Below are 57,671 nucleotides of genomic sequence, written 5' to 3' on the forward strand. Positions count from 1 at the left end.
TCGACGAGTTCCAGCAGAGCGTTCTTTTGGCCATCTGTGCGTCCTTTTTCCCCGCCTTTGAGCACGGTCCAGCGGGTATGCTCCGGCAGTTTGGTCTGCTTAGCCTCCAGCTTTCTGACATCATCGACAGCCTTGGTGAAGAGTTGGACCACATGGAACCAGTCTACTGTGACCTTGGCGGCCTTGAATTCTTTCTCAATGGCCGAAAGGAAAGCTGGCGACATGTCGCAGACAACCTCGATGACGTTATCGGGATGACCGCCGTGCGCCTCAATGAACGAACAGAACTTCGCCAGGCCTTCTTTGCCTTTGCCGGGGGTCGCGAAGATCACAGGTTTTTCGGTCCGGTCCAGGTCGATGAAAACGGTGATATAGTTGTGTCCGCGTTTGGAGGCCGTCTCATCCAGGCCGACAGCCTTAAGGCTCTTCAGATCCAGTGCGGCAATGGCTTTGGACACATAATGGCGGACGATGCGCCACAAGCGTTTATCCGTGACTTCAACGTGGCGAGCAACGGCGTTGACCGGCATCTCACGGACAAGGGACATGACCACTTGCTCGAAAAGCAGGGTGAAACGACTGCCTTCTCTGGCCCAAGGGACTTCCACCCGGCGGATGCCATGTTCAAGGCAATCAATCCGCGGCACTCGAGCCGTGAGGTAGCAATGATGCTGAAAGAAGTTCAAGTGTCTCCAGGTGTACTCCTTGAAGTCGTGGGCCTTGCATGCGGAACCGCATTTGGGACACGGATACAGGACACCCCGCTCGGCTCCGATCTCTAACATGAGCTTGGTCGGGGTGTCCTCTGTGTCGAGATGTTGGCTCATAACTTTCCAAGGCGGCGTAAGGCCCAGGCCCAAGGCAAAAATTTCTTCAGCAAACATGGCAAGCCCTCCTGCGGAGAGGGCTACCTAAACAGGTTGTGGTCAGTCAATTCCACATCAAACGTCGAAGAACCAGAAGACGATGGTAGCCGAAACTGACGGAGTGGATTCCGCCATAGAGACGAAGCGAGTCGATATCCGAGAAAAGGGAATCCAGAAAGTAGTCTCCCATCCCTGTTTCTTGCAGGTCGTAGAACCGGAACCCGTCAACCAGGTCCTGCTCGGCTTCATCCAAAATCCGGATGTTCATCGGGTTTGCTCGCGAATCCGATGCTTGGCGTCCGCCCAATCTCCAAATTGGGATGCCCCCTCACGCACCCGATTCTCCCGAGCTTGGAGAACGTCGGCGTGCCAAGCTGGAGATGGAACCTCGTCCGGTGTGCGCTGCAGATTGCTCCAGATATCCTCCAGCGCTCTCAATTTGTCCGCGGTTGTCATTTTGTCTAATGGAATCGTCAGTTGCATCGTTCATTCCTCCATTCGCCAAAATATTATCCCATTGCCCTTTGGTGGGCAATCGATGTTCTTTCTTCCGCCACGAATGCCGAACTCAGTGACGCGCCAATTTGTTTACCCACGTTTCCCCGGTCTGATCTGCTCTTCCTCCATCAGTGCTTCGTCTGTGCCGGCCTGAGTTCCCTTGATCTTGCTGGATGTCTGCGTCTCCTTGAGCACATGCATCTGGAAAGCTGAGCTACTATTGTCTGTTTGGCTTGGGATGGTTAAAATTTTGCTCCATCGTCGTGCCGGAACAAGTCTACTGGAAAAATACTCGCGGGTGAAATCAATGATGCGTCCACGCGTCATCGGCTTGCGGTAGTTTCATCCGCGGGCTTGAAAAGGACGTAGTAGGCCACCGGGATAAGGATCAGGGTAAAGGCCGTGGAGGCGATCAGGCCGAAGATCAGGGCCCAGGCCAGGCCGGAGAAGACCGGGTCCAGGGTGATGGGCCAGACGCCCAAGGCCGTGGTCAGGGCCGTAAGCACGATGGGTTGCAGACGGATGGCGCCGCTCTGCAGAACGGCATCACGGAATTCCTGGCCCCGGGCCACGGCGGCGCGGATGAAATCGATGAGCACCAGGGAGTTGCGGATTACGATACCGCCCAGGGCGATCATTCCGATCATGGCCGTGGCCGTGAAAAAAACCGGGTCGGCAAATCCCTGCACCTCACGTCCGGTGAGCAGGTTCAGCAGCCAGAAACCGGGCATGATGCCCATCAGCGTCAGCGGGATGGCGGTCATGATCAAAAGCGGCAAGGCCAGGGAGCCGGTCTGGACCACCAGCAGGAGATATATGCCGACCATGGCCGCGCCAAACGCCAGCCCCAGATCCCGGAACACGTCCACGGTAATTTTCCACTCTCCCTCTCCGTTCCAAACCGCGCTCAACCCCTGAGGCAAGGGCGACGCGCGCAGTTTGGCCTGCAGGTCCAGCACGGCTTCGGCCGGGGGCAGACCCACGGTTTCCGCGGTCACGTACACCACCTGCCGCAGATTCTTGTGCAGAATCGGCTGTTCTTCCATCTCCCAAAAAAACGTTCCCAGTTCGCCCAGTGGCAGCATTACGCCGTCGGCCCCGCGTACGTAGAGAGCCTCCAAATCCGCGACGGATGAGCGCAGCTCACGGGGCATGATCACCCGTACCGGAAGGGTCTGGCGCTCATGGGGTGAATGGATCGCGGCCACGGATGCACCGCCCACGGCCAGGTGCAGGGCGTGCAGCAATTCCCGGGCGCTGATCCCGTGCAGAGCGGCCTTTTCCCGGTCCGGAACAAAGGTCAGCCTCTGGCGCGGGGCTGTCCGGCTGTCGTCCACATCCACCACGAATTCCATTTCTTCCATCAATTCCCGGACCTGGACCGCTCCGGCAAACAGTTGCTCGTAGGACTGTTCAGGTTTGCCGTAAATTTCCGCAACCAATGTAGCCATGACCGGCGGGCCGGGAGGAATTTCCACGATCTTCAGGCTGGCCGACCAGTGCCGGGCAATGTCTTCCAGACCGCGACGCACGGCCAGGACGATCTCGTGACTTTGCGTGTCGCGTTCGCTCTTGGGCGTCAGGTTGACCCGGATATCGCCCAGATGCCCGCCTTCACGGCTGTAATACCGACGGACCATGCCGTTGAAATCCATGGGCGAAGCCGTGCCGACAAACGTCAAAATGCTGGTGGCCTCGGGCAGTTCGGCCAAATAGACCGCCATATCCCGTAGCACGGCGTCCGTGGTTTCCAGCGGCGTGCCTTCGGGCATGTCCACGACCACCTGGAATTCGTTGCGATTGTCGAAGGGCAGAATTTTTAACGGCACCATGCGCAGCAGGGCCAGAGAGACAGCGATGGCCAAAAGTGCGAGAACCAGGAAAATCAAGGTCATGCGCAGGGCACGGGAATCCAGGAACGGCCCGACCACCTTCCGATAGGACCGCAATATCCATTCCGGCACTCCGGTTGCGGATGATCCGGTTTCGGATTGCCGTTGTCGGCCCGCCTCCGCTCTGGCCCGTCCGCGCAAAAGCATGTTGCACAGCCAGGGCACGATGGTCAGGGCGCAGATTGTGGAGAAGATGACCGTCAGAGGGACATTGGCGGCCATGGGCTCCATGTAGGGCCCCATCATGCCGGTGATGAAAAACAGCGGCACGAAGCAGGCGATGATGGCCAGGGTGGACATCAACACCGGCACGAAGACTTCGGAAACCGCGGCCATGGTGGCCCAGGACGGACTGGGATGGCCCAGCCGCATGTGCCGTTTGATGTTGTCCACATTGGTGATGGGATCGTCCACCACCAGCCCCAGGGAGAGAATCAGGGCAAAAAGCGTGACCCGATTAATGGTATAACCCAGCAGATAACTGCTGAACAAAGCCAGGGAAAAACTCACCGGAATGGCCACGGCCACCACCAGGGCGGCCCGCGGCCCCAAGGTCAGGGCCAGTACGATCACCACCGTGGTCACGGCGAAAAACAGCGACCATAGCAGTTCGTCAACCTTGTTCTGGGCTGTCCGGCCGTAATCCCGCGTGACTTCCAGGTGCACGTCCTCGGGCAGCAGCAAAGCCTGATATTCTTCGGCCGCGGCCAGCAGGTCACGGGTCACCGAGACGGCATTGGCTCCGCGCTGCTTGGCCAGAGCCAGGGTCACGGCGGCCATCTCGCCATACCCTCCTTCGGCGGGCGGAACCGGCAGTCCTATGGTTCGGGCATATTCATGGCCAAAGGCGATCCGGGTGTACGTGGACGGTTCGCTGGGACCGTCGGCAACGGTTGCCACATCCTGCAAATATACAGGACGCCCCTGATGTACGCCCACGACCACCCGAGCCACATCCGCGGCCGAGGTGAACTGAGCATTGCCCAGAAGGTTGATCTCCTTGTTCCCCTGGAGCAGGCTGCCGGCGCTCAGAGCCGTGTCCGCCGCGGCCAAAGCGCGTTCCAGATCCGCGAAGGAGACGCCTCGGCCGGCCATACGCAAAGGATCCGCCTCCACCCGGATTTCCCGGTGACGGCCCCCGAAGATCTCGGTTCGGGATACGTCGGGAATCTCGGACAGCCGGGCCAGAAATTCCTCGCCGATGCGGCGGAGGGCAAAATCGGATTGCGTCGGGGAATAAAGGGTCAGGGTCAGAACCGGCACATCATCAATTTCCACTGGCTTGACCAACCAACCCGTGACCAGGGGCGGAACCTGGTCCTCGTGCATCATGATCTGGTTGTGCAGTTTGACCAGGGATCGCTCCCGGTCCTCGCCCACGAAAAAACGCACTGTAACCACGGCCTGATCACGCCGGGAAACCGAATAGACGTACTCCACGCCGTCGATCTGCCAGAGCAGCTTTTCCAGAGGCGTGGCCACCAGTTTTTCCACTTCCGCAGGCCCGGCTCCCGGAGCCTGGACGATCACATCGGCCATGGGCACGATGATCTGTGGTTCCTCTTCCCGGGGCGTAATCAGAAGGGCCGCAACGCCCAGGGTCAGGGCCAGAGCCAAAAAGACCCCGGCCAGATGCGAGGACAGAAAGGGCGCCACCAGGGCGGCGGCGATCCCGGAAGGACGCTGGGCTGAAGACTCGGTCATTGGCGTTGTATAGGATGCAGCCAGACGGTTTCGCCGCCTTCCAGGCCGGACAGGACCTCGATCATGTCGCCCCAGGGCCGGCCCAGACGCAGGTGGCGCAGGGAGTAAACGCCCCCTTCATGAACCACGGCGGCCATTTCCAGTTGCCCCACGCGCAAAATTGCCTCCCTGGGGATCAGGATGGTTTGTTTATCCGACAAGGGGATTTGCACCCGGCCGAACATGCCGGGCTGGATCCGGGCGACTGTTTCCGGCGGCGCCCGCTCCAGGGACAGTTTGACCAGAAACGTCCGCGAATCCGCGGTGGCAGAAGGCTCGAGCTCAGCCACAACGGTTTCGAATTCCCGGTCAATCACATCCACCCGCGCCGTGAGTACCGAGCCGGTGGCCATCGACTCGTGGAAGCGTTCAGGTACCTGAACTTCCAGATGCATTTGCCGACTGAGCAGCAAGAACAAGGTCTGTCCGGGGCGAACCACGTCCCCTGGTTCCACGTTCCGCTGGGCAATGGTTCCATCCTGGGATGCGTTGATCCGGGTATGCCCCAGAGCCACGAGGAGTTCTTCCACAAGTTGGCCGGCCCGGCGGAGCTGGGCGCGCAGTCCGGACAGGGCCTGTTCCGCTTGTCCTGCCTCGGCCCTGGCTTGCAGGAATCGTGTCCTGGAATGATCCAATTCGCTGGTCGCGGAAGCACCTTTGTCATGCAGGGCGCTGATTCGCTCATATTCCGCGCTGGCCAGGTCAAGTCCGGCCCGGGCTGCTTCCAGCGCCATTTCTGCCTCCTCCATGGCGGATTCCAGGGCTTCGGTTTCATGACGACCCTGGGCCAGCCGAGCCCGCAGCTCGCGATCGTCCAGGGTCAGCAGCAGTTCACCCCGACGAACCTCCTGGCCGGAACGGACCAGCACCTCCATGGCCATGGCCTGAATCTGAGCACTGATGGTCATTTCGCCCACCGGACGGATCACGCCCACGGCTTCCACCCATGCCGGAGTCGGGACCCGCGAAATCAAAACCGTTTGCGCTCCTTCCGGCAAGGCTGTTCGTCGAGGTGCCGTTTGGGACGGGGCCAGATCCTGACCGTTGCCCCTAAAAAGCCATAACCCGGCCAGGACCACGACAGCCGGCAAAAGAACCAGCATCACGAGGCGAAAGTTTTTTTTGGATATTTGATTGATCATGATTTTTTCAAGTGCTCCATGAAAGGCAATCATAACAATTCGGTGCAATTTGCAATGACAACGTGGTCAGGCAACCGCTTTGACGTCACTGCTTAGAACTCCGGGCAATTGAACAACCATGGGAGGGCTTCACTGAAACGTACATATCGGACTCGACGTTCACAAGATGAAAATTGCCTTTTGTGTCAAAAAGTGCCGGGAGATTCACAAGGATAGTTCTGCATTGACCCTGGCAATGCTATCGTTTATTTACGATAAACGATTTAGGACTTCCCGACATGACAAACGACCAGACACTCGCTCAATGTTGCAAGGCCCTGGGCCATCCGGCTCGTGTAGCCATCCTGCGCCATTTGCTGAAAGTGAATCGATGTGTTTGCGGGAATCTTGTCGACCTCCTGCCTTTGGCTCAATCCACGGTCAGCCAACACTTGAAAAAACTCAAGGAGGCCGGTCTGATCCGCGGCGAGATCGAGGGACCGCGCATCTGCTATTGTGTGGACAGAGCCCGTGTGGCCCAGCTCATGAGCCTGATCACCGAACTGGAAGCGTCATGAACCCACTACAGCCTTTTCCCGTGGCCCCATCCTGTACCGACACTTCGAATCCGAACCGTCCCGATGTTGCCGAACCAGGAACTGACTCAGGCGCCGCCGCCTGCTGAGGTCCGCCTCCGGCCCCTGGTGCAGGGGCCGACGACCTGCCCGGCTATCGCATCGAGTCCTATGTGGACGGATTCATCCCCACACCGTCGGGGCGAGTTCCCCGCGTCAGATCCAGTCCCACGTTTCGGGATCGCCTGGGCGACTGCCGTGCCCGCCTGGGCCTTTGCCGCAACACCTACACCGTCAATCCCGGTCTGTATGCTGTAGGCACTCCCACTCCGGACACTCCGGTGGTGGTGACGGCAAACTACAAGCTGACCTTCGACACGGTCCGCCAAGCTCTGAGCGGTCGCGACGCCTGGCTGCTGGTGGTCGACACCCGGGGCATCAATGTCTGGTGTGCAGGCGGAAAGGGATCGTTTTGCGCCGAAGCCGTCACCCTGCAGGTCCGCAAGGCCGGTCTGGACCATGTCGTGTCCCATCGCCGTCTGATCCTGCCCCAACTGGCCGCCAACGGAGTCCGGCCCTCCGGGACGTTCGCAAGGCCACGGGCTTCGAGGCCGTGCTGGGTCCGGTCCGGGCCGAGGACCTGCCCCGCTTCCTGGATCACGGCGCGGACGAGGCCATGCGGGAAGTCACCTTTTCCCTCGTGGAACGGCTTGCAGTGATTCCCGTGGAACTGGTTTTGGGATGGAAGATGCTGTCGACGGTCCTGACCATCGCCGCGGTGCTGAGCCTGATCGGGCCGGACCTTTCCCGACAGGCAATCGCTCAGCGCTGGACCGTGGCCGGCACGGCCACCCTGTTTGGTCTGATCAGCGGAACAGTTGCGTTTCCATTGCTGCTCCCCCTATTTCCCACCCGCCTCTTTTCCCTGGCCGGAGCCGGCCTGGGACTCTTTCCCGCCCTCACCCTGCCGGTACTTTTTCCGGTTTTATCCTGGCTCACCCTGGTCGGGGCAGGGCTATGGACCATGACCCTCTCCGCCTGGCTGGCGCTGAACTTCACCGGCTCCACGCCATATACCTCGCCGTCCGGCGTGGAAAAGGAAATGCGGGCGGTCATCCCCATCCTCGCCGGCTCGACGGCGTTGTCCATGGTCTGCTTTGTCTGGGGCAACCTGCAGTAAGGACGCACCTGATGAAACGATACCGACATCTTCAAAACGTGGCCACCTTGCTGTATAATGAGGATAAATGCGTTGGTTGCGGCCTCTGCGCCACGGTCTGCCCGCACCGAATATTTGTCCTGTGCAACGGCAAGGCCGCCGTCATGGACCGCGAGGCCTGCATGGAATGCGGAGCCTGCGCCCTGAACTGCCCCACCGAGGCCATCACCGTGACCCCCGGTGTGGGCTGCGCCAGTTACATCATCCAGACGTGGCTTCCCAGGAAGCGCAGTAAGGGTTGTTGATCTCGTCGGCAACCCTGCAAAATTCATTAAAAAAGGTCCGACGGATGAAAATATCTCAACCAACCACCCCATTAAAGGTCGATGTGGCCCTTTTGACCGAACGCCGCTACGCCGGGAACTATACGACCCAAGACGACTGGTACCTGGGCAACATCCTTCGGGACGACGAGTTGCTTCAAGATGCCCTCGCCCGGATCGGGTTGTCCTCCATCCGGGTGGACTGGTCCCGGACGGATGTCGATTGGTCGCTGTTCCGATGCGCCGTCTTCCGGACCACCTGGGACTACTTCGACCGGATCACGGAATTTTGCACTTGGCTGCGCCGCGTCCAGTCTCAGACCCGGCTGTGCAACACACCTGAAATCATCTGGTGGAATCTGGACAAACACTATCTTGTTGACTTGGCGTCCCGTAACGTCCCCGTTGTTCCGTTCCGGCTTCTAGAACCAGGTGCCGCCCCGAGCCTGCGCGAGGTCCTTGATGCGGCCGGATGGGACGAAGCGGTCCTCAAACCATGCATATCCGGCGGCGCCCGCCACACCTACCGGCTCAATCGCGAAACCGCCGACACCGTACAGACCCTCGTTCAACCGCACCTCGACGCCGAGACCTTCTTGCTTCAACCATTCATCAAGGACATCATCCACACCGGCGAGGATACAGTGATGGTCATCAATGGCCGGGTAACCCATGCGGTCCGGAAGGTTCCGAAAGCAGGCGATTTCCGCGTGCAGGACGATTACGGCGGAACGGTCCACCTCCTTGATCCGTCCCCGGAGCACATTGAACTGGCCGAGCGGGCCATGGCCGCCTGCAACCCGTACCCAAGCTACGGTCGCGTGGACATGGTCCGGTGCGAAGACGGACGGCTGGCGGTCATGGAGTTGGAACTCATCGAACCGGAGCTCTGGTTGCGTCACCACCCGCAGGCCGCGGACAATTTCGCCCTAGCCATCGCTCAGCACCTTGCCGATCCGGATGCCAGGCGGCGATAAACCGATAAACACCAGGAGAGTTCACCGGCATGCAAATCCGCTCCGCTTCAGACCACCGGCTTTTCCAACTTGAGTGCGCCTCTCGGAATGGAGCGGAGACTGGCTATCAGTTCCTGGAACGATAGGAGAGCAAATGCCTTCGGTTTTTGTCGAGGTTTCGGAAATGGCCATCACGGCTGGCCGTAAGTACGTTGTATGCATGCAGCAACTTTGCATTATCTGGGGTGGTTCAGACGTATATATGCCCTGGCTCACCTCATGAGTCCTTTCTTTGCCTTGTCAGTCGTTAGACTTCCCTTTGTCGATGGCCTCGGCAGCTTCTTGTTCATCGCCGGCGTCCGGCCGGGGTTCTTCATGTGCCACGGAAGCGGCGGGATCGTAGTCGAGAACCACGAAGAAGGGAAAGTGGTCGGATCCGATGTCGGGAAGGCGACGTAGCTCGACGAGACGGAAATGCTCGGATGCGAAAACGTGATCCAGCGGAAAGCGCAGGAGGCGGCTTCTGGCGTCAAAGGTGTTGAATAAGCCTCGGCCCACCCGTGGGTCGAGCAATCCCCCGATCCGCTGAAAAAGATGCGTGGTGTGCGACCAGGCCACGTCGTTGAAATCGCCGGCGACGATGACCGGCACGTCCCCAAGTTTCTTTACCTCTTTGGCAACCAACAGCAACTCGGCATCCCGCATATCAGAGTCTTCGCGTTCGCCGTCTTCCCCTTCGTCGTGACGTTTGAGACCGGGAGGGCGTGGATGAACGCCATAGAGGGTTACGAGCGTTCCCGAACGGAGCCGGACCTGGGAGCGAAGCGACGGAATTTCCGGCTCAATCAAAAACCGGATCTCCGGATCCACCAGCTCCAGTCGGGAATACAGCAGCTTTCCGTAATGATTCTCCTGCGGCTGGCGTATCGTGTATGGATAGTCGTCTTCCAGGCCGTCGAGCTGTTCAAGCCACCACTGGGTCGGTTCGCTGAGCAGGATAAGGTCGGGATCGGTTTTGCGTATGAGGTCGCGCAGCGCTCCCACTTCACGATTGTCGTAGAGCACGTTGTAGACCAGGAGCGATATGCGGTTGGAATCGTCTTCGGCGCGGCTGTCCGACATTTGCGTGGGATAAAGCGCCGTGTAGGGCGCGATGGAAATGAGCTGCCAGACCAGCGCAAGTCCGACCACCGCGGCAAGCGCATGTTCCCATGGCCGCAATCGTCCGAAATAACGCAGTGCCGCATAGCCTGCCAGCGTCAGCCCTATCAGCACGGCAATCTGTATCCGCGGAAAATCGAAGATACGTATCCACCAAGCGTCGCTACGGAGGAGAGGGACCGCGGTGCCGAAGACCAACGCCAACGAAAGCAGGCCCAGGGCGACGCGGCAGAAGAAATGGAGAGCTTTCCCTTCGGGTATTATTGACATGATGCAAAAGAGGAATGCGACCGCAAGGTCTCACCTGGAGCCCGACGCGGAAGCTTTTATTCCGGACATAAAGCACCGCTAATGTTTAACTTTATAAAAGTGTATGCATTTTTGTCCCGTTCGTCAAAAAGGAACGTCACACATAGCATGCCAGTCATCGGTGGCTTTCCGACGCATGCAGCCGGGTCGAGCGCCTGGATTCACACCGGCAAGGGCGGTACTGCGAGGCACTATTCAGGACCGAGGTGAGGCGCATCAAAGCACTCATTTGACATTCCCTCGGCGACTCATATCAATAACATAATCGTGATGTGGACGAGGCCCAAAATATTCAATAGCCTGGCGTCCACAACCTTGATATGCTTTCGAGGACATTTCTTCTGTGTGACCGGCCTGGATGCGGTGCGTCGGGATGTGGCCATTGGACTTGTGGGATTAACCTGTTTCCGGGGGCCGATTGTAATGGTTGAATTTACAGATCGACGCGAAAACCCTTTTGCCGCATTGGGGCGGAGAGGCATTGCCTTGATCAATGAACTGGGCGCAATGACCATCTTCGCCGTTCTTGCCGTCGCGCACATATTCACCGCGCCTCTCCAATTCCGAAAAATTCTGAACCAGCTGTATTTCATCGGCTTTCGGTCCCTGCCCGTCATTCTTCTGGTTTCCGTTTTCACTGGCATGGTTTTGGGCCTGCAAGGTTACTACACTCTGGCCAAGTTCGGCTCGACAAGCCTGCTGGGGCCGGCTGTCGCGCTGTCCTTGATCCGCGAGCTTGGCCCTGTGCTCACAGCCATCATGATCATTGCCCGGGCGGGTTCGTCCATGGCCGCGGAAATCGGCATCATGCGCATTTCCGAACAAATTGACGCGCTGGACACGATGAACATTAATCCGATCAAGTTTCTGGTGAGTCCCCGCATTGTGGCCTCCCTGATCAGTTTTCCTCTATTGACGGCCGTGTTCAACGTAGTGGGCATCATAGGCGGGTACCTGACCAGCGTAATGCTCCTTCACCTCAGTGCCGGGACATACTTCACCCAGATCGAGGCAAGCGTCGTCATGCAGGACATCACCGGAGGCTTTGCCAAGGCAGTGGTTTTCGGATTCCTGGTCACGGTCATCTGCTGCTTTCAGGGATATTTCACACATATGCGGCCAAACGGGTTCGGAGCCAAGGGAGTGAGCTTGTCCACGACTTCCGCCGTGGTCTTGTCGTGCGTGGCTGTTTTGGTCGTGGACTATGTCATGACTTCATTTTTGCTCTAGCAGTTCGCTGAAACTCCCAATTGCTGCGGCGTTGCAAAAAATCAAACTCTCACGCATGAGCCTTATGCTTCAAACTTGACCATTTATTGCTCCTTGCACTTGGAATTTTTTCACGAACTGCCGGATAAGGACTTTTTCAACACTCAGCCAGGAACGTCATGCAAGAATCAGTCATTCGCTTTGAAAAGGTCTGTAAAAGCTTTAACGGCAACATCGTCCTGAAGGACGTGGACCTGAAAATTTTCAGCGGGCAGGTCACGGTTATCATCGGGAAAAGCGGGGTTGGCAAATCGGTCTTCCTGAAGCACATCATCGGACTGCTCAAGCCGGACAGCGGGGAAATTTACTTCAAGGAAAAGCCTCTTTCCGGCATGAATCGAGCGGACATGTTCGCTTTGAAGAGCCGTTTCAGCTACATGTTTCAGAATAACGCACTGTTCGACTCCATGACCGTCTTCGAGAACATTGCCTTGCCTTTGAGTGAAAAAACCAGCCTTGGCCCCAAAATAATTCGAGAAAAAGTCATTGAACGGACGACACAGCTGGAAATTTCCGATGTGTTGAACAAGTACCCTTCACAGATATCAGGGGGGATGCAAAAGCGTGTTGCCTTGGCCAGGGCCTTGATTACCGATCCGGAGATCGTCCTGTTCGACGAGCCGACAACCGGACTCGACCCGATCAGAAAAAACGCCGTTCTGAACATGATCGCCCATTATCAGCGAAAGCTGGGATTCACGGCGGTCGTAGTCAGTCATGACATACCTGATGTATTTTACATCGCGGACAAGGTGGCGATCATTGATACCCAGGGGATTATTTTCGAGGGATCGCCGATCTTTCTGGAGCAATCCACCGATCCTGAGATCCAGGCTTTTCTGAACAGTGTCGAACTGCTTAAGGACGATCTGACCGGCTTGGACAATCGCAAAGAGTTCATGATCAGCTTCAGACAGCTCAGAAACAGCATCCGGCTTGGAGAGCGCTTCGGCTTCATTCTTCTGAAGCTGGACGGATTGGATGAGGTGGGTGAGCACGTGGGACATATAGCCGCGCAACGCATAATCCAGGGCATTTCTGATGGATTGATCACGCAATTGGGCGACCGCGGACGTGCCGTGAGAATCGGTAAAAATGAAATCGCCGCCTATTTTCAGGTGACCGATTCCAGCCAGATCGATGCGTTCCGCACGGCAATGCTGGATCGAATCGGGAGCATGAAGCGTCTCACCGACGGCACAAAACATCAGGGCTACATGAATTTTTGCATCAACCTTGGCATAACGGAAATTGATGAATATCCTGACTTGCAGGCCCTGATCATGACGGCTCGAGACGATGAGCAGCGAGTTGTTTGTCCGGTACGGGAGAAAAAGGAAAAAAAATGAAGAAATTCGGTTTGGAAACAGGCGTCGGCGTGTTCATGCTCATCGGGCTGCTCTGCCTCGGCTATCTCACCATCCAATTGGGAGAATTCGAACTGCTGGGCACCGGATCGTATGAACTCAATGCCCGATTCACTTCCGCCGCGGGATTGAATCAAGGAAGCGTCGTGGAAATGGCCGGAGTCAGAATCGGCAAGGTCGAGAGCATCAATCTGCATCCACAGGACCTGGTGGCTATCGTGACCCTGCGGATCGACAAGGGTGTGCCGGTTTTTGATGATTCCGTCGCATCAATAAAAACCCGCGGACTGATCGGAGACAAATACGTTGAGATCGCCCCTGGGGGTTCGGATTTCGTTCTCGGTCCCGGAGAAACCATCGTGGATACCGTACCGGCGCTGGATATTGAGAATCTGATCGGCCGGTTCGCCTTTGGAGAAGTCGAGTAACGCACGCATTGCGGATAATGCGTGTGAAGAAAATGCAAATAGGGCAGGTCGTGAGAAGATGAAGGAGACGAACAGATAGGAGGTTCATCATGATGAAAAAAATAATTGTCGTGGCCTTTCTGCTGCTGTTTGCAGCTTCGGCACAGGCTTCTTCCCCCATGGCCACCGTGCAGACAGCTGTCGATCAAATCCTCAGCATCCTGCGAGAGCCGAACGGTTCCGACCAAAGGATCATCGACAGCAAATTTGAGCGGATCAAAAATATTGTCGACGAACACTTTGACTATGAAGTCCTTTCCCGTGTGACCCTCGGACGCGGGTGGCGACAGTTGGATGATTCGCAGAAGGCAACGTTTGTGTCGTTGTATTCGGAATTAATCGAGCGCACGTACCGCAACCACATCGCCGACTATTCCGACGAAGAGATCGCCTACACCCGGGAATCCTTGCTGACGGAACCGGGAGCGCGCGTTTCCCGGGCTGAGGTGGAAACCAGAATATTGCTCGATAAGGGGCCGATCTCGGTTTTGTATCGGCTCTATGATGATAATGGGGTCTGGCGGATATACGACATTCACGGAGAAGGCATCAGCTTGTCCCAGAACTTTCGTGCGCAGTTCGAGGATATTCTCAACCGCAGAGGCGTCGAGGGATTGCTGGACGCGTTGCGCACCAGAGTGGAACGATTGCGGGCCGACCCCGAAGCGGAAAAGATCGAGGTGACCAGATGATTTCAAGCTTGTCCCGCTTAAGGCTGATCTCTCTCTGCCTGGCATGCCTGCTGATGTTCGGAGCAGGATGCGCCGCCAGAAACAATCCCAACCCGGAATTGTCCGGCATGGCGGACGTTGACAGCGGCGTCTCGAACAATCCAGATCAGCACGACGGGTTCGAGGACGATGACTGGTGGGATGAGGAGTGGGAGGATCTAGGCGAGACGCAAGCGCCCGCACGTGTCGCCGACCCCCTGGAGAGATGGAACAGGGCAGTTTTTACCCTCAACGACAGGCTTTATTTCCTTTTATTTAAGCCGGTTGGCGAGGTATACGCCATGGTGCTTCCGAAGCCCTTGCGGATCGGGGTGCAAAACTTCTTCACAAATCTTCGATACCCCATCCGCGCCGTGAATGGGCTGCTCCAGGGCAAGGGGGGCAAGGTCGCCAAGGAAACAGGCAGCTTCGCATTGAATACAACCTTCGGCTTTCTTGGTCTGGTCAAAATTTCCGACGCGTTTCCAAGCCTGGAGGTTACTCCGGAGGACACCGGGCAGACCTTTGGATTTTGGGGCGTGGGCAAAGGGCCTTATATTGTCTGGCCGATACTGGGGCCATCCACGTTGCGCGATTCCGTGGGTCTTGTCGGCGACTATTTTTTGGATCCTCTGCGTTATGCTCCCCTGAACTATCCCTGGGTTGAGTTGAAGGCCGTGGACCAGGTCAATACTTTTTCTCTGGAAATCGGTCGGTATGAAAATTTGAAGGAGACGGCCATCGATCCGTACATCGCCATGCGAGACGCTTATATCCAGTATCGGAGCAGATTGGTCCAAGACTGACGAGACAAGTTTGCTTTGGATTATCGGGATCGGTGGTGTTGTTTGAGATGCATCTGGGTGATGCTTTGCATAAAGCCTTGGTTCCCACAGCGATATTTTCCGTCCAGCTACTCCTCGAAAATCAGCAGCAACGCCAGCGCGGAGCTGAACATCAGGCCAAATGTGATTGCGCCGATGATCCACAGGGGAGCCCCGCGCACTCCCACGGCGGACAATTTTTTAAGCGCCTTGCGGTAGCTGAAAAATCCTACGCCAAAGATGATGCCGCCGGTCACGATCAGCACGGCGCCCAGGGTGCGGGCGATCCATGCCGAATCCACGGAGCCGAGAAATCGGGCTATGGCCAAGCCGGCAGCCATGGCCGATATTCCGGTTCGACCCCAGGCCATGAAAGTGCGTTCCTTCGCGAGTAGGGTCCTCTGCTGGGCCCATTCCGTCCTGTCATGGGCCATTTCATTTTTGGACTCGGTGTTCATATCTTCTCCAGCACATTACCAACCTGACCTGCAGGCGGCGCGTCAGATCAGCTGGTTCGTCCCGCATTTTTTAATGCCATTCAACACAGCTTCAGTCTCGTGTCCGTCACGTTGCAGTTCCGTCAACTCTTCCAGCGGGATGTGACAGAGAATTCGATGGCCCCGGCCATTCTCCCGCCACGGCGGAACCTCTTGTTCACAGACCTGGCCATTTCCAGGAAGCGCCTCCCGTCTGGGGCACCGGGTATGGAAGCGGCATCCGGAGGGGGGATCCAGCGCGCTGGGGACATTGCCGGACAGACGGATGGCGTTCGGCTCGGCGTCCGGATCCGGAACGGGCACGGCGGAGAGCAGGGCCTCGGTGTAGGGATGCGAAGGTGGCGTGTAGATGGATTCCGCGGCCCCGGCCTCCACGATCTGTCCCAGGTACATGACCGCGATGTCGTCCGAAAAAAATCGCACCACGCTGAGATCGTGGGCGATGAAGATCATGGCCGAGCCGAAAGCCTGCTGGATTTCCAGGAGCAGGTTGATCACCGCGGCCTGCACCGAGACGTCCAGGGCCGAGACCGGCTCGTCGCAGATGATCAGGTCCGGTCTGCTGGCCAAGGCCCTGGCAATGCCGACCCTTTGCTTCTCGCCGCCGCTCAATTGGCGCGGCAGGCGTTGGCAATAGGATTCATCCAGGCGCACGGCTCGCAACAGTCGGATTACTTCCTCCCTGATCCGATGCTTCGGAACCGTTCTGAACCGCTGCAAAGGCCTGGCGATCTGCCACCCCACCGAGAAGGACGGATTGAGCGTGGAATCAGGATTCTGAAATACCATCTGCATTTCCCGAATCAAATTCGTATCCCTCCGGGAAACCTGATCCGTGGCGTCAAGCCCGAGAAAATGAACCTCGCCTCCAGTAATCGGTTCAAGACCGATCAGGCCCTTGACCAGCGTGGACTTGCCGCACCCCGATTCCCCCACGATGCCCAGGGTCCGCCCCTTGGCCACCCGCAGGCTCACGTCGTCCACGGCCTTGACGAATCTTTGCTCCCCCAGACCGAAGAGGCTGACCAGGGAATTGGACTGCTGGGGATAATAGATCCTGACTCCGTCCGCGGCGAGAACATCGCCCTGAAGAATACCCTTCGACAAATCATCAACCTTGTGCGGCATTCGGCAAGAGCGCCGCTGCTGCGCGATGTCTTCAGCGAAGATGCACCGGACAACATGACCAGGATCGATCTCCCGCAAATCCGGTCGACCTGACACGCATGCCGGGACGACATGGTCGCACCGCGGAGCGAAAACGCACGCGTTGCCGGGCCGCTGTGCCGGCGGCGGAATCCTGCCGCGAATGGGCGTCAGCCAGGATTCGTTCTTGCTGTCCCCAAGCCGAGGAATGCTGGCCAGCAAGCCCATGGTGTAGGGATGTCGAGGCCTGTGAAAGATGTCCTGCACCGGCCCCTGCTCCACCTGTTCTCCGGCGTACATCACGCAGACCTGATCGCTGATCCGCGCCACGACGCCCAGATTGTGGGTGATGAAGAGGATGGCCGCCTGGAATTCGCTCTTGAGTTCCGCGATCAGGTCCAGCACTGCGGCCTCCACGGTTACGTCCAACGCCGTGGTGGGCTCGTCCATGATCAGCAGCGCCGGATTGTTGAGCAGGGCCATGGCAATGACGACCCGCTGCTGCTGGCCTCCCGAAAGCTGGTGTGGATAGCGCAGCATCATCTCACCTGGATCGGGCATGTTGACCCGTCCCAGCATGGCCACGGATCGGTCCCGCGCCTCGCTCCAAGGCAGGGACTGGTGACAGGTGAGGACCTCCGCCAGCTGCTCTCCCACCCTGACCGATGGATTGAGAGCCTGCATGGGGTCCTGGTAGATCATGGCGATGCGGTTGCCCCGCAATCTTTTCAGCTCCCGCTCGGACCGGCCCACCAACTCCTTGCCCTGGAAGAGCACGCTGCCCTGGACGATCTTTCCGTTGCGTCCCAGAAAGTTGACGAGACCGTAGGCGACGGTGCTCTTTCCGCAACCCGATTCGCCCACCAGACCCAATGTCTCCCCCGCCCGGATTTCAAACGAAACGCCGCGCACCGCATCAATATCGCCCTGCCGGGTTTCATAGGCGATCTTCAGGTCCCGGACCTGAAGCACCGCGTCACGGTCCTGGCGGTCATCCCTGTTCACCGTCCTCTCCGTCGTTATTCAACATGCTCTTGCATTCATCTTCAATGACAATCACCCTATTGATACTTCATTGTCTCTTCCCGGATTCCGTCAGCCAGCAGGTTCAGACCGACCACCAGCGAGGCGATGGCCAGCGACGGCCACAGCGCCGCCCAGGGACTGCCGGCCATGATGAATTCACGCCCTTTGGCGACCATGCTGCCCCAGTCCGGCGACGGCGGGGGCAGTCCCAGCCCCAGAAATCCCAGGGTGCCCATGGCGAAGACGGCGTAGCCCACGCGCAGCATCCCGTCCACGATGATCGGCCCCCGGGCGTTGGGCAGTATTTCCACGAACATGATGTACCAGGAGCTCTCGCCCCTGGTCTGGGCCGCGCGGACGTATTCCCTGGTCTTGATGTCCATGGTCAGGCCTCGAACCAGACGGGCGATGCCAGGGGTTCCGACAATGGTCATGGCGATGACGATGTTCACCGCGGATTGGCCCAAGGCGGACATGATCAACAAGAACAGCAGGATGATCGGAATGGCCAGCATGGCATCGAGCAGACGCATGATGATTTCGTCCGTCCAGCCCCCGCGGTAACCGCTGACCAGACCCAGCGTCACACCGGCCATCATGGCGACCAGGACGCCCCAGATGGCGGTTCCGCCGGGAATCCAGAAGTTTTCGGTCACCGGCAGGATGATCAGCACCACCCTCGCCCCGTAGATCAGCCGGGCCCAGAGATCGCGTCCCAGTTCGTCGGTGCCCAGGATATGTTCGCGAGAAGGCCCCTGATTGGGAGCCTGCCAATCCTGCTCAAAAGGGGTGTAACTGGTGAACAGGGGCGCGAAGATCGCCGTGATCACCCAGAACATGACGATTGCCAGCCCGATCATGGCTGAAGGGGAAGATCGCAGCAGACTGAAAGTGCGTCCGACGGCCGAAAACCGATATGTTCCGACAGGAGCTGAAACCACGTCCGGGATCAGGACTGAGGTCGTGCCGGGAGCCTGCTTCTCATGCGGCTGTTTGGTTATTGATTCTTGTCTCGCGTGCTTCATGCCTACCCGTAACGGATTCGCGGATTCAGGAAGGTGTAGATAATGTCGGCGACAAGTTGGGTGCCCACGGCGAGAACGACCAGCACCATGGAACCGGCCTGCAATGCGTTAACGTCCTTGGACATGGCCGCGTCGAACAAATACTTGCCCAGGCCGGGATATCCGAAAACCACCTCCACGATCACGATTCCGCCCATCAGCCAGTTCACATGGAGCATGATCACCGTAATCGGCGCCATCAGCGCATTCTTGACCGCATGCCGGAAGACGATGCGCCGGTACGAAAGTCCCTTCAGAAAGGCCGTGCGGATGTAAGGTGAACGCATTACCTCCACCATGCTCGCCCGGGTGATGCGCAGAATGTAACCCAGTTCCACCAGGGTCAGGGTCAGCACCGGCAGCACGAGCATGTCCGGCCTCTGCCAGGGCGCCGCTTCACCGAACACGGCGGCTCCGGGCAGCCATCCCAGCCACATGGACATGATCAGGATCAGAAATATTCCGGTGACGAACTCCGGGATCACGGAAAAGATCATGCCTCCCACGGAAAGTATCCTGTCCGTGGAGCTGCCCTCCTTGAGCCCGGCGAGCATGCCCAGACACAGGGCCAGGGGCATAACCGCTACGAATGCCGATCCCGCGAGAACCAGGGAGTTGCGCAAACGAAGAGTCAGGCTTTCCGCAACCGGCCGGCCCGTGCGCAGGGACACGCCCGGATCGCCGCGCAAAAACCCCTTCTTGAGCGGGATGTACTCCACCGGCCCGCCGCTGGTCTGCATCCAGCCCGAGCCCATGACAAAGCTCCAGACCGTGGTGTCCGTGTCCTTGCGCCACTTCACGGCACTATTAACCTGACTGACGCCCCAGAACGTTCCCACCCCGGCCTCATCCAACTCCCACCGGTCATTGTCCGTAAAAACCTCGTCCGGACCGTCCGGGTTACGGACCACGGCCAGGATATTCTCCCCCTGCAACTTCCACCGGATCAGGCGGCCGTCCTGAAGTTCGGCCCACCATTCCTGAAAGCCGTCTTCGGATCTGATCCGCCGCAGGGGCAGCCCCACCTTTTGCGACGCATGCCAATCGCTGCCCAGCAGCCAATATGTGTATCGCAGGTAAACGGGCTTATCCAAGCCCATCTGGGCCAGGAAAGACTCCTCCTGCTCTTGAGTGACGAAGCTGCCCAGCACGTTCCGAGCCACGTTCCCGGGAGACGATTCGGTGATCAGGAACACGGCCGCGGAAACCAGAAGCATGGTCAACAGCAGAAGCAGCAGGCGCCGCAGGATGAATCGGGCCATGAGCTCAGTAAAGACTTGCCGGAATCCGGGGTCCGCTCGTTATGAATCCCGCCAGACTGGGCGCTGTGAAACAGGTCGGGCTCAGGACAGCCACAGGTCCGCGCAGAATATGTAGCGGTTGGGGTGCGAGACCATGTTCTGCACTCGTTTGCGCGTCACCGCCCACATGTTCTGCCAGTAGCTGATCCCGATGGACCCTCTGTCCATCTGGATCTGTTGCAGCTTGCAGAAGATGTTCCTGCGTTCATCAACATCAAGGGTTCCGTTGGCCTGTACCAGCAGCGTGGAGAATTCCTCATCCACCCATCTCGTCTCGTTCCAGGCTCCGGGGTTGCCGTCTTCATCCGCGGTATAGGCCAATGACAGGTTCATGGTGCCCAGAGGCCGATGGGTCCAGGGCGTGATGCCCAGATCCACCTCGGTCCACTTCTCCCAGTACTGGCTGGTGGGCATGGTCCGGATGTTGATCCGGAAGCCGGCCGGGGCCGCATCCTGCTGCAGAATCTCCGCATAGCGCACCACGTCGCTCCAGTCGTTGCCCACGGCGAGATCAACGTCCAGACCGTATTCATAACCTGCTTCCCGCAGCAGCTGTCGGGCTTGTTGCGGATCGTAGCCTGGAATGGACATCTGGCAATATTCAGGATGATTCTGATAAACGTGCGTGTCATGGGCCTGAAGCCCCTCACCAAAATAAGCAAGTGCGAGGATTTTCTCCCGGTGCTGGCAGAGCCTGAGAGCGGTCCGCACCCTGTTGTCGTCCCAGGGCTGGAGATCCACCCGCATCCGCAGCACCCGGGCCGTGCAGGTACTCACCGGAATGACGTTCACTCCCGGGTCGTCCTTGAGAACCTGGTGAACGTCCGTGCCCGCGGCGTCGCTCAGGTCGATCATGTCGATCTCCCCGGACTGCAGCGCCGCGATCTGGGGCGACATCTCCGTGCCCATGTCGATGAACTCAACGGTATCAATAAACGGCAGCGCCTCGCCGTCCTGTCCTTTGCGCCAATATCCGTCCCTGCGCCGGAGCATGCATCGTTCGCCTTCCCTGTATGCCTCCAGGGTGTACGGCCCTGTTCCATGGGGCCTTCTAAGAAAGTCGCCTTCAAACGTGCGGTGGTTGAGCACGATGGCCGGGTAGTGAAAAAAATGCTCGGGCACGCCCATCTCCGGCCGTTTCAGGTGCAGCTTCACCTGATGGTCGGTCACACGTTCAATATCCGTGACATCAAGATAGTCGCCGACCATGCCCAGAAGAGATGAGCCCACATCCTTGTCCAGCCATTGGTTCATGGTAAAAATCACATCGTCGGCAATGAACGGGTCGCCGTTGTTGAACTCGACCCCCTGGCGCAGGTTCAACGTCCAGGTCTTCAGATCATCTGAAACCTCCCAGTTCTCAAGAAGATAGGGATGGGTGACGTTGTTCTCGTCGGTCAGGGTCAGGTATTCCGCCACCTGACGGAGCTGTTGCGAAGGAGCCACCCAGGAAAATTGAGCGGGATGAGTCACTTTCTGAATGGGAGAGGAAACCCTGAGCGCGCCGCCCCGCTTCACGGCAGCCCAGGCTTTTCTAGGTTGTGCAAGGTTGGCCATTGAGGCAGCAGCGCCCACGGAAAGGCCCAGCAGAGCTGCAAACCTGATGAACTCCCTACGGGACAGTTTCCTTTTCACATGATTATCGAGCAAGTCCGGGATTCCCGGATGCATTCCTGGGTTGCCGTTCATGAGTCCTCCTTGAGAAAATGCTGGCGTCAGCCCGCGACAAGGTCATATTCAAACCCTGATGAGATGGAACAGGAACCATGGCCGATGAAAAACCAAATCAAAAAATTTAAGTAAAGCAACTTCCATGCCTTGACACTTTTATTCGGACATTCCCAGATTTGCGCAGCTTTCTTGTCTTGAAAGAAAATTTAATTACGTTACATTTCAGAACAGTATGCTACATTATCTTCTTCCAACCATCTCCCATACAACAACCAATGCGGTTGCCAAAAACCAATTTCGCCTTATACTATGCTTTACATGCCTGTACGAAAGAGGCATGTTGCAACTACCTCATCAAAGAAGTCGGGTGCTCCGAAAGGACCGTTCGGCCCAAGCCAATAAAGGAGAGGGCATGGAAAAAAATAGGTGTGACCGTTCGAGCTGCAAGAGCAATCCTGTAGCAAGTTTGAACAATCAACACTCCGCCAAAAACGGGTTTGATCCGGAATTGATGTTCGTCGAATGCCATAAATGCGGACGCCCCTTGATCTGGAACCAGGGCGAAGCCAGCCAGATCGTGGAACAGTCCGGAATTGACTGCAAAAAATTGGATTCTCAGTGTTTGATCCTGGCTGAAGGGTGTCCTCACTGTGCCCCGGGCGAAGGCGGCTACATGGTCCGCGTGGTACGGCTCAGGGAAGACGGCTACAAGGACGTCAAGGAACAGGGCCACTAGCGACGCCGCCGCTCCGGCGGCCGTTGATCAACACAAAATCCTCCTTCCACATACCACCATAACCGCACGGGGCGAACTTCGTTCGTCCCGTGCCTTTCTTTCTCATGCTTCCCACCGCGTCAGAACCCGCAGATCGACACATCACCAAACGCAAGCCCGAATGGCTGCGCGTGCAGCTGCCCCGGGATTCCCGTTTTTCAAGACTCGGGTCCATGTTGAATGGTCTGGGCCTGTCCACGGTCTGCCGCAGCGCACGTTGTCCGAACATCTGCGAATGCTTTTCCACCGGAACGGCAACGTTCCTGATTTTGGGCGACGTCTGCACGCGCTCCTGCGCCTTTTGCAACATTGCGTCCGGAAGCCAACCAGCCCCCCCCATGGAGGATGAGCCGGCTCGGGTCAGCAAGGCAGTGGGCCAGATGGGTCTGACCTACGCAGTGATCACCTCGGTCAGCAGGGATGACCTGCCGGATGGCGGGGCCGGACACTTCGCGCGGGTCATCTCCCAACTCAAGCAGGAAATTCCCGGCCTGACCGTGGAAACCCTGATCCCGGACTTTCAGGGAAGGGAAGAATCCTTGGCAACAGTCCTGACTTCCGGAGTCGACGTGCTGAACCACAATCTGGAGACGGTCCCGGAACTGTACCCCAGGGTCCGGCCGCAGGCAGCATACCACCGCAGCCTGGAGCTTCTGGATCGAGCCAAGGCATGGTCAATATCGTCTGCCAACGGCCAATTTTCGGCTCTACGCACCAAAAGCGGCCTGATCCTGGGCCTGGGCGAAACCAGGAACCAGTTGCGCCGGGTGATGGCTGATCTGGCCTCCGTGGGGTGCGACATTCTGACCATGGGCCAATATCTGGCCCCGTCGGCACGCCACCATCCGGTAATGCGCTGGCTTCCGCCTGAGGAATTCAGTGAGCTTGCCGAAATTGCCCGAAAGGAAGGCATCCCCACGGTCTTCTCCGCGCCCCTTGTCCGCAGCAGCTACCATGCCCACGAAGTGGCGTCCGCCGAGGCAACAAGGTAAGTTACGACTAAAACGCAACCCAATCCATTCACCCGCAACCATCAATCCACCGACATGAACACACATTCAGCACAGCCTTTCACCATTGGCCTGGTTCAGATTTCCATACCCGCCGATCCCGCCGAAAGCCTGGCCAAAGCCGAAGAGTACGTCCGTCAGGCGGCACGTCTGGGAGCCCAGGTGGTCTGCCTGCCGGAACTGTTTCGCGGCCCGTATTTCTGCCAGCACGAGAACCACGACGTGTTCAACCAGGCCGAAGCCATTCCCGGCCCTTCGACGGAAACCCTGGGCAAGGTGGCGGCGGAGGAAGGCGTGGTGGTCCTGGCATCCCTTTTCGAGCGACGCGGTCCTGGCGTCTACCACAACACCCTGGCGGTCATCGACGCTGACGGAACCATCCCGGGCCTCTACCGCAAGATGCACATTCCGGATGACCCTGGCTACTACGAGAAGTTTTTCTTCGCTCCCGGCGACACCGGATTCAAGGCCTTCGACACCCGGTTCGGCCGGGTCGGCACCCTGGTCTGCTGGGACCAGTGGTATCCGGAAGCTGCCCGCCTGACGGCCCTGCAGGGAGCGATGACCCTTTTTTATCCCACGGCCATCGGCTGGCACCCCGAGGAAAAGGCTGAATTCGGCCGGGAACAGCTGGAAGCCTGGATCACGGTCCAGCGCGGGCACGCCGTGGCCAACGGCATCTATGTGGCCGCCGTGAATCGTATCGGGCACGAAATCTCCGCTGACGGCGGACCCGGCATTGAATTCTGGGGCAACTCCTTCGTGGCCGGTCCCATGGGGGAAATCCTGGCCCAGGCCTCATCCAACCGGGAAGAAATCCTCCTGGCCGAGGTGAACCCAACGCGCCTCGAAACCGTCCGCCGCCACTGGCCCTTTTTCCGCGACCGACGCATCGACGCCTACGGCGGCATCACCAGCCGTTTTCTGGATCAAACTTGATCATGATGTATTCAGACGCAGATTGTCTTCTCTGGCAATGCAAGCCATAATTCGACTCAACAATATGGTTTTCCACTAATCTGTTTCCGTACCGCGCATAGGGGGTAAGTCATGCTCAGAACAGTGAAAGCCACCTTAGAGGCAGACGGGAGTGTTCGCTTGCATGAACAAGTTCAGGTGCCATTTCCTTGTCGAGCAATTGTTACCATACTTGATGAGCCGGAAGATTTTGAAACAGCTCTCCTGAGTCAGGAATCTTTGGCTCAGGACTGGGAACGTCCGGAAGAGGATGCGGCATGGTCTCACCTTCAGTAGGAAGCGTGATTCTTGTCAAATTTCCATTTACAGATCTCTCGGCAACAAAGCTGCGACCCGCTGCAGTTCTTGCTTTTTCCGGAAAGGGAGATTGGCATGGTGATTGGATTTTGTCTCAGATAACAAGTAACCCTTATGCAGACATTAATGCCGTTGAAATCATTGATACTGATTTCGGGTCCGGCTCCTTGATGCGTACAAGCTATGTTCGACCCGGTAAGCTATTTACAGCAAACCAATCGCTCATGGTTAAAAATGTTGGGCAGCTGAATCAATCAGCATTTGCTCGCATCATCAAATCGGTCCTTTCGATTTTGCAGCCACCTCACTAGAATCGCTAAAGATACTTAATTCAGTAAATATTGATCTAACCGGATTAGTTTTTTGACATGCAAATATTTCCACGTCTTCCCGCGGAATGGGAACCGCATGCGGCTACCTGGCTGGCTTGGCCGCATAATGCAAGGGACTGGCCGAGCAAGTTTGCGCCCATCCGGTGGGTGTACGCCGAGATTGTCCGGCATCTGGCCGAGTCCGAGCCGGTGCGGATTCTGATCAGGTCGCAGCGTCAGGAACAGGAAGTCCGGGGGCTGCTCGCCAGGGCGCACGCCGACTTGAACCGGGTTTCCTTCTTCCACATCCCCACGAACCGGGTCTGGACCCGCGACTACTGCCCGGCATTTGTGCAGGACCAGAACGGAAACGTTGCCGCGGTTCGCGCGGGCTTCAACGGCTGGGCAAAATATCCGGATCACGAATTGGACGCCGCCGTACCGGAGAAAATCTCTCAGGCCCTGAACCTGGACATTACGCCCATGCTTTTCCAGGGCCGCCCCTTTATTCTCGAAGGCGGCGCCATCGACTCCAACGGCAAAGGGACGCTTCTGACCACCGAGGAATGCCTCCTGGATCAGCAGACCCAAGTCCGCAATCCCGGCCTGACGCGAGCCGACATCGAAACAACCCTGCGGCAATACCTGGGTATTTCCAATGTCCTCTGGCTTGGCCGCGGCATTGCCGGCGACGACACCCATGGCCATGTGGATGATCTGTGCCGCTTCGTGAACCCGCGCACCGTGGTCCTGGTCCAGGAAGACGATCCCGGGGACGACAACTACGAAGCGCTGCGGGAAAACCGCGAACGGCTGGAAAGCGCCCGGCTGGAAGACGGCTCCAGACCGGAGCTCGTCCCGCTGCCCATGCCTCGGCCGCTGTTTTTTGAAAATACCCGCCTGCCGGCCAGCTACGCCAATTTCTACATCGGCAACCAGGTCGTGATCGTGCCCACGTTCAACGATCCCCAGGACAGGGTAGCCTTAGGCATTTTGGCCGAGCTGTTCCCGAACCGCCGCGTGGTGGGCGTTCATGCCGTGGACCTGGTCTGGGGGTTCGGCACCCTGCATTGCCTGACCCATGAACAGGCCGCTCCAATCACCACCTCTCCATGATCGTCCCGCGGGACTCCCACAACTCCGCCTTGCTGCCGGTTCACGATCTGGGGATGACGCCCTACCGCAGGGCCTTGGACATCCAGAGGAAAGCCGTACAGGAAGTGATCGCCGATGAACCCCAGCGGCTGCTGGTGGCGGAGCATCCTCCGGTCATCACCCTGGGCCGCAACAGCGGCCTGGAACACCTTCATGTTTCCTCCGATTATCTCGTCGAAAAAGGCATCGAGCTGGTGCAAACATCCCGGGGGGGCGGCATTACCTGCCATTTTCCCGGCCAGCTGGTGATCTATCCCATCCTGCGTATGGACCGCCGCCCCGGCGGTTTGCGCCAATTGGTCCGGGATCTCGAAGACGCCGCCATCCACGCCCTGAGGGAGCTCGGTCTTGCCGCACGGCGCGTTCAGGACCGGCCCGGAGTATGGATCGGCGCCCGCAAGGTCGCCTCCATCGGTCTAGCATTGAAAAACTGGGTCAGCTACCATGGCCTGGCTCTGAATGTCTGCCGGGATACCAGTCTTTTCAACCTCATCACGCCCTGCGGCCTGAAGGACGTCCAAGCCACCTCCGTGCACACGGAGCTGAATCGTGAAGAGCCGGATATGGCCACGATGAAGCACTGCCTGCTGGAACACCTCGGGAAACTTTGATCGAACCGCGGCGTTTCTTGCCAGCCGTTCACCTAGGATATATTCTCGAATGAAATCTATTGAACCAATAGATCTTTCATCTGGCGACCATTGCGTCTGGATTCATCCGCATCTCAAACCCGTATCCGCGAGGTAGATTATGTCCACGCCACGAACCATGAGTGTCCAGGTCCAGACCGGCCAACTGCGGTCCAGTCCCTCATTCCTTGGATCCATTGTCACGGAAGTGAGATATGCCCAACAGGTTCAGGTTATGGAGGAGCGGGCCGGATGGATGCGCGTGAGCGTTCCCGGGGTTGCGACCACTGGCTGGATTCACGGCTCGGCCCTCAGTCCCCGGCGGATCGTGCTCCAGGCCGGCGACGAGGAGGTGCGCAGAGCCGCCACCACCGGAGAGATCGCTCTGGCCGGGAAAGGCTTCAACCAGGAGGTGGAACGTGAGTTTCGGACTCAGAACAGGGACGTTGACTTCTCCGTGATCGACCGGATGCAGAGCACGGAGGTTCCCATACCACGGGTGCAGCAATTCGCCCGGGAAGGGCAATTAAACCTGTAACCCGCCCTGAGCCACAGGAGATAAAACCATGACCATTTGGAACAGAAGGGAATTTCTGGAGTGGACCGGGAAAGCTGGCCTAGCCGGTCTTTGCGCCGGTCCTTTGCTGGGCGGTCTGCTTTCCGGCTGCCAGACCGTGGATATTGCCGCCGGAGTCGGAAGGGCCGCTGGCGTACTGGACGAGCAGCAGGCCGAATCATTGATGCGGGCTGGCGGAGCGTTGGCCCGCAGCTTCGAGGACATCACCCCGGAGCAGGAATACTACATCGGCCGGACTGTTGGAGCCGTTCTGCTCACATCATACCAACCATATCCCGACCAGGCGGCCAACGACTACATCAATCTGATCGGAACGCTGGTCAGCCTGAATTCAAACATGCCGGAAACCTTCGGCGGCTACCATTTTCTGATTCTGGATTCCCAGGAAATCAACGCCTTTGCCGCACCGGGCGGATTGATCTTCGTCACCCGGGGTATGCTGCGCTGCTGCACTTCCGAAGATGCCGTGGCCGCGGTCCTGGCTCATGAAATCGGCCATGTTCAGCATCACCACGGCATCCAGACCATTCAGCGCGCCCGTTTGACATCCGCCTTCACCATTCTTGCGGCCGAAGGCGCGAGAACTCTCGGCGGCCGCGACCTGGTGGAACTGACGGAGATTTTCGAGCAATCCGTCTCCGATGTCGTCTCCACCCTGGTGGTCAACGGATATTCCCGCGCCGCGGAGCGCGAGGCCGACAGCGCGGCCGTAACCATCCTGCACCGGGCCGGGTACGACAGCGCGGCTTTGGTGGACATGCTGCAAGTCATGGACATGCTGCTCCAGCCCGGCGGCCGGGACTACGCACGAACCCACCCCCCACCGGCCAGCAGGATCCAGGATATCCGGCCCATGCTTCCTCCTCGTCGCCCTGAAATTACCGCGGCCAGACAACAACGTTTCCACCAGGCCCTGCGGCACGTCTGATCCTGCGCGTATGGCCCGCCGTTCGTCCGGAAAGATTCTGCTCCAGGTTCTGGCCACCGGAATGGGCGCGGCCGTTCTGGCCCTGCTGCCCTGGTTTTTCGGCGCATTGGAAAACTGGGAAGCCCAAACCTGGGACATGCGGGTCGTGCGTTTGGCTGAGCCGGGACCGGCCACCGGCGATATCGCGCTCATTCTCCTGGATCAGCAAGGTCTGGACTGGGGGCAGGAGCAGATGGGGCTGAGCTGGCCCTGGCCCCGGGAAATCCACGCCGCGATCATCGATTACTGTCGCCGCGCCCATGCCGCCTCCCTGACCCTAGACATCCTGTTCCTGGAGCCATCAGCTTACGGCGTGGAAGACGACGCGCTTCTGGCTCAGGCCCTGGAACGTTTCGGGGCGACGGCCCTGGCCGCGTTTCTCAGCCGGGCCGAGACCGGTGGGCGCGCCACCTGGCCCGAGGATGTTCCCCGACCGGCCTGGACCGTTGACGGCCTGGACGAGTGGCTTGCCACAGCAGAGCCAGATTTTTTTGCCACCCGGATCAGCCCTCCGCTGACCGAACTGGCCCTGTCCGCCTCCATCCTGGGAAACGTACAGCAACGTCCGGACAGGGACGGCGTGTTCCGACGGATGCGTCCCCTGGATTTCTTCGACGGGATTGCCGTCCCTACACTGGGCCTGGCCGCCGGGCTGGCCGCTGCCCCCGAAGCCCAGTCCCAACTGACCCATCAGGAATTGAATCTGGACGGCAACAGCATCCCTCTCGATTCCCAGGGCGCCGCGATCCTGCGCTTTCGCGGCCCTTCGGGAACGCATGCGGCCTACAGCGCCGCTGCTGTGCTGCAGTCGGAGATTCGCCTCCGGGAAGACCCGGACGCTTCATTGAAGCCTGTTCTGGATCCGGAGCTGCTCCGGGGAAAGCATGTGTTCTATGGCTTTTCCGCCCCCGGCCTTTTTGATCTGCGTCCCACGCCTGTCAGCGGCGTCTACCCCGGGGTGGAGATCCAGGCCACCTTCCTGGACAACTTCCTCTCCCAGGATTTTCTGCGCGACCTCCCCCGGGAACTGACCATTGCCCTGGTGCTCGGCCTTTGCCTGCTCACGGCCCTGGTTTTGGCCATCTGGCGCTCTCCGCTGACCGGAACGCTCCTCGGCCTGGCCATGCTCCTGGTTCCCGTGGCTCTGGCCGTGACGGCATATCATCTCGGCTGGTGGATGCCCCTGCTGGTCCAGGAAGCCGGCGTCGCCGCGGCGGCCCTGCTGGGACTAATTTACAACTACGCCACCGAGGGACGCCAGCGACGATTCATCAAGAACGCCTTTCAGCAGTATCTGAGCCCTCAGGTCATCGAGCAGCTCATTGCCGATCCTGACCGACTCCGTCTGGGCGGAGAACGCAAGATCCTGAGCATCTTCTTCTCAGATCTGCAGGGCTTCACCACCATCTCCGAAAAACTTGATCCTGAAGAACTGACCGCGCTGCTCAACGACTATCTCTCGGCCATGACCGACATCATCCAGGAGGAAGGGGGCACCGTGGACAAGTTCGAGGGCGATGCGATCATCGCCTTCTGGAACGCCCCGCTGGACGTGCCGGATCACGCGCTGCGCGCGGTGCGCACGGCCCTGCGCGCCCAGGCCAGGCTGGCGGAACTCAGGCCGAAGTTCCGCGAACGTACGGGCCACGACCTGTTCATGCGCATCGGCATCAATACCGGACCCGCCGTTGTCGGCAACATGGGTTCACACAACCGCTTCGACTATTCCATGCTTGGGGATGCCGTAAACCTGGCGGCGCGTCTGGAGGGGGTGAACAAGCAGTTCGGGACCTACACGATGATTTCCCAGGCCACGAAAGATGCTGTGGGCGAAGTGCTTGCCATGCGCGAACTGGGCCGCGTAGCCGTTGTCGGTCGCGCCGAGCCGGTGACCGTGTACGAACCTCTGGCCGATGATTTTGCAAAGGCCAATGCCCCGGCGCTGAAAAGCTTCAACCAGGGCTTGCAAGCCTATTACCAGGGCGATTTTGCCGAAGCCGTCCGAATTTTCAGCATCCTGGCCCATGGCGATCCCGTGGCCGCCAGATATCTGGAAATCTGTCGCGACTTGCCGCCCCAGCCGCCTGAAAACTGGAACGGCGTCTGGAAGATGACTTCAAAGTGACGTGCGGCGCAACCTATCGCTCGCACCCACTATGCCCCCACGCAGCGAGCCTCTATCTTGCGTCTTTATCCCTGTGGACCGTGGTGGGAAAGACCATCTGGCCGCCCAAGTAGCCTAGCCCCATGACCAGCAAGGCGAGAAGTAGAACAAGCAGGCTGTACGTCCAGTTGAAAAAGGGGAACCTGACGAGATCCGACGCGCGCAGGATTATCGCCGCGACTCCCGCTCCCATCAGAGTCACGGCCAGGCGGATCTTCCAGCGGACCAGCGAGGGCTTCTTGAACCGGTAGTTGATCCATAGCGTCAAGAAGCCGGTGCCCACCGCGACTGTCGCGGACAATACGCCCAGGACGAGCATGATGAAGGCAAAGACTTCGAAGTTCAGACCGGTGTTCGGCCCGAAGGCAAAATACAGCAGCAGGAACAGCAGGGCCGTGGTCAAATAGGCTATGGGATAGTGTACGCTGATGGGGTGGGGATGACGGCGCAGCATGGGGAAGTAGCGCAGCAGAGGCTTCATGAAGTCCGGCATGTCCCTGCTGCGCTGTTCCGGCGCCAGAACCCCCACCTCCTTGACCCGCTTGCTGGCGAAAACCTCGGCGAAATGGGGCGCGGCCGCCAGTTGATCCGTCAGGTCGACTCCGGACAAATGCATGTGCATGTGCGTTCCGTTCCTCCACAAAGGACTGTCGGAAAGATCATACACCGTCCCCTCAAAAACGACATACACTGGACGGCCTTCCTGGCCGTCTCCTTTGCGAACCTCTTCAAGCGTAAACTCACGTATAGCCTTGGACATGACTTTTTCCTCGCGCCGCTCCCGGCTCATGGAACCGTAGAGGTTCCGGGATGAAGAGAAGCGCCTTCAGCCATTCTATGTTTGTTGGTCGACCTTGTTCGTCTCTTGAACCGTTGATCATTTGACCTGTGGCTCTGCAAGGCTGCGGAACTCAAATTCCTTGCGCCAGCCACGGACCCATTCGGAATCGTCTTCCGCCAATCCTTCATCTTCGCCGCGAAGCTTTCGTTCCTCGACGTTTCGTTTCTGTTTCGCCTCAAGGGCAAGCTGCTGCAGCTTCGTCTGGAATGCCTCATCCTTTTCCAAAGGAATCGTTTCCTGAGCATAGGCCTCGATAATCAACAGATGCTTGCGCACACACATCTCGCTTTCCGTTTCACAGGGGCAATCCTGATCCGTGAGATGGCTCTGCAACAGAAGCATTTCTTTCAGAAGTTGCTCGTACTGCCACTTCAAAATCGGCGTCATTGTTTCCGTCATTGAATACCTCTCATGATGATTTTGATGTTCGGTTATTGATGACCCGGCAGGGTCCTAGGAACAAGGAGCGGTGACTTACCTGTCTTTCTCCGGGAAAAAAGACATCCAAGTGGCCATCAATAAGGATGCCAGGAAAAGGCTTGAGAATTATGCCTTTGGAAATAGGTGGTTACTAGAAACGGCAGTATCGAGGGCGAGCGAAACCCCATGCCCGAAGAATCAATTCTTAAGAAACAAGACTCTCTTTGCCAATATTTTCATAACCACTCAAGTGCTTGGACAGACTACCGGCCGTGGGGTAGAAATAATGAAAAGTATTCATAAAAGTCGCTCGACGAACACTATCCACAAACCATGGACACCGTTATGACATTTCCTCTCGAACAACTTGAGGCCAAGTTGCGCGGCATGCTCCACCAGGGCATGCGCCTGGGTGAATCAACGGTCAAGAACATGCTCCAGATCCTGGCCGCCAAGGATGCACAAGAACTCGCTTCCCGGTTGACGGATCACGAGGATGCCGAGGCTTGGTCCATGCGCGACCTGGCGCTTTTCCCGGATCATGAGTTTGCACTGACCGTGGAGGCCTGGCTGCTGGAGCAGGAAACACGGCTTGGGGAACTGCCGGCGGTGAATCACCAGGAACTCACCGATCTGGCGGCAATGCTGGACCATGCTGTAATCATCCTGCGTCTCCCGGACCAAAGCAGGGTCCAGCTCGTCCTGGACGTAGAGGAAGCATTCCGCTTCGTGACCCGTCTGAATCTGCAAAAGACATTTCCTTCATTAATTAAAGCCTTTCTTGCTGAGCTACGCGAAGCTGGAAATACCGATCTTGTACCTGCCGTACGCTTGGCGTGCAGACAGGCTCGCTTAACATGGACCACGGCGAACGAGACCTTCGTCCTGAACCTGTTGCAGGGCTGTTTCGCCGCCGATGAAAATGACGCGCTACGTCGCCAAACTCTGGATCTGGTACAATGGTGCCTGCGCTTTCTGGAGCATGCCGGTGAAGACATTCCGGGCGCATTGGCCCGCCGGCGCGATGAACTGCTCAAGAACCTGGATCAGGCGGAGGAGATGGAGCGAATCCGGAAGAAGTACAATTTTGAAACCCGGCGCATGTTGGGCATCGTGGAGCAGCACCTGGAAGAGACCGCCCTGCAGGACGAACTGGCCCTGGTGGAACTGGTCGCCCGAGCAACCGGCGGCTATCCGTCGCAATATCAGGTCATGCGAAAAAATCTGGGCGAGGCCCGAACCATGGGCGACATGCACGACATCATGGATGGCTGAACCGGATCTGCCTTGATAATCGAAAGCGGATCCCCAGGAATCACCGTAGTTTTACCTCTGGGACCGCCGCACCCCGGTGCGGCAAGGCAGGCAATCCCGCTTCACGTGGAACCTTCGCGCTCAAATGGTGCCGCACCGGGGTGCGGCGGTCCCGGGGAGAGTCACCGTTCGATAACTGCGCCCATTCGCGCGGACAGGGAGGCCAGCCCCGCCAGAACCGCCAAGCTTAGGGCCAGTGCGGCGATAGTCACGTCCCTGTCCAGAAAATATCCCAATAATATCGGCGAAATTGAAGTCGCGACCACCATTATGGACTGGTTCATGGACCGGATCGCGCCAAGGTGCAAAACGCCGTACCGCTCCGCCCAAATCGTCCCCGCGGCCGTGGCGGCCAGACCCTGCGTGGTCCCCACAAGACCCAGGTAGATGTACAAAACCGTGCTTCCCGGCACCGATGCCAGAATCAGCAGCCCGCTGATGATCGGAAGCAGAGCCAGAGGCAGGGCTTTTCCGGCGCCCAGACGATCCACCAGAGGTCCGGCGGCGAAAAGCGCTCCGAAATGGCAGAGCGCATAGAAGGAAAAACCAGCGCCCAACATCTCCAGGGACCAGCCCCGCTCCGCGGCAAAGGCCGTCTGGTGAAAAAACAATGCAGTTACGGCAAACGGGGTGAACAGCGTTGCCGGCAAAATAAGATAGAAGCCGGGGTCTCGGAGAACTTCCCGGCGATTGAAGCGACTGCGATCTGGACCGGATTTGGAACCTGCCGGATTTTTCCCGACAAGCTCCTGTGGCTGCGGCGCATTGCGGGCGAGAAAAGCCAGGGCAGGCAGAACCAGGAGACAGAGAAATACTGCGCCCGCCAGCCAGGGCAACCGCCAGCTGCTCCAGACAACCAGGAACGCCGCGGCTGCCGGAAGCACGGCCTCGGCCAGTGGGAAGCCCATTGCGGCCAGGGCCACGGCCCTGCCGCGGTGCGCCGGAAAATACCTGGCCGCGGTGGTCATTCCGACATGGGAGATCATGCCCTGTCCGCCGAAGCGGATGCAGATGAAACCCAGACCAAGGATCAGAACCCCGGGTGCGAACCCAATCAGCACGCAACCGCCGGCCAGGATGAAAACAGCCAGGGCTGTAATACGGGGCAGGGTCCAGGTATCCACCAGCGCGCCGAATCGGAGCAACAAGAACGCACTGCAAAGCGTGGCCGCACTGTACAGGCTGCCGTAGGCGGTATGAGACAAGTCGAAGGCGTGGCGGATATCGGCGCCGAAGATGGACACGAAGAAAGTCTGCCCAAAGCCTGATGCCGCAGTGGCTCCCAGTGCAAAGAAGGCCAGACGCGGATTGGACGCCATGAAGGTCGGAAGTCGATGATGCAGCGGTTTCATCGGAAAATCGTACCGCCAAAGCCCAAAAACGACAAACGCCGCCCAGCCCTCAGGCTGCGCGGCGTTGCATATGGCGGCGAACTTGTTCAGCGAGAACTCAGTTCAGACCCTTGGCGACCATCTTGGTCAGACGCAGCAGTTGGTTGCAAAAACCGGATTCATTGTCGTACCAGATGATGACCTTGGCCATCCTGTCCCGAAGAACCGTGGTGCATGGTCCGTCCACTACTCCGCCGTAGGTGCTGCCGTTGAAGTCGATGGAGACCAGCGGTTCCTCGGTGTAGCCCAGAACATTCAGCAGCGGACCTTCGGCGGCTTCACGCAAGGCCTGATTAAGGGTTTGGGCATCGGCGTCATTGGCCAATTCGACCACCAGATCCACAAGGGAGACATTGGGCGTGGGCACCCGTACGGCCATGCCGTCCAGGCGGCCCTCCAGTTCCGGCAAAACCTGGGTCACGACCCGGGCCGCACCGGTGGTGGTGGGCAGCATGGACATGGCCGCGGCCCGGCCCCTGCGCAGATCCTTATGCGAACCATCCAGAATGCGCTGACTCATGGTATAGGAGTGAATAGTGGTCATCAGGCCGTGCTCAATGCCGAACCGGTCGTTCAGCACCTTGGCCACCGGCGCCAGACAGTTGGTGGTGCAGGAAGCGTTGGAGACGATGTGATGCTCCGCAGGTTGGTAAGACTGATCATTCACACCCATGACGATGGTCAGATCGGGATCTTTTCCCGGAGCGGCGATCAGCACTTTTTTTGCCCCGCAATCGAGATGCTGCTGACAGGGCTCCCGGGACGTGAACTTGCCCGTGGTTTCCAAAACAATATCTACACCCAGATCCCCCCAGATCCATTCACCGGCTTGTTTGCGGGTCACGGCGACCTGCTTTCCGGCCAGCTCAAAGCCCTTATCGTTGGCCTCGGCCGTATCGCTCAATCGACCGTGAACCGAATCGTATTTGAGCAGGTGCACCAGAGCGGAATTCTCGGCCCTGGCATTTACGGCAACCAGGGTGACATCGGGATCCGCTGCCAACAGTCGGGTCATGTACCGGCCGATCCGGCCGAACCCGTTAATTCCGATGCGAACAGACATGGTGTTCTCCCTTGAGAATATGATTATATGAACGAAAACCTACCTGACGTATAGGAAACTCCTCCACAACCCGGTTATTTGATTTGGTGGGTCAGCTCACCCTTGGCGTATAAAACCTCCATGACCTCCATGGACAACGGCTTGATTTTGGAGGCGTAGCCGGCCGTGCCGAAGGCCTGGAAGCGCTCCAGACATATTCCCTTCATGGCCTCGGAGGAAGCCTTCAGGTATTTCCGGGGATCGAAATCCTTGGGCTTCGTGGCCATGTGCCGACGAATCGCGCCGGTGGCGGCGAGACGCAGATCCGTGTCGATGTTGATCTTGCGCACGCCGAACTTGATGCCCTGCTGGATCTCCTCCACCGGAACTCCGTAGGTCTGGCCCAGGTCGCCGCCGTACTCGTTGACGATCGCCAGCCAGTCCTGGGGCACCGAGGATGAGCCGTGCATTACCAGGTGCGTGTTGGGGATACGCTCATGAATCTCCTTGATCCGGCTGATGGCCAGAACCTCGCCGCTGGGGGGGCGGGTAAACTTGTAGGCCCCGTGGCTGGTGCCGATGGCAATGGCCAGGGCGTCCACCCCGGTCTTTTTCACGAAATCCGCGGCCTGCACCGGGTCCGTAAGCATCTGCTCGCGGGTCAGCTTGCCTTCCGCGCCCACGCCGTCTTCCTTGCCAGCAATGCCTGTCTCCAGCGAACCCAGCACGCCCAGCTCGCCTTCCACGGAAACACCGCAGGCATGGGCCATCTCCACCACCTTGGCCGTTATCTCCACGTTGTACTCGTAGGTGGCGGGAGTCTTGGCGTCTTCCATCAGGGAGCCGTCCATCATCACCGAGGAAAAGCCGGCCTGGATGGAACGGGCGCAAACCGCCGGGGAGGCCCCGTGATCCTGGTGCAGACACAGGGGAATGTGGGGCCATTCCTCCATCGCCGCCTGGATCAGATGGCGGATGAACACGGATCCGGCGTATTTGCGGGCGCCGGCGGAACTTTGCAGAATCACCGGGCTGTCGGTTTCATTGGCCGCATGCATGATGGCCTGTACCTGTTCCATGTTGTTCACGTTGAACGCGGGGACCCCGTACCCGTGTTCCGCCGCGTGGTCCAAAAGCTGCCGTAGAGTGATCATTGCCATGGGAACCTCCGATTTTTGTCGAATGAAATCATTTTCTGTCTAACGCTCCAGGAGCTGCTCAAGGCGCTGTGCAGCGGCCTCGGGAGTGAAGTTGAAGTGCGCGAACAGCTGGTTTCCGGGAGCGGATTCGCCAAAGCGCCGCATCCCCAGCACATCTCCGTCCTGTCCCACCAGATGACGCCAGGACTCTGGCACGCCGGCCTCCACGGCCAAACGGACGCCGACATCCCGGGGCAGAACCGATTGTTGATATTCCTGGTCCTGAGCGTCGAAAAGCTCGATGCAGGGCATGGAAACGACGCGGACTTTCAGGCCCTTGGCGGACAACAATTTGGCCGCCTCGACCGCCACGTCCACTTCCGAACCGGAAGCCATGATGATCGCCTCGGGAAGCCCCTCGCAGTCCTTCAGTACGTACCCGCCGCGCCGGATGTTTGCCATGGCTTGTTCATCGCGTTCCTGATGGGTCAGGTTCTGCCGGGAAAGAATCAAGGCCGTCGGCCCGTCATGGCGCTGCAAGGCCTCGGCCCAGGCCGAAGAGGTCTCCACGGCATCGCAGGGCCGCCAGACGCGCAGGTTCGGGATCAGACGCAACGAGGCCGTGTGCTCGATGGGCTGATGCGTCGGACCATCCTCGCCGACTCCGATGGAATCGTGGGTCAAGACATGGATGGTGCGCAGCTCCATCATCGCCGCCATGCGCAGGGCGTTGCGGGAATAGTCGGAAAAGACCAGGAACGTGCCGCCGAACGGGATGAACCCGCCATGCGCGGCAATCCCGTTCATGATCGCGGCCATGCCGAATTCGCGCACCCCGTAGTAGACGTAGTCGCCGTTCCATACGGTTTTGGCCAGGGGCTTCGCACCGGACCATTTCGTCAGGTTGGAGGCCGCCAGGTCGGCGGAACCGCCCAGGAGCTCGGGCAGGACGGGCGTAAAATACTCGATGGCCTTTTGAGAGGCCTTGCGCGTGGCCAGCTTCTCTCCAGCCGCGGCGGTCGTCCTTACAAACTCCTGAGTGGTCTGCATGAATCCGTCAGGCAACTCCCCGGCCATTCTCCTGGTGAACTCAGCGGCCAACTCCGGGTAGGCGGCGGAGTATTCCCGGAATTTTGCGCTCCATGCTTTCTCCAGCTCCATGCCGCGTTCCCGGGCATCCCAGCCCGTTTTGATCTGCTCCGGGATCTCGAAAGGTGCGTGCGGCCAGTCCAGATTCTTCCGCGTAGCAGCGATCTCAGCGTCACCCAGGGGTGAGCCGTGACAATGCTCGGTGCCGCAGACATTGGGTGCGCCAAAACCAATGACGGTTTTGCAGCAGATCAGGGAGGGGCGATCGTTCTCGGCCTTGGCTTCGAGAATAGCCCGCCGGACGGCTTCGCCGTCATGCCCGTCCACGTTGCGCACGACATGCCAGCCGTAGGCCTCGAATCTGGCCGGGGTGTCGTCCGCGAACCAGCCGCCGACATTGCCGTCAATGGAAATCTGATTGTCGTCGTAAAACGCCGTCAGTTTGCCCAAGCCCAATGTTCCGGCAAGGGAGCAGACCTCATGGGAAATACCTTCCATCAGACAGCCGTCTCCGAGGAAGACATAGGTAAAGTGGTTCACAATGTCGAAATCGTCTCTATTGAAGTGTGCAGCGAGAACCCGTTCGGCCACGGCCATGCCCACGGCGTTGCCCAGCCCCTGACCCAGCGGGCCGGTGGTGGTCTCCACGCCGGGAGTGATACCGCGTTCCGGGTGTCCGGGTGTCTTCGATCCCAGTTGCCGAAAGTTCTTGATGTCCTCGATGGTCAGGTCGTAGCCGGACAGATGCAGCAGGGCGTACAGCAGAATCGAGCCGTGCCCGTTGGACAGCACGAAGCGGTCCCGATCGGCCCATTGCGGGTTGGCCGGGTTGTGGCGCAGAAAATCGTTCCACAAAACCTCGGCAATATCGGCCATGCCCAGAGGGGCTCCCGGGTGCCCGGACTGGGCTTTCTGAATGGCGTCCATGCTCAATGCACGAACGGCATTGGCCAACTTTCTACGCTGAGACATATTTTCTCCTTGGAATTACTGAATTACAGCAAATGACGTGTGTAAGCGGATGTCAGAGAGGATCGTCATAACTTGTCGCGGATTTACTCCTGAGCGCGGCCCCCCCCGCAAACTTTTTGGTAGCACCGGTTTGTGGTGGAGCGCAATATGCAGATCCGTGCCTCCAGCTCCAAAAAAGGTTCCACCAAGCAGACCAAATGCCCGGCAATTTTCAACAATGCCGTACTCGCTATAATCGAAACGAAAGCAGTAATTCGCTGCAAGGGACCATACTGTTCAAACAACAGCATGAGTTGCTGCCACGTCATCAACCTTTGCCATCTTAGAGCATGCCGGATAAAAACCATTTCGCCAGCTGGCGGCCTTTGGATACGTTGCTCGCCGACGCGCTTTGGATTGTCCTGCAACCCCGATACAAGGAGACCCTCTCATGTCCCAGGAAACCCCGCAACGCAACCTTGCTCTCGACCTTGTTCGTGTAACCGAAGCCGCGGCTCTGGCCTCTTCCAGATGGCTGGGCAAAGGCGACAAAGAACACGGCGATTTCGCGGCCGTGGAGGCCATGCGTCTCAGTTTCAGCGCCATTGACATCAAGGGCACCGTGGTCATCGGAGAAGGCGAAAAAGATGAGGCGCCGATGCTCTATAACGGCGAAAAGTTGGGCACGGGCAACGGTCCGGAGGTGGACGTCGCGGTTGACCCGGTGGAAGGAACGCGGCTGCTGGCCTTTGGCCGGCCCAACGCCATTGCCGTGGTTGCGCTGGCCCCGCGGGGAACCATGTACAACCCCGGTCCCGCGTTTTACATGAAAAAGATGACCGTGCCCTCTGAGGCGAAATACCAGGTGGACATCAAGGCGCCGGTGGCCGAGAATCTGCGCCGTGTTGCCAAGGCCCTGGGCAAGTCCGTGGACGACATGGTGGTCTTTGTCCTTGACAAGCCGCGTCATGCCGGCTTGATCAGGGAAATCCGCGAAGCCGGTGCGCGCATCCAACTGCATACGGATGGCGACGTGGCCGGGGCGTTGATGGCCATTACCCCGGGCGGCGAAGTGGACATGATGATCGGAACCGGGGGCACTCCCGAAGGCATCCTGGCCGCCGTGGCGATCCGGATCATGGGCGGAGAAATGCAGTGCATGCTCGATCCGCAGTCCGACGCTGAACGCGAAAGCGTGCAACAAGCCGGATACAGCCTCGAGCGGGTCCTGACCGTGGATGATCTGGTTAAAAGCGACGACGTCTTTTTTGCCGCAACCGGCATCTCCGGCGGGACGTTTCTCAAGGGCGTGGAATTCACCGGCAAGGGAGCCGTGACCCATTCCATGGTCATGCGCGGCAAGACGGGCACGTTCCGGCTGATCGAGGCGCAGCATTCCTTCTCCAAGTTGATGCGCATCAGCGCCATTGAGTACGGCACGAAAAACGAACGCGCCTGAGTCAAAATCGTCATCACATACCAATGCAACGCCGAACACAATATTGCTCGTGTCGGCAATGCGGAAGAGGAGCATACAATGTCTTCCAATCAACCAATCATCCTTACGCCGTCCTTATTGTCGTCGGATTTCAGCCGCATCGGGGAAGAGCTGATCGCCCTGGAACAGGCAGGCCTGCAGTGGGTGCACTGGGATGTCATGGATGGAGCCTTTGTTCCCAACATCACCTTTGGTCCGCCGGTCATCAAGGCTTGTCGCAAAAAAAGCAGCCTGTTCTTCGACGTGCATTTGATGATCGAAAATCCGGACCGCTACCTGGCGGACTTCGTGGACGCCGGAGCCGACCTGCTCTGCGTTCATGCCGAGGCCTGCGTTCACCTGGAACGCACCGTCTCCGAAATTGCCCGCCTGGGCGCCAAGCCCGGCGTGGCCCTGAATCCGCATACGCCCCTGGACGTGGTGGAGTACCTGCTGCCTCAGCTGGAAATGGTACTGATCATGAGCGTCAATCCCGGTTTCGGCGGCCAGAAGTTCATCCCCTTCAGCACAAAGAAGATCCAGCGTTTGCGGGCCATGATCGAAGAGCAGGGCTTGAACACGCACATTCAGGTGGACGGCGGCGTCACGCCGGAGAACATCCGCGAACTTGCGCAGTGCGGCGCGAACATTTTCGTCTCCGGCTCCGCCTTCTTCGGCTTTCCACCCTATGACAAGCGTCTGGAGACGTTCATGCAGGCCGTGAAATAGTTCATGCCCAAACTGCCCCTTGAACAGGACACCTGTTCCATCTTCGGCTTTGACTGCCGGGAAATCCTGGACAACGCCCCTGTCGGCATTTTCATCACCACCCCCGGCGGCCGCTATGTCATGGCCAATCAAACTCTGGCCGACATGTACGGTTACGACTCGCCCCGGGCACTAATGGAGTCGGTTACCGATATAGCGGGGCAAATCTACGTTGCCCCGCGTGACCGTGATGCATTCAAACATCTTGTGGAACAACAAGACAGGATCACGAATTTCGAAAGTACCAGAATGCGCAGGGACGGGACCGTATTCTGGGTCTCCCTGAATGCACGCGCCGAGCGGGACGCACGAGGAAAGGTCAACCGATATCTTGGCTTTTCCACCGATATCACGGAACGCAAAAAACTGGAGCAAACCTTGCTCCAGGCAAACCAGTCGCTCAAGCAATCCAGCCGGATGGCGCGTGTCGGCGGATGGGAGTTGAACCTGGCCACGGGCGTGCTCCATTATTCCCCGATTACCAGAGAGATCCATGAAGTAGAGCCGGATTATGTTCCGAATTTGGAAAATGCACTTAACTTTTACAAGGAAGGTGAAAATCGTCAGAAGATTATCGAGGTCGTCTCCCGGTGCATGGAATCAGGTGACTCTTACGATGTGGAATTGCAGATCGTTACGGCCAAGGGAAATGACCGCTGGATCAGAACCATGGGCGAGGCTGATTTCCAGAACGGCCGATGCGTTCGGATTTTCGGAACCATTCAGGACATAACCGGGTGCAAGACGGCCCGGGAACAACTGCAGGCCAGCGAGGCCAGAAACAAGGCCCTGCTCAACGCTCTGCCCGACATGATCTTCCTGTTCAACCGCCAGGGCGTGTTTTTGGATTTTCATGCTTCCCACGGAAGCCTTTTATTTGACCCGGCAGATTTCCTAGGCCGTAATGCACATGAAGTTCTTCCGGCGGAAACAGCGGACCTGGTCGTGTTTCAAATCAACCGGATCGCGGCGCACGGAGAGTGTGACGCACTGGGATATGAGGCCGAGGTCAACGGCGAGATCCGGTATTTTGAAAGCCGGATGGTGACCTGCGGAGCTGATTTCCTGGCCATTGTCCGCGATCTGACGGACCTAACACGCTCGCAGGAGACTCTCAGAGATATTTCGCGACAGCTCGGCAAGATAACGGATAACACGACTGATCTGGTTGCGCTCACCGATTTGGAAGGGAATTTTAAGTACCTGAGTAAATCGCACCAACTCCTCGGGTACGACATAACTTCCATGATCGGCGAGAACATCCTTGATTTTGTACATCCGGAAGACAAGCCGAAAATCATCTCCTCCTTCGAGGATTTTCTGGCCGGTCGCGACGGCGCCCGAAAAGGTGAGCTCAGATACCTCTGTGCCGACGGAAGCCATCTTTGGCTGGAAACCGTCGGCAGCTTCATCCATGACGATTTGGGCGACCTTAAGGAAATCTTGTTTACCTCACGGGATGTCACCGAACGTAAAAAATATGAAAAGGCTTTGCTGCAGCGCAATGCTGAATTCAAGGCCGCTGAAAGGCTGGCCCGCATGGGCGCCTGGAAATATGATTCGGATAGTGATGTGTTCACCGGTTCCGAGACAGCGGCCGAAATCCTTGGCCTGAGGAGCGGAGGAAGTATTCCCTTTGATGAGGTACTGTCCTTTATCCATGAGGAAGACCGGAGCCTCATGGCCGATATTCGAGGCTGTGCGCCGCCATCTACACTATCCTTCGACTTTGATCTGCGCCTGGATATCCTGGGGAGCAAAAAATGGATCAGGGTTGTCGGAGCCAGAAACGACAATTCCGGTGATAATGCTGTTCTTGGCATGATCATGGACATCACGGAAAAAAAAGTTTCGGAAATCCAGCGAGATGAACAGCGAGAGCAGCTGATCCAGGCATCGAAAATGGCTTCCCTGGGCACCCTTGTGGCCGGAGTGGCCCATGAAATCAGCAACCCCAACAACCTAATCGTACTCAACGCGCCTATTCTGGAAAGAGTATGGAACGAATCCCTGCCGATTCTGGAGAAGCATGCTCACCACAAAAAGGACTTCGAGCTTGCCGGCACCCCTTTTTCCCAGATGCGCGATCATGTGCTGGAACTTTTCTCGGGAATACATGAAGGCAGCAGACGAATTACCAGAATTGTCACTGAGCTGAAGGACTTTGCGCGACAGTCGTCGTTGAACATGACTGAATTTGTGGACATCAACAATGTGGCCGAGTCGGCCTTGGCCCTGATCCGCAAGACCATCCACGCCCATACGGACAACTTCAGAATATTTCTTGAACCGGACCTGCCTTTGACCCTGGGGGACTCCCAGAAGCTGGAACAGGTCATGGTCAACCTGCTGATCAACGCCTGCCAGGCTTTAACGGACAAAACACAAGCCGTCGCCTTGGAGACGTTTTCCGTTGAAGAGGATAAAGCCGTTGGCTTTAAGGTTATCGATCAGGGAGAGGGTATTTCACCGGACATGCTGGACCGCATTCTTGATCCGTTCTACAGCACGCGGCATGGAGTTGGAGGAACAGGACTGGGCCTGTCCATTTCCTCGTCCATCATCCAGAACCACAAAGGGGCAATGCGCTTTCAATCTCATCCAGGCCAAGGCACGACGGTAACCGTTATTATTCCCTCTGCTTCTCCTGAGACCTTCTCGACTTGAGCTCGCAGTGAAGCTTACGGTAATCGTGAGTCCAAGTACTAAGAGCCCCATACTCGATTCACCTCAAGAACCAGCACCTTTCGGATAAAACACCGCAACCGTATCCGATAAGACACGACATGGATGAACAGACTTCAAAGCACCCGGTTTACATAGTCGACGACGACAAGGCTCTGACAAGAAGCTTTTACCTGACACTCAAGTCCTTCGGGTATCGCGACGTCAAAACCTTCGACAACGGGCGACAAGTCCTGGACCTACTTCCGGAACTGGAGCACGGAGTGCTTTTGCTGGACCTGTTCATGCCGGATGTTTCGGGAGAAGTGATTTTACAGCAGGCCCGGGATACGAACCCCGGAATCCAGGTGGTGGTGGTCACCGGAGTCGACGAAACCGATACCGCGGTCAGATGCATAAAGTCCGGAGCTTTCGACTACCTGGTCAAACCCGTGGACGCGGACAGGCTGATCACGACATTGCGCCGGGCCATGAGCCATGCCCTGATTTTACAGCAGAACCAGCGTCTCAGTCGAAAACTGCTCACAGGCGGACTGGATAGGCCTGACATCTTTCAAGACATTATCACCCGGAATCCGAAGATGACGGCTATCTTCAGCTATCTCGAGGTCGTCGCAACCATGTCTGATCCCGTGCTGATCACCGGAGAGACAGGCACCGGGAAGGACCTTCTGGCTCAGGCCGTTCACAGGGCAAGCGGCCGGACAGGCGCCTTCATCAGCCTGAATGCAGCCGGCCTGGACGACAATGTTTTCGCGGACACTCTTTTCGGTCACGTCAAGGGCGCTTTTACCGATGCCCGGGAACCCCGCAAAGGCTTGATCGAACAAGCGGAGAACGGGACATTGTTCCTGGATGAAATCGGCGACCTGAGTCCCTCTGCCCAGGTCAAACTGCTCAAGCTCATCCAGGACCATGTCTACTATTCTCTTGGTTCGGACATTCCCAAGGCAAGCAAAGCCAGAGTGATAGCAGCCACAAACCGGGACCTCGAGTCAAGCCGGAAGCTGGGACAGTTTCGGGAAGATCTTTTCTACAGGATCAACACATACCGACTGCACCTTCCTCCACTACGTGAACGTGGGGAGGATGTCCTTCTCCTGGTGGAACATTATCTTGCCGAGGCCTGTATCGAACTGCGCTTGGCGCGGGAACATGTCTCCCCGCGGTTGGCGGATTTGCTTCAAACCTATAATTTTCCGGGCAATGTCCGGGAATTGCGTTCCCTAATCTATGCCGCAATGGCAGGGGGCGGCATGTCTGTTCTGGAAGAAAAGCTCGCTGGACTCGCGGGCATTGCCTTGGAAAGCTGTACGAACTCGGTTGCGCTTCCAAGACCCGGTATTGATGATTGGCAATATCCAAATCCTCTTCCCAGTCTGGAACAGGCCTGTTCCAGACTGGTAGACCAAGCGCTGCGGACGGCGAACGGCAACCAGGCCAAAGCCGCGGCAATGCTCGGCATATCAAGACAAGCCCTGAACAAGCGAATCAGAAAGATCGCCTCATCCCGCTGACTTTCTCCGGTACCTCCTCACCTGACCCAGGTGCGGCTGATGCTCGCATCAAAATCTGCCCATCACCATTTACAGATTGTCAACCAAAGCTGACATCACGCCCTTGGCGTCAACTTTGGTTTCACGTCGTTCCGTTGTCAGGACAATGAAGATTCCTCATTGAGTCCCGCGCAACCATCGTTGACGCCAGTATTGGAACAAAGTTTTCGATCCTCAAAAAAAAACCATAAATTCAAGACTTGAATCAACAGCAGACATGGCATGCCCCCTGCACATGCAGCTTCATGCATAAAGACACGATTCTTGTTGTTGATGACGAGCCCAGATTTCGATTTTCCATAAAGTTCATCTTGAGCGGTCATGGATTCAATGTGCTGGAGGCAAATAACGGCGCAGATGCATTGGATATCCTGACTCACACAAGCAGCAACCATAAAAGAATCGATGTTCTTGTCACCGACATCAAAATGCCCCGCATGGATGGAATTGAATTAATCAAAATTATCACGAAACATCCAATTGATTACGGGATCATCGTCATGACGGCTTATGGCGAAAGCGAAACGATTTTGCGTCTGAAGGAAATAGATGTTCGCAATGTGATTCACAAGCCATTTGAAGCTCATCATTTGATTGCCTTGATCAACGCGACATTGCGAGGAAAGCCATGAAACAATGACGAGCGGATTCCCCAGCGAAGAGAGTAATGTGTTTCACAATGGTTAACTGTATCATACTGAGTTAACATAAGGAGATAATATGAAAAACATTCCCATCGGAATGAAGTTGATCGGCGGCTTTCTCACCCTGCTTGCCCTGGTCTGCGCCGGCTTGGGCTTTATCGCCTATGACCGGGCTTCGAAGGCGGCGCTCAGTCAGGTCCAGGAGAACATCCCCTTGATGGCCGAGGATGGGGCGAGGCTTGTAAGGAGCCGGCTTGATTCGTACCTTCAGGCCATGGAAGGGATCGCGAACAGGGAAGTCATCCGATCCATGGTCTGGGCGGAACAGCGACAGGCGCTTGAAAGAGAAACAGCCCGACTGGGCTATCTGGGCATGGGCATCATCGGTTCTGACGGACAAGTCAGATACCCTGACGGCACCACCGCTTCCCTGGCCGACCGCGACTATTTCAAGCAAGCCATGGCCGGGAAGTCCGTCTTCTCAGACGTGATCATCAGCCGCGTCACCAACCAGCCGGTCATGATCATCGCCACACCGATCAAGAATGACCGCGGGACCGTTTTGGGCGTGCTGATGGCCAGACTCGACGCTACATTGCTCAGTGAAATCACGGACAACATCAAGTACGGAAACACCGGCTATTCCTATATCATCGACAGCAAGGGCGCCCTGATCGCCCACGGCAACCGGCAGTTCGTTCTGGATCAGCGCAATTTCATCGAAGAGGCCAGGACGGATTCGCAGTACGCCCAGTTGGCGGCCATGTTCCAACGCATGACCCGCGGCGAGTCCGGGTTCGACGAATACCCTTTCATGGGATCGGATCGTTTTTTCGGATACGCACCCATTGCGAATACCGGCTGGTCCATTGCCGTGGGAGCCATGAAAGACGATGTATTTGAACAGATCTATGCGTTGCGCTGGGCCATCGGCATTGCTTCTCTGGTATTTTTCGGGTTGGGCATCGTGATTGCCCTTCTCGTCAGTCGGACTATCACCTCGCCGATCAACCGGCTGATGAATTATGCTGAATCCGTGGCGGCTGGCGATCTGCAGGCCAAATCAGGAATTGACCAGAAAGACGAAATCGGCAAGCTGAACATGAGCATTCAGAGCATGGTTCAGTCCTTGATTGAAAAAATGAAAGAGGCCGATCATCAATCGGAACTTGCCCGCCAGGAGACCCAAAAGGCGCAGATCGCCACGCAGGAAGCCGAGGAAGCACGGCGTCAAGCTGAAATGGCCAAGCGTGAAGGCATGCTCCAGGCCGCATCGAGCATCGAAGGCGTTGTCGAGAGAATGACCTCTGCATCTGAGGAATTGTCCGCCCAGGTGGAGGAGGCCAGCAGGGGAGCGGAAGAGCAGAAAAACCGCGCTGGAGAGACGGCCACGGCCATGGAAGAGATGAACGCCACAGTGCTGGAAGTGGCCAAGAACGCTTCCCATGCCGCGGAAGGATCGGACAAGGCGAGGGTGAAAGCCCAGGATGGATCGCAGATCGTTACTGAAGTGGTCACGGCCATTAATCAAGTGGAAACCCAGACCAAAACCATGAAAAGCTCCTTGAGCCAACTGGGCCAGCAGGCCGAGCAGATCGGCAAGATCATGAACGTGATCGAGGATATTGCTGATCAGACCAATCTTTTAGCCCTGAATGCGGCCATTGAAGCCGCCAGAGCCGGCGACGCGGGACGCGGGTTCGCCGTGGTGGCCGACGAAGTGCGCAAACTGGCCGAAAAGACCATGAACGCCACAAAGGAAGTGGGCGACGCCATCTCGGCTATTCAGGAGGGAACACGCAACAATATTCAAGGCATGGAACAGGCTGCCACCGCCGTCGGAGTGGCCACCAAGCTGGCCCACAAGTCTGGCGAAGCCCTGCTGGAGATCGTATCTCTGGTCGAGGAAGCAGCAGACCAGGTCCGGTCCATTGCCACGGCAGCCGAGGAACAATCCTCCGCCAGCGAGGAGATCAACCGCAGCGTGGAGGACATCAATCGGATATCCACGGAGACCAGTGAAGTTATGGATCAGTCAGCCCAGGCCATTTCCGAATTGGCTCAGCAGTCCGTGGAACTGCAGAATCTGGTGCAGCAGCTCAAGCAGAGTTAAAAAACTGGCCATATACATAAAACAAAAGCCCTCACGTGAGGGCTTTTGTTTTATGACCGAAAGAAGGATTTATATTTACTGAATGGAAGCATTCCCTTCCGCATTATTCGCCTGAACGACGTCCAGCAGTTCGATCTCAAAGACCAGGGTGGAGTTGGGTTGGATGATCGGACCGGCCTGTTGCTGCCCGTAGGCCATGTCCGGGGGGATGACGACTTCCCACTTTGAACCCTGGGGCATCATTTGCAGAATTTCGGTCCATCCGGGGATGACACCTTGCAGGGGAAAGGTGGCCGGCTCGCCGCGTTCCACCGAACTGTCGAAAACAGTTCCATCCACGAGAGTGCCTGTGTAATGCACTGTGACGATATCCTCGGCAGTGGGAGTTTCCCCGTCACCTTCGGTGATGACCCGGTACAAAATGCCGCTCTCCGTGGCTTGAACTCCTTCCTGCTCCTGGAACTCTTCCATGAACGCACGGCCTTCTTCGAGATTTTCGGATGACTGCCGCTGAATCATTTCCATCTGGCGCTGCATCAATTCCTGCTGCAGGACCATCAGCACCTCCTGCTGCTCCGCCTGGGTCATCAGCGGTTCGCCGCCCAGCCCCAATCCGTCGCGCAGGCCCTGTGCCAGTGCATCAGCGTCTACATCCAGGTCGCCTTGGGAAATATTCGTCCCGATATCCAGTCCGATGGCGTAACTCGTCTTCTGGACCGGAGTGTCCAGCTGTTGAACTGTCCGCGGCCCATTGCCGGCCTGCGGCGCCGATGCCGGCTGCTGGCCGCAGCCCAGGATCACCAGGCTCAGGCCGATGCTCAAACATGACGCGATGGTCATTGTGCGGAAACTCATAAGAACTCCTTATCCATGTGAGAAGGTTGACGTAAAATTTCATCATAGGGCACGAAAAAAAGGTTGTCCATGTACGGGAACATGTTGGGACGACCTGATCTGGCCAATAATTTTCGATTTCATCTCTGATTTGCAGCAGTTCCTGCCTCGCAAGCGTATAAAATTGTATCAACGAGTGTCAGCTTGCCATCCGACAATGCCTCAAAGCATCTATTCCGCTCGATGCGCACACTTTGTTCAGCCGACTTGAGATGACCAACTTCTCAAAAATACGACAATTATTGCAATAAACTACGGCTTTCCTTGAAATTTCAATTGACACACTTGTTTTTTTCATGGCAATAGCTCTTTTGGTCCATGAAGTGTCTTGAATATGGTAACGGCCCTTGCCCAAGACCGAATGCCTCGGCGAACTCTTTCGGACGCATCCGTTTCCGGTGAATCCGCACAAGACCTGATCTCGTCGGAAAAGATTTAAAATGGCCATGCAGTATTTTGTTTTTTATTGAACACCAATAACAACATCAACGTGGAGGAAATCAATGAGTGCAAAAAGTTGGATGAAGACCGTCACGGCCGCCTGCTTGCTGGTACTTGTTTGTTCCCCGGCTTGGGCGCAAAAGATCAAGATTGCCGTGGCCGCCCCCTTGACCGGCCCTGCTGCTTCGTATGGAGAAAACATCAAATCCGGCGTGGAGACCAAGGTCGAGGAAATCAACGCCGCCGGCGGCATCAATGGAACGATGGTCGAGGTGGCCTACTTCGATGAACTGTGCGAACCTCGTGAAGCTGCTGTTGTCGCTCCCCGCATTGTCGGCGACAGAGACATCGTCGGCGTAGTCGGCCATGTCTGCTCCTCCGCTCACTTGGCCGCGCTGCCCACGTACGTGCGCATGGGCATGCCCGTTATTTCCCCCACCGCCACCAATGTGACCATCAGCCAACAGAACAAGGACAACCAGGGCCGGGTCTGGTCCTTCCGCAACGTGTACCTGGACGATTACCAGGGAAAGTTTTTGGCCAATTATGTCAAGGATGTTCTTGGTCTTGAAAAGATCGCCGTGTTCTATGAAAACAACGACTACGGCATCGGCCTGAAGAACGCCTTCGTAACTGAGGCCAAAAATATCGGCTTGACCGTGGTCGGCGAGGAAGGATACGTAAAAGGCGCCACCGACTTCACTCCTCAACTGACCAGCCTGCGTCGCCATACTCCCGACGGACTGTTCATCTCCGGTTACTACAACGAAGGAGCCCTGATCGCCGCACAGGCCGCCAATTTGGGCATGGACGTTATCAAGTTCGGTGCTGACGGACTGGACAACGTAGACTACATCAACCTGGGCGGTGCAGCCGCGAACAACACCTACATGACGGTTCCCTTCCTGGCCGACGCCGCCCCGGAGCAGGCCCAGGACTTCATCAAGAAGTTCGAGGAAAAGTATCAGCGCGATCTGGACTGGATGAGCGCCAACGCCTATGACGCCGCCGGCAAATTCGCCGCAGCGGTGGCCGCCGTCGGTACGGACCGGACCGCGATCCGCGACTTCCTGGCCGGAATTAACTCCGAAGAGAATGCATATATCGGCATCACCGGAGCAACATACTTTAACGAAATCGGTGATCCCGAGAAAAGCGCTTTCGTAAAGATGGTCAAGGACGGCCAGTTCGTCGCCGCCCCGAAGCAGATGCAATAAGCTTTTCCTCCGTTATCACACCGAAACAGGCTGGGCCGCTCCCAGCCTGTTTCGGTTTCATGCAGTCCCCCTCACTTCCCGGCAGGAGATCCCCCCTTTGCTTGAACAACAACTCATCAACGGTTTGACCCTGGGCCTGATTTATGCCCTGATCGCCGTGGGCTATACCATGGTCTACGGCGTCATCCAGCTCATCAATTTCGCCCACGGTGAAATCTACATGCTCGGGGCCTTTTTTTGCGTGACCTTCATTACCATGGTCGGGCTGCCATTTTACGTGGCTATTTTGATGGCCGTGATCTGCTGCATGCTGTGCGGCATCCTGCTCGATATCATCGCCTATCGCCCCCTGCGCAAAGCCCCGCGTCTGGCCGCCCTGATCACGGCCATCGGCATGTCCATTTTTCTCCAGAACGTTGCCCTGATCATCTGGGGCAGCCGTTCCAGGCCCTTTCCCCAAATGGCCGTCCCCGATTATCTTAAAGAAAAAGCCTTGGTCATGGGCGACATCAGTCTGACATGGCTCCAGCTTTTCATTTTCGCCGTGGCCATCGTGATGATGATCGGCCTGTATCTGACCATCAACAAAACCCGCATCGGCACGGCCATGCGCGCCCTTGCCCAAAACAAGACCGCAGCGTCGTTGATGGGCATCAACGTTAATTACGTGATCTCCTTCACCTTCGCCCTTGGTTCGGCCATGGGAGCGGTGGCCGGAATCCTGGTTGCCGTGTACTACAACACACTTTATCCCACCATGGGCTACACCGCCGGGGTCAAGGCCTTTGCCGCGGCCGTGCTCGGTGGAATCGGTTCGGTGCCCGGCGCCATGATCGGCGGCGTGGTCCTCGGAGTGGCCGAAGCACTCGGCGCGGGCTATGTGTCCTCGCTCTACCGCGACGGCGTGGCCTATGCCGTGATGATCGCGGTGATCATCTTCCGTCCATCCGGAATCCTGGGACGCTCGGTGGTGGACAAGGCTTGACGTAATATGGGTATTTAAAAGCTCAGATTTGAAACTTGAAATTGAACAACAGGCGTCCCCTGCTGAAATCAGATAAACGCTCTCTAATCGGAACCAAAACGTGAATATCGGAAAATCACTTACCCTGCTGATCATCGCCGCGGTGTTGACCTATCCCCTGGTCCCGCAATCCAGCGACTACATCATCCATGTCATGACCCTGGCCATGGTCTACATGATTCTGGCCATGGGCCTGAACATCGTCCCGGGTTTTTGCGGTCTCCTGGACCTTGGCTATGTCGGCTTTTACGGCATTGGCGCTTATACCGCCGGACTTTTGACCATCCATTACGACCTTTCCTTCTGGGTCATCGTTCCCTTGGCCGCCCTCAACGGAGCCTTGTGGGGAGCCCTCCTCGGTGCTCCGACCTTGCGTTTGACCGGAGACTATTTCGCCATCGTCACTTTCGGATTTTCGGAGCTGGTTGTGCTCTTCCTGACCAATGAGATTTGGCTGACCCGAGGGCCATTGGGCCTGCCGGGTATCCAGCCCATCACCGTGAACCTGACCTGGCTGAACGAGGCCTGGTACTTTCAATTCTACGACAAGACCCCCAATTTCTACGTCGCGGCCCTGCTGGTCGGCCTCGTGTTCTTCATCATGCGCCGAATGGAGGATTCCCGCCTGGGCCGCGCCTGGTACGCCATTCGTGAAGACCCCCTGGCCGCGGCCAGCTGCGGGGTGAACATCCTTAACTACAAGGTCATCGCCTTTGCCATTTCCGCGGCCATCGGCGCGGTGGGCGGCTGTTTCTACGCCCGCTGGTCCATGTTCCTCTCACCGGACATGTTCAAATTCTGGGAGTCCTTCCTGGTGTTGTGCATGGTGGTGCTCGGCGGTCTGGGGAACATCAAGGGCGCCCTGATCGGCGCGGTGATCCTGGTCTGCCTGGGCGAGGTGCTGCGGGAAGTGCTGACATCATTCGGTCTCCCCCCGGAAACCCGGTTCATGGCCTACGGGCTGATCATGGTCCTGATCATGCGCTTCAAACCCGCGGGCTTTTTTCCGGCTATTGCTTCCAGCGGACGTTCCAATCCGCTGCTGCTGGATCTCCAGAAACGATATGTAAAACGCTCCGCGGTCAAGGAAGATCCCCGTGACTCCGTTGCTTAAGATCGACTCCATCACGAAACGCTTCGGCGGCATCATGGCCCTGGCCGACGTCTCCTTCAATGTTATCGAAGGAGAGATTCTCGGCCTGATCGGACCAAATGGAGCCGGGAAAACAACCATGTTCAACTGCATTGCAGGGGTTTACAAGCCCACGAGCGGGGATATTGTCTTTACAAAAGGCGATACGTCCCGACGCATCAACGGCTTCAAGCCCGAAAAAATGACTGAAATGGGAATTTCCCGGACTTTTCAGAACATCCGCCTGTTCAATGCCCTGACCGTCCTGGACAATGTTCGGATCGCCCGGCATTGCCGAACGAAATCCAACTTCTTCCGATCGGTGTTGCGCACACGATTCCAGAAAGACGAGGAAAGAGCCATCGTTGAAGACTCCATGTATTGGCTGGATTTCGTCGGCCTGGGACACCATGCTCTGGCCGATGCCAACAGCCTTTCCTACGGCGATCAGCGCCGTCTGGAAATTGCCCGCTCCCTGGCCACGGAACCGAAGCTGCTGCTGCTGGATGAACCGGCCGCGGGCATGAACCCCAAGGAAACCAGAATGCTCGTGGACCTGATTTATGCCATTCTGGATAAGGGAGTCTCGGTTATGCTCATCGAGCACGACATGAAGCTGGTGATGAGCATCTGCAAGCGACTGGTCGTGCTGGATCATGGTACATTGATCGCCGAAGGCGGTCCCAAGGATATCCGCGAGAATCCCCAGGTCATCGAGGCCTATCTCGGAAGGGGAGCCGCCCATGCTTGAGTTGCGCGACGTACAAGCCTATTATGGCAATATCCAGGCTCTCAAGGGAATCACCTTGAGCGTACAGGCTGGCGAGATCGTCACCCTGGTCGGATCCAACGGCGCTGGAAAATCCACGACGCTGATGACCATCTCTTCGGTGGTCGGAGTGCGGTCCGGGAGCATAACCTTCCAAGGCAGGGACATCACCAAGACAGCCACGGACAAGGTCGTGGCCATGGGCATTACCCAGGTGCCCGAGGGCAGAATGATTTTTCCGGCCCTGACGGTCCTGGAAAATCTGCGCATGGGCGGCTATCTGCGCAGGGACAAGAACGGTCTGAAGGAGGACGAGGAAAAAGCCTTCACGCTCTTTCCCATTCTCAAGGAGCGCCGCAAGCAGTACGGAGGAACCCTGTCCGGCGGCGAACAGCAGATGCTGGCCATTGCCAGAGCCCTGATGGCCCGGCCAAAGCTGCTGCTCCTGGATGAACCGTCCCTGGGTCTGGCGCCGATCATTGTGGAGAACATCTTCGACGTCATTGTCCAGATCAACAAGGAAGGCACCACGGTGCTCCTGGTGGAACAAAACGCCCAGATGGCCCTGCAAATCGCGCATCGCGGCTACGTTCTGGAAACCGGCATGGTCACCATGTCCGGAAAAGCCTCCGACCTCCTGGCCGATCCCAAAGTCCAGGCCGCTTATCTTGGAATGGATTGATCGCGTATGGCCTTTTTCAGCAACATCGTCCTCGTCAACGGAAATCAACACGAACTGCACATGATCGACTTCGGTGTCGGCGTGTCCACCGGTTCTACGTATGAAGTTAAACGGTTGGATTCTGACTATTTTAAGGAAAACTAGATTTCTACTCTACAAGGATATTTCATGAATCATGATTCAGATATTCCATTCGGTTTGACCTTCGACGATGTCCTTCTAGTTCCCAACTATTCGGAAATTCTGCCGGACAAGGCGGATGTGCGCACCCGGATCACTCCGGAAATCGAGCTGAACATCCCGCTGGTCAGCGCGGCCATGGACACGGTCACGGATGCCCGGATGGCCATTTCCATGGCCAGGGCCGGGGGTATGGGCATCATCCACAAGAACATGCCCATTGAGCGGCAGAAGCTTGAGGTGGAAAAGGTCAAGAAATCCGAGAGCGGTATGATCATTGATCCGGTGACCATCCATCCCGACGACAGCGTGGCCAAGGTTCTGGAAATGATGTCCGAATACCGCATTTCGGGATTACCTGTGGTGGAAAACGATCACCTCGTGGGCATCGTAACCAACCGCGACGTGCGATTTGTCACGGACATGCAGTCCAAAGCCCGGGAGATCATGACCAGCGAGAACCTGATCACCGTTCCCGTTGGCACAACCCTGGAGCAGGCCAAGGATCTGCTGCACCAGAACAGAATCGAAAAACTGCTGGTGGTGGATCACAACCAAAAACTGCGCGGACTGATCACCATCAAGGACATCGAAAAGGTCAAGAAATACCCTAACTCCTGCAAGGATTCCGTGGGCCGGTTACGCGTGGGATGCGCCGTGGGCGTGGGCGTGGACGGCGAGGCCAGGGTAGAGGCATTGATGCAGTCCGGCGCCGACCTGTTCGTTGTGGACTCAGCCCATGGCCATACCAGAAACATCCTGGACGCCGTGCGGGCGATCAAGGGCAGTTTTCCCCATTGCCAGCTCGTGGCAGGCAACGTGGCCACCTATGAGGGCGCCCGGGATCTGATCCGAGCCGGGGCGGACGCAGTCAAGGTGGGCATCGGACCGGGTTCCATCTGCACCACCCGGATCGTAGCCGGAGTCGGCGTGCCGCAGGTCACGGCCATTATGGAAGCGGTTCGGGCTTGTCGTGAGGCGGATAAATGCCTTGTCGCCGACGGCGGAATCAAGTTTTCCGGCGACGTGGTCAAGGCCATTGCCGCCGGCGGCGACTGCGTAATGATCGGCAGCCTGTTCGCCGGGACAGAAGAAAGCCCCGGCGAAACTATTCTCTACCAGGGCCGTTCCTATAAGATATACCGGGGAATGGGCTCCATCGACGCCATGCGAGAAGGCAGTTGCGACCGTTACTTCCAGGAAAAGTCTTCCAAGCTGGTACCTGAGGGCATAGTAGGCCGTGTGCCTTACAAAGGACCCGTCACCGAGAGCATCTACCAACTGGTGGGTGGTCTGCGTTCCGGCATGGGCTATCTTGGTTGCGCGGACTTGAAAGCCCTGCAGACCAATTCAAGATTCGTACGCATATCCCCGGCCGGTCTGCGGGAAAGCCACGTGCACGACGTGATCATCACCAAGGAAGCCCCCAACTACCGTGTGGAGAATTTTTCATAATGGAAACAGATAAAGTCATCATCCTCGATTACGGCTCTCAGTATACGCAACTTATCGCCCGCAGGATCCGCGAAGCCGGCGTCTACTCCGAAATACATCCCTGCACCATTACCTCCGAAGAACTCAAGGCTCTGAAACCGCAAGCCCTGATCCTCTCCGGCGGTCCGGCCAGCGTGACCAACCATGAAGCTCCGGCTCTGGACCCCCAAGTTCTGGACTGGGGGCTGCCCATCCTGGGGATCTGCTACGGCATGCAGCTGCTGGCTCACATCTGCGGTGGCGAAGTGGTACCGGCGCAGGACAGGGAGTACGGACGCGCCGAACTGTTCATCACCGAAGACTGTGCTCTGTGGGAGGGCTTGGTTGTCAAGGAAGGGATCAAGGTCTGGATGTCCCATGGAGACAAGGTTCTCGCTCCGCCTCCGGGCTTCATCGTCCTGGCCAGGACCAACCGGGTGGATGTCGCGGCCATGGCCGATCCTGCCCGAAAAATCTACGCCCTGCAGTTTCATCCCGAGGTGGCCCATACCGAGGACGGAGATCAGATCCTGCGCAATTTCCTGTTCCGGATCGCCGATCTCAATCCGAACTGGAACATGTCGTCCTTTCTGGAAGAACACCTGGCCAGGCTGCGCGAGGAAATCGGCGAAAACGAGCAAGTCATTTGCGCCCTCAGCGGCGGCGTCGATTCCACCGTGGTCGCGGTGATGCTGCATAAGGCCATCGGTCACCGACTGCACTGCGTCCTTGTGGACAACGGACTGTTGCGCCTGGGGGAAGGCGAGGAAATCGTGGCCTACCTGCGCCAGCATTTCGATCTGAACCTGCATTTTGTTCAGGCCCAGGATCTGTTTTTGTCCCGTCTCAAGGGCGTCGAGGATCCGGAAAAGAAACGCAAGATCATCGGGCACACCTTCATCGAGGTTTTCGAACAGGAAGCCAAGGCCCTCACCGGAATCAAATACCTGGCCCAGGGCACCCTTTATCCGGATGTCATAGAAAGCATCTCCTTCAAGGGTCCGTCCGCGGTCATCAAGAGCCACCACAACGTGGGCGGACTGCCCGAAAAGATGGATCTGGCCCTCATCGAGCCGCTTCGGGAGCTGTTCAAGGACGAAGTTCGCAAGGTGGCGGTGGAACTGGGCCTGCCGGACTTCATTGTCTGGCGCCATCCCTTCCCCGGACCAGCACTGGCCATCCGCATTCTGGGAGAGGTGACCCAGGAACGGCTGAACATCCTGCAGCAGGCGGACAAGATCGTGCACAACGAACTGATGGCCTCCGGCTGGTACTACAAGGTCTGGCAGGGATTCGCCGTGCTGCTGCCCCTGAAGACCGTGGGCGTGATGGGCGACGAGCGGACCTATGAACACGTCATCGCCCTGCGCATCGTGGACAGCATCGACGCCATGACCGCGGACTGGACCAGAGTACCTTCGGAAATCCTGGCCCTGATCTCCAATCGGATCATCAATGAAGTCAAAGGGGTGAACCGGGTGGTTCTGGACATTTCCTCCAAGCCGCCCAGCACCATCGAGTGGGAATAGGCTTGCATCCCAATCCCCGCGCATTCGAAATTCTTTTACACAATAGGACATATTGTTGATTGTTAGGACGGCATCATGTTCGGTATCGGTAC

52 protein-coding genes and 1 pseudogene (1 of these 53 running past the window's edge) are annotated in these 57,671 nt (G+C 57.6%); 34 read left to right on the top strand and 19 right to left on the bottom strand.

Going from position 1 to position 57,671, the window contains the following annotated elements:
• From BLP93_RS05870 to BLP93_RS05895, 6 genes are all read right to left on the bottom strand, one after another.
• The coding region (locus tag BLP93_RS05870; protein WP_139162921.1) for an ISL3 family transposase at positions 1-884 on the bottom strand (884 nt) is incomplete at its 3' end.
• 46 nt (positions 885-930) lie between these two features.
• Positions 931-1,134 carry a hypothetical protein gene (locus tag BLP93_RS05875; protein ID WP_092118514.1) on the bottom strand — a complete coding sequence of 68 codons (204 nt, stop codon included), beginning with the start codon at positions 1,132-1,134 and terminating at the stop codon, positions 931-933.
• Entirely contained in the window at positions 1,131-1,349 is a 219-nt protein-coding gene (locus BLP93_RS17665) for an addiction module protein (protein ID WP_092118517.1), read from the bottom strand. The genes BLP93_RS05875 and BLP93_RS17665 overlap by 4 nt, the downstream gene beginning before the upstream one ends.
• 105 nt (positions 1,350-1,454) lie before the next feature.
• Positions 1,455-1,691 carry a Fic/DOC family N-terminal domain-containing protein gene (locus tag BLP93_RS17575; protein ID WP_341844735.1) on the bottom strand — a complete coding sequence of 79 codons (237 nt, stop codon included), beginning with the start codon at positions 1,689-1,691 and terminating at the stop codon, positions 1,455-1,457.
• Entirely contained in the window at positions 1,688-4,960 is a 3,273-nt protein-coding gene (locus tag BLP93_RS05890) for an efflux RND transporter permease subunit (RefSeq protein WP_092118520.1), read from the bottom strand. Before BLP93_RS05890 ends, BLP93_RS17575 begins: the two co-directional genes overlap by 4 nt.
• Complete coding sequence (locus BLP93_RS05895; RefSeq protein ID WP_161946205.1) at positions 4,957-6,141, bottom strand: efflux RND transporter periplasmic adaptor subunit; 1,185 nt, start codon at positions 6,139-6,141, stop codon at positions 4,957-4,959. The genes BLP93_RS05890 and BLP93_RS05895 overlap by 4 nt, the downstream gene beginning before the upstream one ends.
• A 278-nt stretch (positions 6,142-6,419) precedes the next feature.
• Between BLP93_RS05895 and BLP93_RS05900 the strand changes: the two genes are divergently transcribed.
• The 4 genes and pseudogenes from BLP93_RS05900 to BLP93_RS05915 all read left to right on the top strand — a co-directional run bounded on the left by BLP93_RS05900 (position 6,420) and on the right by BLP93_RS05915 (position 9,154).
• Positions 6,420-6,698, top strand: coding sequence for an ArsR/SmtB family transcription factor (locus BLP93_RS05900; RefSeq protein ID WP_092118526.1), 279 nt, complete (start codon positions 6,420-6,422; stop codon positions 6,696-6,698).
• Positions 6,695-7,875, top strand: a pseudogene (gene hgcA, locus BLP93_RS17535) (mercury methylation corrinoid protein HgcA). The gene BLP93_RS05900 and the pseudogene hgcA overlap by 4 nt, the downstream one beginning before the upstream one ends.
• 11 nt (positions 7,876-7,886) lie before the next feature.
• A complete protein-coding gene (gene hgcB, locus BLP93_RS05910; protein WP_092118529.1) occupies positions 7,887-8,159 on the top strand; it encodes a mercury methylation ferredoxin HgcB in 273 nt (90 codons plus the stop codon).
• A gap of 44 nt (positions 8,160-8,203) precedes the next feature.
• Positions 8,204-9,154 (top strand): ATP-grasp domain-containing protein, encoded by a 951-nt coding sequence (locus BLP93_RS05915; RefSeq protein ID WP_092118984.1) that lies wholly within the window; start codon positions 8,204-8,206, stop codon positions 9,152-9,154.
• Positions 9,155-9,433: 279 nt separating this feature from the next.
• On the opposite strand, the gene BLP93_RS05920 is transcribed toward BLP93_RS05915, so the two are convergent.
• Positions 9,434-10,564, bottom strand: a complete 1,131-nt coding sequence (locus tag BLP93_RS05920) for an endonuclease/exonuclease/phosphatase family protein (protein ID WP_092118531.1) — start codon at positions 10,562-10,564, stop codon at positions 9,434-9,436.
• A 462-nt stretch (positions 10,565-11,026) separates the two neighbouring features.
• Here BLP93_RS05920 and BLP93_RS05925 point away from each other — a divergent pair, with 462 nt between their 5' ends.
• The 5 genes from BLP93_RS05925 to BLP93_RS05945 all read left to right on the top strand — a co-directional run bounded on the left by BLP93_RS05925 (position 11,027) and on the right by BLP93_RS05945 (position 15,222).
• Positions 11,027-11,833 carry an MlaE family ABC transporter permease gene (locus tag BLP93_RS05925; protein ID WP_092118987.1) on the top strand — a complete coding sequence of 269 codons (807 nt, stop codon included), beginning with the start codon at positions 11,027-11,029 and terminating at the stop codon, positions 11,831-11,833.
• A gap of 158 nt (positions 11,834-11,991) precedes the next feature.
• Positions 11,992-13,221, top strand: coding sequence for an ATP-binding cassette domain-containing protein (locus BLP93_RS05930; protein ID WP_092118534.1), 1,230 nt, complete (start codon positions 11,992-11,994; stop codon positions 13,219-13,221).
• The gene (mlaD, locus tag BLP93_RS05935) at positions 13,218-13,667 is read left to right on the top strand and encodes an outer membrane lipid asymmetry maintenance protein MlaD (RefSeq protein ID WP_092118537.1); all 450 of its coding nucleotides are present in this window, start codon (positions 13,218-13,220) and stop codon (positions 13,665-13,667) included. The genes BLP93_RS05930 and mlaD overlap by 4 nt, the downstream gene beginning before the upstream one ends.
• Before the next feature lie 89 nt (positions 13,668-13,756).
• Positions 13,757-14,398, top strand: coding sequence for an MlaC/ttg2D family ABC transporter substrate-binding protein (locus BLP93_RS05940; RefSeq protein ID WP_092118539.1), 642 nt, complete (start codon positions 13,757-13,759; stop codon positions 14,396-14,398).
• Complete coding sequence (locus BLP93_RS05945; RefSeq protein ID WP_092118542.1) at positions 14,395-15,222, top strand: MlaA family lipoprotein; 828 nt, start codon at positions 14,395-14,397, stop codon at positions 15,220-15,222. The genes BLP93_RS05940 and BLP93_RS05945 overlap by 4 nt, the downstream gene beginning before the upstream one ends.
• A gap of 107 nt (positions 15,223-15,329) precedes the next feature.
• On the opposite strand, the gene BLP93_RS05950 is transcribed toward BLP93_RS05945, so the two are convergent.
• The 5 genes from BLP93_RS05950 to BLP93_RS05970 all read right to left on the bottom strand — a co-directional run bounded on the left by BLP93_RS05950 (position 15,330) and on the right by BLP93_RS05970 (position 21,963).
• On the bottom strand, positions 15,330-15,698 hold the full coding sequence (locus BLP93_RS05950) for a YidH family protein (protein ID WP_092118545.1): 369 nt from the start codon (positions 15,696-15,698) through the stop codon (positions 15,330-15,332).
• 42 nt (positions 15,699-15,740) lie between these two features.
• Positions 15,741-17,888 (bottom strand): dipeptide ABC transporter ATP-binding protein, encoded by a 2,148-nt coding sequence (locus tag BLP93_RS05955; protein ID WP_092118548.1) that lies wholly within the window; start codon positions 17,886-17,888, stop codon positions 15,741-15,743.
• Between the two features lie 56 nt (positions 17,889-17,944).
• Positions 17,945-18,934, bottom strand: coding sequence for an ABC transporter permease (locus BLP93_RS05960; RefSeq protein ID WP_092118551.1), 990 nt, complete (start codon positions 18,932-18,934; stop codon positions 17,945-17,947).
• Positions 18,935-18,936: 2 nt separating this feature from the next.
• Complete coding sequence (locus BLP93_RS05965) at positions 18,937-20,235, bottom strand: ABC transporter permease (RefSeq protein WP_092118554.1); 1,299 nt, start codon at positions 20,233-20,235, stop codon at positions 18,937-18,939.
• An 81-nt stretch (positions 20,236-20,316) separates the two neighbouring features.
• Positions 20,317-21,963, bottom strand: coding sequence for an ABC transporter substrate-binding protein (locus tag BLP93_RS05970; protein ID WP_092118557.1), 1,647 nt, complete (start codon positions 21,961-21,963; stop codon positions 20,317-20,319).
• A gap of 394 nt (positions 21,964-22,357) precedes the next feature.
• Between BLP93_RS05970 and BLP93_RS05975 the strand changes: the two genes are divergently transcribed.
• The 10 genes from BLP93_RS05975 (at position 22,358) to BLP93_RS06020 (ending at position 30,769) form a co-directional block, all read left to right on the top strand.
• A complete protein-coding gene (locus tag BLP93_RS05975) occupies positions 22,358-22,681 on the top strand; it encodes a hypothetical protein (RefSeq protein WP_244148659.1) in 324 nt (107 codons plus the stop codon).
• Between the two features lie 104 nt (positions 22,682-22,785).
• A complete protein-coding gene (lipA, locus tag BLP93_RS05980) occupies positions 22,786-23,712 on the top strand; it encodes a lipoyl synthase (protein WP_092118559.1) in 927 nt (308 codons plus the stop codon).
• 54 nt (positions 23,713-23,766) lie between these two features.
• On the top strand, positions 23,767-24,669 hold the full coding sequence (locus BLP93_RS05985) for a carbon-nitrogen hydrolase (protein ID WP_092118561.1): 903 nt from the start codon (positions 23,767-23,769) through the stop codon (positions 24,667-24,669).
• Positions 24,670-24,780: 111 nt separating this feature from the next.
• Entirely contained in the window at positions 24,781-24,984 is a 204-nt protein-coding gene (locus BLP93_RS05990; RefSeq protein WP_092118563.1) for a hypothetical protein, read from the top strand.
• Entirely contained in the window at positions 24,966-25,316 is a 351-nt protein-coding gene (locus tag BLP93_RS05995) for a hypothetical protein (RefSeq protein ID WP_092118566.1), read from the top strand. Before BLP93_RS05990 ends, BLP93_RS05995 begins: the two co-directional genes overlap by 19 nt.
• A gap of 57 nt (positions 25,317-25,373) precedes the next feature.
• The gene (locus BLP93_RS06000; protein WP_092118569.1) at positions 25,374-26,432 is read left to right on the top strand and encodes an agmatine deiminase family protein; all 1,059 of its coding nucleotides are present in this window, start codon (positions 25,374-25,376) and stop codon (positions 26,430-26,432) included.
• Positions 26,429-27,082 (top strand): lipoyl(octanoyl) transferase LipB, encoded by a 654-nt coding sequence (lipB, locus tag BLP93_RS06005; protein WP_244148660.1) that lies wholly within the window; start codon positions 26,429-26,431, stop codon positions 27,080-27,082. The genes BLP93_RS06000 and lipB overlap by 4 nt, the downstream gene beginning before the upstream one ends.
• Before the next feature lie 139 nt (positions 27,083-27,221).
• Positions 27,222-27,638 (top strand): SH3 domain-containing protein, encoded by a 417-nt coding sequence (locus BLP93_RS06010; protein ID WP_139162934.1) that lies wholly within the window; start codon positions 27,222-27,224, stop codon positions 27,636-27,638.
• A gap of 28 nt (positions 27,639-27,666) precedes the next feature.
• Entirely contained in the window at positions 27,667-28,605 is a 939-nt protein-coding gene (locus BLP93_RS06015; RefSeq protein ID WP_092118575.1) for a M48 family metallopeptidase, read from the top strand.
• A 10-nt stretch (positions 28,606-28,615) separates the two neighbouring features.
• A complete protein-coding gene (locus BLP93_RS06020) occupies positions 28,616-30,769 on the top strand; it encodes a CHASE2 domain-containing protein (protein WP_092118578.1) in 2,154 nt (717 codons plus the stop codon).
• 52 nt (positions 30,770-30,821) lie between these two features.
• Here BLP93_RS06020 and BLP93_RS06025 read toward each other — a convergent pair whose 3' ends face one another.
• Both BLP93_RS06025 and BLP93_RS06030 read right to left on the bottom strand, forming a co-directional pair.
• Positions 30,822-31,568: a DUF2231 domain-containing protein gene (locus tag BLP93_RS06025; RefSeq protein ID WP_161946206.1), complete on the bottom strand. Its 747-nt coding sequence runs from the start codon at positions 31,566-31,568 to the stop codon at positions 30,822-30,824.
• Positions 31,569-31,685: 117 nt separating this feature from the next.
• Positions 31,686-32,048 (bottom strand): hypothetical protein, encoded by a 363-nt coding sequence (locus tag BLP93_RS06030; RefSeq protein WP_092118584.1) that lies wholly within the window; start codon positions 32,046-32,048, stop codon positions 31,686-31,688.
• Positions 32,049-32,414: 366 nt separating this feature from the next.
• Between BLP93_RS06030 and BLP93_RS06040 the strand changes: the two genes are divergently transcribed.
• Complete coding sequence (locus tag BLP93_RS06040; RefSeq protein ID WP_092118589.1) at positions 32,415-33,344, top strand: hypothetical protein; 930 nt, start codon at positions 32,415-32,417, stop codon at positions 33,342-33,344.
• Between the two features lie 161 nt (positions 33,345-33,505).
• Here BLP93_RS06040 and BLP93_RS06045 read toward each other — a convergent pair whose 3' ends face one another.
• The 4 genes from BLP93_RS06045 to tkt form a co-directional block, all read right to left on the bottom strand.
• Positions 33,506-34,735, bottom strand: a complete 1,230-nt coding sequence (locus tag BLP93_RS06045; RefSeq protein ID WP_092118592.1) for an MFS transporter — start codon at positions 34,733-34,735, stop codon at positions 33,506-33,508.
• Between the two features lie 97 nt (positions 34,736-34,832).
• On the bottom strand, positions 34,833-35,837 hold the full coding sequence (gene gap / locus BLP93_RS06050) for a type I glyceraldehyde-3-phosphate dehydrogenase (RefSeq protein ID WP_092118595.1): 1,005 nt from the start codon (positions 35,835-35,837) through the stop codon (positions 34,833-34,835).
• Positions 35,838-35,911: 74 nt separating this feature from the next.
• The gene (gene fba, locus BLP93_RS06055; RefSeq protein ID WP_092118598.1) at positions 35,912-36,976 is read right to left on the bottom strand and encodes a class II fructose-bisphosphate aldolase; all 1,065 of its coding nucleotides are present in this window, start codon (positions 36,974-36,976) and stop codon (positions 35,912-35,914) included.
• 39 nt (positions 36,977-37,015) lie between these two features.
• The gene (gene tkt, locus BLP93_RS06060; protein ID WP_092118601.1) at positions 37,016-39,016 is read right to left on the bottom strand and encodes a transketolase; all 2,001 of its coding nucleotides are present in this window, start codon (positions 39,014-39,016) and stop codon (positions 37,016-37,018) included.
• Positions 39,017-39,446: 430 nt separating this feature from the next.
• On the opposite strand from tkt, the gene glpX reads away from it, so the two are divergent.
• The 6 genes from glpX to BLP93_RS06095 all read left to right on the top strand — a co-directional run bounded on the left by glpX (position 39,447) and on the right by BLP93_RS06095 (position 48,238).
• Complete coding sequence (gene glpX / locus BLP93_RS06070; RefSeq protein WP_092118607.1) at positions 39,447-40,454, top strand: class II fructose-bisphosphatase; 1,008 nt, start codon at positions 39,447-39,449, stop codon at positions 40,452-40,454.
• A 78-nt stretch (positions 40,455-40,532) separates the two neighbouring features.
• The gene (gene rpe, locus BLP93_RS06075) at positions 40,533-41,201 is read left to right on the top strand and encodes a ribulose-phosphate 3-epimerase (protein ID WP_092118610.1); all 669 of its coding nucleotides are present in this window, start codon (positions 40,533-40,535) and stop codon (positions 41,199-41,201) included.
• A 3-nt stretch (positions 41,202-41,204) separates the two neighbouring features.
• Positions 41,205-43,907: a PAS domain S-box protein gene (locus BLP93_RS06080; RefSeq protein WP_092118614.1), complete on the top strand. Its 2,703-nt coding sequence runs from the start codon at positions 41,205-41,207 to the stop codon at positions 43,905-43,907.
• 119 nt (positions 43,908-44,026) lie between these two features.
• The gene (locus BLP93_RS06085; protein WP_092118617.1) at positions 44,027-45,442 is read left to right on the top strand and encodes a sigma-54-dependent transcriptional regulator; all 1,416 of its coding nucleotides are present in this window, start codon (positions 44,027-44,029) and stop codon (positions 45,440-45,442) included.
• 284 nt (positions 45,443-45,726) lie between these two features.
• Positions 45,727-46,113, top strand: coding sequence for a response regulator (locus BLP93_RS06090; protein ID WP_092118620.1), 387 nt, complete (start codon positions 45,727-45,729; stop codon positions 46,111-46,113).
• Positions 46,114-46,201: 88 nt separating this feature from the next.
• Entirely contained in the window at positions 46,202-48,238 is a 2,037-nt protein-coding gene (locus BLP93_RS06095) for a methyl-accepting chemotaxis protein (RefSeq protein WP_092118623.1), read from the top strand.
• Between the two features lie 75 nt (positions 48,239-48,313).
• Here BLP93_RS06095 and bamJ read toward each other — a convergent pair whose 3' ends face one another.
• Positions 48,314-49,093, bottom strand: coding sequence for a BamJ family beta-barrel-assembly machinery protein (bamJ, locus tag BLP93_RS06100; RefSeq protein WP_208596578.1), 780 nt, complete (start codon positions 49,091-49,093; stop codon positions 48,314-48,316).
• A gap of 542 nt (positions 49,094-49,635) precedes the next feature.
• On the opposite strand from bamJ, the gene BLP93_RS06105 reads away from it, so the two are divergent.
• From BLP93_RS06105 to tatB, 8 genes are all read left to right on the top strand, one after another.
• Positions 49,636-50,790 (top strand): ABC transporter substrate-binding protein, encoded by a 1,155-nt coding sequence (locus BLP93_RS06105; RefSeq protein WP_092118626.1) that lies wholly within the window; start codon positions 49,636-49,638, stop codon positions 50,788-50,790.
• Between the two features lie 97 nt (positions 50,791-50,887).
• Positions 50,888-51,775: a branched-chain amino acid ABC transporter permease gene (locus tag BLP93_RS06110; RefSeq protein ID WP_092118629.1), complete on the top strand. Its 888-nt coding sequence runs from the start codon at positions 50,888-50,890 to the stop codon at positions 51,773-51,775.
• A gap of 100 nt (positions 51,776-51,875) precedes the next feature.
• Positions 51,876-52,928: a branched-chain amino acid ABC transporter permease gene (locus BLP93_RS06115; protein ID WP_244148661.1), complete on the top strand. Its 1,053-nt coding sequence runs from the start codon at positions 51,876-51,878 to the stop codon at positions 52,926-52,928.
• Positions 52,929-52,962: 34 nt separating this feature from the next.
• Positions 52,963-53,697 carry an ABC transporter ATP-binding protein gene (locus tag BLP93_RS06120; protein WP_425248220.1) on the top strand — a complete coding sequence of 245 codons (735 nt, stop codon included), beginning with the start codon at positions 52,963-52,965 and terminating at the stop codon, positions 53,695-53,697.
• On the top strand, positions 53,690-54,397 hold the full coding sequence (locus BLP93_RS06125; RefSeq protein WP_092118635.1) for an ABC transporter ATP-binding protein: 708 nt from the start codon (positions 53,690-53,692) through the stop codon (positions 54,395-54,397). The genes BLP93_RS06120 and BLP93_RS06125 overlap by 8 nt, the downstream gene beginning before the upstream one ends.
• Before the next feature lie 168 nt (positions 54,398-54,565).
• Positions 54,566-56,032: an IMP dehydrogenase gene (gene guaB / locus BLP93_RS06130; RefSeq protein ID WP_092118640.1), complete on the top strand. Its 1,467-nt coding sequence runs from the start codon at positions 54,566-54,568 to the stop codon at positions 56,030-56,032.
• A complete protein-coding gene (guaA, locus tag BLP93_RS06135) occupies positions 56,032-57,579 on the top strand; it encodes a glutamine-hydrolyzing GMP synthase (protein WP_092118643.1) in 1,548 nt (515 codons plus the stop codon). The genes guaB and guaA overlap by 1 nt, the downstream gene beginning before the upstream one ends.
• A 75-nt stretch (positions 57,580-57,654) precedes the next feature.
• Positions 57,655-57,671 carry the start of a Sec-independent protein translocase protein TatB gene (gene tatB / locus BLP93_RS06140; protein ID WP_092118647.1) on the top strand. The gene runs 484 nt beyond the window's last position, so the window shows 17 of its 501 coding nt (coding positions 1-17); the start codon lies at positions 57,655-57,657; the stop codon falls past the right edge of the window.

The sequence above is a fragment of the Desulfonatronum thiosulfatophilum genome, from assembly GCF_900104215.1.
GTDB lineage: Bacteria > Desulfobacterota > Desulfovibrionia > Desulfovibrionales > Desulfonatronaceae > Desulfonatronum > Desulfonatronum thiosulfatophilum.

Excerpts from the sequence above, each read along its gene's own strand:
- BLP93_RS06015 (WP_092118575.1), top strand. The coding sequence starts at position 27,667 with ATGACCATTTGGAACAGAAGGGAATTTCTGGAGTGGACCGGGAAAGCT.
- BLP93_RS06000 (WP_092118569.1), top strand. The coding sequence starts at position 25,374 with ATGCAAATATTTCCACGTCTTCCCGCGGAATGGGAACCGCATGCGGCT.
- gap (WP_092118595.1), bottom strand. The coding sequence starts at position 35,837 with ATGTCTGTTCGCATCGGAATTAACGGGTTCGGCCGGATCGGCCGGTAC.
- BLP93_RS06105 (WP_092118626.1), top strand. The coding sequence starts at position 49,636 with ATGAGTGCAAAAAGTTGGATGAAGACCGTCACGGCCGCCTGCTTGCTG.
- BLP93_RS17575 (WP_341844735.1), bottom strand. The coding sequence starts at position 1,691 with ATGACGCGTGGACGCATCATTGATTTCACCCGCGAGTATTTTTCCAGT.
- BLP93_RS05975 (WP_244148659.1), top strand. The coding sequence starts at position 22,358 with ATGGAAAAAAATAGGTGTGACCGTTCGAGCTGCAAGAGCAATCCTGTA.
- BLP93_RS05970 (WP_092118557.1), bottom strand. The coding sequence starts at position 21,963 with ATGAACGGCAACCCAGGAATGCATCCGGGAATCCCGGACTTGCTCGAT.
- tkt (WP_092118601.1), bottom strand. The coding sequence starts at position 39,016 with ATGTCTCAGCGTAGAAAGTTGGCCAATGCCGTTCGTGCATTGAGCATG.
- BLP93_RS05940 (WP_092118539.1), top strand. The coding sequence starts at position 13,757 with ATGATGAAAAAAATAATTGTCGTGGCCTTTCTGCTGCTGTTTGCAGCT.
- BLP93_RS06090 (WP_092118620.1), top strand. The coding sequence starts at position 45,727 with ATGCATAAAGACACGATTCTTGTTGTTGATGACGAGCCCAGATTTCGA.
- mlaD (WP_092118537.1), top strand. The coding sequence starts at position 13,218 with ATGAAGAAATTCGGTTTGGAAACAGGCGTCGGCGTGTTCATGCTCATC.
- hgcB (WP_092118529.1), top strand. The coding sequence starts at position 7,887 with ATGAAACGATACCGACATCTTCAAAACGTGGCCACCTTGCTGTATAAT.
- BLP93_RS06020 (WP_092118578.1), top strand. The coding sequence starts at position 28,616 with ATGGCCCGCCGTTCGTCCGGAAAGATTCTGCTCCAGGTTCTGGCCACC.
- BLP93_RS06045 (WP_092118592.1), bottom strand. The coding sequence starts at position 34,735 with ATGAAACCGCTGCATCATCGACTTCCGACCTTCATGGCGTCCAATCCG.
- BLP93_RS06040 (WP_092118589.1), top strand. The coding sequence starts at position 32,415 with ATGACATTTCCTCTCGAACAACTTGAGGCCAAGTTGCGCGGCATGCTC.
- BLP93_RS05945 (WP_092118542.1), top strand. The coding sequence starts at position 14,395 with ATGATTTCAAGCTTGTCCCGCTTAAGGCTGATCTCTCTCTGCCTGGCA.
- BLP93_RS05875 (WP_092118514.1), bottom strand. The coding sequence starts at position 1,134 with ATGAACATCCGGATTTTGGATGAAGCCGAGCAGGACCTGGTTGACGGG.
- BLP93_RS06030 (WP_092118584.1), bottom strand. The coding sequence starts at position 32,048 with ATGACGGAAACAATGACGCCGATTTTGAAGTGGCAGTACGAGCAACTT.
- BLP93_RS06010 (WP_139162934.1), top strand. The coding sequence starts at position 27,222 with ATGTCCACGCCACGAACCATGAGTGTCCAGGTCCAGACCGGCCAACTG.
- BLP93_RS05995 (WP_092118566.1), top strand. The coding sequence starts at position 24,966 with ATGGTCTCACCTTCAGTAGGAAGCGTGATTCTTGTCAAATTTCCATTT.
- BLP93_RS05920 (WP_092118531.1), bottom strand. The coding sequence starts at position 10,564 with ATGTCAATAATACCCGAAGGGAAAGCTCTCCATTTCTTCTGCCGCGTC.
- BLP93_RS05915 (WP_092118984.1), top strand. The coding sequence starts at position 8,204 with ATGAAAATATCTCAACCAACCACCCCATTAAAGGTCGATGTGGCCCTT.
- BLP93_RS05925 (WP_092118987.1), top strand. The coding sequence starts at position 11,027 with ATGGTTGAATTTACAGATCGACGCGAAAACCCTTTTGCCGCATTGGGG.
- BLP93_RS06125 (WP_092118635.1), top strand. The coding sequence starts at position 53,690 with ATGCTTGAGTTGCGCGACGTACAAGCCTATTATGGCAATATCCAGGCT.
- BLP93_RS06085 (WP_092118617.1), top strand. The coding sequence starts at position 44,027 with ATGGATGAACAGACTTCAAAGCACCCGGTTTACATAGTCGACGACGAC.
- lipB (WP_244148660.1), top strand. The coding sequence starts at position 26,429 with ATGATCGTCCCGCGGGACTCCCACAACTCCGCCTTGCTGCCGGTTCAC.
- BLP93_RS17665 (WP_092118517.1), bottom strand. The coding sequence starts at position 1,349 with ATGCAACTGACGATTCCATTAGACAAAATGACAACCGCGGACAAATTG.
- guaA (WP_092118643.1), top strand. The coding sequence starts at position 56,032 with ATGGAAACAGATAAAGTCATCATCCTCGATTACGGCTCTCAGTATACG.
- BLP93_RS06025 (WP_161946206.1), bottom strand. The coding sequence starts at position 31,568 with ATGTCCAAGGCTATACGTGAGTTTACGCTTGAAGAGGTTCGCAAAGGA.
- BLP93_RS05965 (WP_092118554.1), bottom strand. The coding sequence starts at position 20,235 with ATGGCCCGATTCATCCTGCGGCGCCTGCTGCTTCTGCTGTTGACCATG.
- rpe (WP_092118610.1), top strand. The coding sequence starts at position 40,533 with ATGTCTTCCAATCAACCAATCATCCTTACGCCGTCCTTATTGTCGTCG.
- lipA (WP_092118559.1), top strand. The coding sequence starts at position 22,786 with ATGCTTCCCACCGCGTCAGAACCCGCAGATCGACACATCACCAAACGC.
- BLP93_RS05950 (WP_092118545.1), bottom strand. The coding sequence starts at position 15,698 with ATGAACACCGAGTCCAAAAATGAAATGGCCCATGACAGGACGGAATGG.
- BLP93_RS06120 (WP_425248220.1), top strand. The coding sequence starts at position 52,963 with ATGGCCCTGGCCGACGTCTCCTTCAATGTTATCGAAGGAGAGATTCTC.
- BLP93_RS06095 (WP_092118623.1), top strand. The coding sequence starts at position 46,202 with ATGAAAAACATTCCCATCGGAATGAAGTTGATCGGCGGCTTTCTCACC.
- fba (WP_092118598.1), bottom strand. The coding sequence starts at position 36,976 with ATGGCAATGATCACTCTACGGCAGCTTTTGGACCACGCGGCGGAACAC.
- BLP93_RS06080 (WP_092118614.1), top strand. The coding sequence starts at position 41,205 with ATGCCCAAACTGCCCCTTGAACAGGACACCTGTTCCATCTTCGGCTTT.
- BLP93_RS05930 (WP_092118534.1), top strand. The coding sequence starts at position 11,992 with ATGCAAGAATCAGTCATTCGCTTTGAAAAGGTCTGTAAAAGCTTTAAC.
- BLP93_RS05990 (WP_092118563.1), top strand. The coding sequence starts at position 24,781 with ATGCTCAGAACAGTGAAAGCCACCTTAGAGGCAGACGGGAGTGTTCGC.
- BLP93_RS05900 (WP_092118526.1), top strand. The coding sequence starts at position 6,420 with ATGACAAACGACCAGACACTCGCTCAATGTTGCAAGGCCCTGGGCCAT.
- glpX (WP_092118607.1), top strand. The coding sequence starts at position 39,447 with ATGTCCCAGGAAACCCCGCAACGCAACCTTGCTCTCGACCTTGTTCGT.
- BLP93_RS05895 (WP_161946205.1), bottom strand. The coding sequence starts at position 6,141 with ATGATCAATCAAATATCCAAAAAAAACTTTCGCCTCGTGATGCTGGTT.
- BLP93_RS05985 (WP_092118561.1), top strand. The coding sequence starts at position 23,767 with ATGAACACACATTCAGCACAGCCTTTCACCATTGGCCTGGTTCAGATT.
- BLP93_RS05960 (WP_092118551.1), bottom strand. The coding sequence starts at position 18,934 with ATGAAGCACGCGAGACAAGAATCAATAACCAAACAGCCGCATGAGAAG.
- guaB (WP_092118640.1), top strand. The coding sequence starts at position 54,566 with ATGAATCATGATTCAGATATTCCATTCGGTTTGACCTTCGACGATGTC.
- bamJ (WP_208596578.1), bottom strand. The coding sequence starts at position 49,093 with ATGAGTTTCCGCACAATGACCATCGCGTCATGTTTGAGCATCGGCCTG.
- BLP93_RS05890 (WP_092118520.1), bottom strand. The coding sequence starts at position 4,960 with ATGACCGAGTCTTCAGCCCAGCGTCCTTCCGGGATCGCCGCCGCCCTG.